Source organism: Pseudomonas sp. W22_MBD1_FP4, assembly GCF_052113765.1.
Classification (GTDB): Bacteria; Pseudomonadota; Gammaproteobacteria; order Pseudomonadales; family Pseudomonadaceae; genus Aquipseudomonas; species Aquipseudomonas sivasensis.
On record NZ_JBGQOI010000013.1, the window covers coordinates 1 to 56342 of the forward strand.

59 protein-coding genes (1 of these 59 running past the window's edge) are annotated in these 56342 nt (G+C 52.7%); 16 read left to right on the top strand and 43 right to left on the bottom strand.

What is annotated here, in order from left to right:
* The first annotated feature begins 944 nt into the window (after window positions 1–944).
* Window positions 945–1505 (top strand): recombinase family protein, encoded by a 561-nt coding sequence (locus ACEN2T_RS17155; protein WP_442117060.1) that lies wholly within the window; start codon window positions 945–947, stop codon window positions 1503–1505.
* A 336-nt stretch (window positions 1506–1841) separates the two neighbouring features.
* Here ACEN2T_RS17155 and ACEN2T_RS17160 read toward each other — a convergent pair whose 3' ends face one another.
* Window positions 1842–2039, bottom strand: coding sequence for a hypothetical protein (locus ACEN2T_RS17160; RefSeq protein ID WP_442117061.1), 198 nt, complete (start codon window positions 2037–2039; stop codon window positions 1842–1844).
* Window positions 2040–2523: 484 nt separating this feature from the next.
* On the opposite strand from ACEN2T_RS17160, the gene ACEN2T_RS17165 reads away from it, so the two are divergent.
* Window positions 2524–3876 (top strand): OprD family porin, encoded by a 1353-nt coding sequence (locus ACEN2T_RS17165; protein WP_442117062.1) that lies wholly within the window; start codon window positions 2524–2526, stop codon window positions 3874–3876.
* Window positions 3877–3961: 85 nt separating this feature from the next.
* Here the strand turns inward: ACEN2T_RS17165 and ACEN2T_RS17170 are convergent, their stop codons facing one another.
* The 11 genes from ACEN2T_RS17170 to ACEN2T_RS17220 form a co-directional block, all read right to left on the bottom strand.
* Window positions 3962–4546 carry a hypothetical protein gene (locus ACEN2T_RS17170; protein ID WP_442117063.1) on the bottom strand — a complete coding sequence of 195 codons (585 nt, stop codon included), beginning with the start codon at window positions 4544–4546 and terminating at the stop codon, window positions 3962–3964.
* A 136-nt stretch (window positions 4547–4682) separates the two neighbouring features.
* Entirely contained in the window at window positions 4683–5126 is a 444-nt protein-coding gene (locus ACEN2T_RS17175) for a hypothetical protein (RefSeq protein ID WP_442117064.1), read from the bottom strand.
* 434 nt (window positions 5127–5560) lie between these two features.
* Window positions 5561–5932: a hypothetical protein gene (locus ACEN2T_RS17180; protein ID WP_442117065.1), complete on the bottom strand. Its 372-nt coding sequence runs from the start codon at window positions 5930–5932 to the stop codon at window positions 5561–5563.
* A gap of 27 nt (window positions 5933–5959) precedes the next feature.
* Entirely contained in the window at window positions 5960–6355 is a 396-nt protein-coding gene (locus tag ACEN2T_RS17185) for a hypothetical protein (RefSeq protein ID WP_442117066.1), read from the bottom strand.
* A gap of 20 nt (window positions 6356–6375) precedes the next feature.
* Window positions 6376–6855 carry a hypothetical protein gene (locus tag ACEN2T_RS17190; protein WP_442117067.1) on the bottom strand — a complete coding sequence of 160 codons (480 nt, stop codon included), beginning with the start codon at window positions 6853–6855 and terminating at the stop codon, window positions 6376–6378.
* Window positions 6852–7175: a hypothetical protein gene (locus ACEN2T_RS17195; protein WP_442117068.1), complete on the bottom strand. Its 324-nt coding sequence runs from the start codon at window positions 7173–7175 to the stop codon at window positions 6852–6854. The genes ACEN2T_RS17190 and ACEN2T_RS17195 overlap by 4 nt, the downstream gene beginning before the upstream one ends.
* A gap of 268 nt (window positions 7176–7443) precedes the next feature.
* Window positions 7444–8610, bottom strand: coding sequence for a TrfA (locus ACEN2T_RS17200; RefSeq protein ID WP_442117069.1), 1167 nt, complete (start codon window positions 8608–8610; stop codon window positions 7444–7446).
* Between the two features lie 1448 nt (window positions 8611–10058).
* Window positions 10059–10610, bottom strand: a complete 552-nt coding sequence (locus tag ACEN2T_RS17205) for a hypothetical protein (RefSeq protein ID WP_442117070.1) — start codon at window positions 10608–10610, stop codon at window positions 10059–10061.
* Window positions 10611–11003: 393 nt separating this feature from the next.
* The gene (locus ACEN2T_RS17210; protein ID WP_442117071.1) at window positions 11004–11804 is read right to left on the bottom strand and encodes a phosphoadenosine phosphosulfate reductase domain-containing protein; all 801 of its coding nucleotides are present in this window, start codon (window positions 11802–11804) and stop codon (window positions 11004–11006) included.
* 487 nt (window positions 11805–12291) lie between these two features.
* On the bottom strand, window positions 12292–12816 hold the full coding sequence (locus ACEN2T_RS17215; RefSeq protein ID WP_442117072.1) for a hypothetical protein: 525 nt from the start codon (window positions 12814–12816) through the stop codon (window positions 12292–12294).
* A 766-nt stretch (window positions 12817–13582) separates the two neighbouring features.
* Window positions 13583–14143, bottom strand: a complete 561-nt coding sequence (locus tag ACEN2T_RS17220) for a hypothetical protein (protein WP_442117073.1) — start codon at window positions 14141–14143, stop codon at window positions 13583–13585.
* Window positions 14144–14509: 366 nt separating this feature from the next.
* Between ACEN2T_RS17220 and ACEN2T_RS17225 the strand changes: the two genes are divergently transcribed.
* From ACEN2T_RS17225 to ACEN2T_RS17245, 5 genes are read left to right on the top strand one after another with little or no spacing between them, the layout of a single operon-like run.
* A complete protein-coding gene (locus tag ACEN2T_RS17225; RefSeq protein ID WP_442117074.1) occupies window positions 14510–15193 on the top strand; it encodes a hypothetical protein in 684 nt (227 codons plus the stop codon).
* Window positions 15186–15623, top strand: coding sequence for a hypothetical protein (locus tag ACEN2T_RS17230; RefSeq protein WP_442117075.1), 438 nt, complete (start codon window positions 15186–15188; stop codon window positions 15621–15623). The genes ACEN2T_RS17225 and ACEN2T_RS17230 overlap by 8 nt, the downstream gene beginning before the upstream one ends.
* Window positions 15620–15958 (top strand): hypothetical protein, encoded by a 339-nt coding sequence (locus tag ACEN2T_RS17235; protein WP_442117076.1) that lies wholly within the window; start codon window positions 15620–15622, stop codon window positions 15956–15958. The genes ACEN2T_RS17230 and ACEN2T_RS17235 overlap by 4 nt, the downstream gene beginning before the upstream one ends.
* Before the next feature lie 11 nt (window positions 15959–15969).
* The gene (locus ACEN2T_RS17240; protein WP_442117077.1) at window positions 15970–16812 is read left to right on the top strand and encodes a hypothetical protein; all 843 of its coding nucleotides are present in this window, start codon (window positions 15970–15972) and stop codon (window positions 16810–16812) included.
* A 19-nt stretch (window positions 16813–16831) separates the two neighbouring features.
* Complete coding sequence (locus ACEN2T_RS17245) at window positions 16832–25444, top strand: ADP-ribosyltransferase-containing protein (RefSeq protein ID WP_442117078.1); 8613 nt, start codon at window positions 16832–16834, stop codon at window positions 25442–25444.
* A 207-nt stretch (window positions 25445–25651) separates the two neighbouring features.
* On the opposite strand, the gene ACEN2T_RS17250 is transcribed toward ACEN2T_RS17245, so the two are convergent.
* Both ACEN2T_RS17250 and ACEN2T_RS17255 read right to left on the bottom strand, forming a co-directional pair.
* The gene (locus tag ACEN2T_RS17250) at window positions 25652–25861 is read right to left on the bottom strand and encodes a hypothetical protein (protein WP_442117079.1); all 210 of its coding nucleotides are present in this window, start codon (window positions 25859–25861) and stop codon (window positions 25652–25654) included.
* Window positions 25862–25875: 14 nt separating this feature from the next.
* Window positions 25876–26145 carry a hypothetical protein gene (locus ACEN2T_RS17255; RefSeq protein WP_442117080.1) on the bottom strand — a complete coding sequence of 90 codons (270 nt, stop codon included), beginning with the start codon at window positions 26143–26145 and terminating at the stop codon, window positions 25876–25878.
* Window positions 26146–27730: 1585 nt separating this feature from the next.
* Here ACEN2T_RS17255 and ACEN2T_RS17260 point away from each other — a divergent pair.
* The 3 genes from ACEN2T_RS17260 to ACEN2T_RS17270 all read left to right on the top strand — a co-directional run bounded on the left by ACEN2T_RS17260 (window position 27731) and on the right by ACEN2T_RS17270 (window position 28945).
* The gene (locus ACEN2T_RS17260) at window positions 27731–27952 is read left to right on the top strand and encodes a hypothetical protein (RefSeq protein ID WP_442117081.1); all 222 of its coding nucleotides are present in this window, start codon (window positions 27731–27733) and stop codon (window positions 27950–27952) included.
* 224 nt (window positions 27953–28176) lie between these two features.
* Entirely contained in the window at window positions 28177–28452 is a 276-nt protein-coding gene (locus ACEN2T_RS17265) for a hypothetical protein (RefSeq protein ID WP_442117082.1), read from the top strand.
* 247 nt (window positions 28453–28699) lie between these two features.
* Window positions 28700–28945, top strand: a complete 246-nt coding sequence (locus ACEN2T_RS17270; RefSeq protein WP_442117083.1) for a hypothetical protein — start codon at window positions 28700–28702, stop codon at window positions 28943–28945.
* Window positions 28946–29149: 204 nt separating this feature from the next.
* On the opposite strand, the gene ACEN2T_RS17275 is transcribed toward ACEN2T_RS17270, so the two are convergent.
* From ACEN2T_RS17275 to ACEN2T_RS17325, 11 genes are all read right to left on the bottom strand, one after another.
* The gene (locus ACEN2T_RS17275; protein WP_442117084.1) at window positions 29150–30391 is read right to left on the bottom strand and encodes a hypothetical protein; all 1242 of its coding nucleotides are present in this window, start codon (window positions 30389–30391) and stop codon (window positions 29150–29152) included.
* A gap of 186 nt (window positions 30392–30577) precedes the next feature.
* Window positions 30578–31552 carry a tyrosine-type recombinase/integrase gene (locus ACEN2T_RS17280; protein WP_442117085.1) on the bottom strand — a complete coding sequence of 325 codons (975 nt, stop codon included), beginning with the start codon at window positions 31550–31552 and terminating at the stop codon, window positions 30578–30580.
* A gap of 1219 nt (window positions 31553–32771) precedes the next feature.
* Window positions 32772–33317, bottom strand: a complete 546-nt coding sequence (locus ACEN2T_RS17285) for a hypothetical protein (RefSeq protein ID WP_442117086.1) — start codon at window positions 33315–33317, stop codon at window positions 32772–32774.
* Between the two features lie 499 nt (window positions 33318–33816).
* Window positions 33817–34107 carry a hypothetical protein gene (locus ACEN2T_RS17290; RefSeq protein WP_442117087.1) on the bottom strand — a complete coding sequence of 97 codons (291 nt, stop codon included), beginning with the start codon at window positions 34105–34107 and terminating at the stop codon, window positions 33817–33819.
* Window positions 34108–34294: 187 nt separating this feature from the next.
* The gene (locus ACEN2T_RS17295) at window positions 34295–34543 is read right to left on the bottom strand and encodes a PapB/FocB family fimbrial expression transcriptional regulator (protein WP_442117088.1); all 249 of its coding nucleotides are present in this window, start codon (window positions 34541–34543) and stop codon (window positions 34295–34297) included.
* A gap of 249 nt (window positions 34544–34792) precedes the next feature.
* A complete protein-coding gene (locus ACEN2T_RS17300; protein WP_442117089.1) occupies window positions 34793–35116 on the bottom strand; it encodes a hypothetical protein in 324 nt (107 codons plus the stop codon).
* 654 nt (window positions 35117–35770) lie between these two features.
* Window positions 35771–36010 (bottom strand): hypothetical protein, encoded by a 240-nt coding sequence (locus ACEN2T_RS17305; RefSeq protein ID WP_442117090.1) that lies wholly within the window; start codon window positions 36008–36010, stop codon window positions 35771–35773.
* 57 nt (window positions 36011–36067) lie between these two features.
* The gene (locus ACEN2T_RS17310) at window positions 36068–37330 is read right to left on the bottom strand and encodes a type II toxin-antitoxin system HipA family toxin (RefSeq protein WP_442117091.1); all 1263 of its coding nucleotides are present in this window, start codon (window positions 37328–37330) and stop codon (window positions 36068–36070) included.
* The gene (locus ACEN2T_RS17315) at window positions 37308–37667 is read right to left on the bottom strand and encodes a helix-turn-helix domain-containing protein (RefSeq protein ID WP_442117092.1); all 360 of its coding nucleotides are present in this window, start codon (window positions 37665–37667) and stop codon (window positions 37308–37310) included. The genes ACEN2T_RS17310 and ACEN2T_RS17315 overlap by 23 nt, the downstream gene beginning before the upstream one ends.
* A 136-nt stretch (window positions 37668–37803) precedes the next feature.
* Entirely contained in the window at window positions 37804–38007 is a 204-nt protein-coding gene (locus ACEN2T_RS17320; RefSeq protein ID WP_442117093.1) for a hypothetical protein, read from the bottom strand.
* A 29-nt stretch (window positions 38008–38036) separates the two neighbouring features.
* Window positions 38037–38573: a hypothetical protein gene (locus tag ACEN2T_RS17325; RefSeq protein ID WP_442117094.1), complete on the bottom strand. Its 537-nt coding sequence runs from the start codon at window positions 38571–38573 to the stop codon at window positions 38037–38039.
* 236 nt (window positions 38574–38809) lie between these two features.
* On the opposite strand from ACEN2T_RS17325, the gene ACEN2T_RS17330 reads away from it, so the two are divergent.
* On the top strand, window positions 38810–40162 hold the full coding sequence (locus ACEN2T_RS17330) for a toprim domain-containing protein (RefSeq protein ID WP_442117095.1): 1353 nt from the start codon (window positions 38810–38812) through the stop codon (window positions 40160–40162).
* 6 nt (window positions 40163–40168) lie between these two features.
* On the opposite strand, the gene ACEN2T_RS17335 is transcribed toward ACEN2T_RS17330, so the two are convergent.
* The 17 genes from ACEN2T_RS17335 to ACEN2T_RS17415 form a co-directional block, all read right to left on the bottom strand.
* Complete coding sequence (locus ACEN2T_RS17335; RefSeq protein WP_442117096.1) at window positions 40169–40381, bottom strand: hypothetical protein; 213 nt, start codon at window positions 40379–40381, stop codon at window positions 40169–40171.
* A gap of 151 nt (window positions 40382–40532) precedes the next feature.
* Entirely contained in the window at window positions 40533–40760 is a 228-nt protein-coding gene (locus ACEN2T_RS17340; protein WP_442117097.1) for a hypothetical protein, read from the bottom strand.
* Between the two features lie 13 nt (window positions 40761–40773).
* Window positions 40774–41028 carry a hypothetical protein gene (locus ACEN2T_RS17345; RefSeq protein WP_442117098.1) on the bottom strand — a complete coding sequence of 85 codons (255 nt, stop codon included), beginning with the start codon at window positions 41026–41028 and terminating at the stop codon, window positions 40774–40776.
* 12 nt (window positions 41029–41040) lie between these two features.
* Window positions 41041–41259 (bottom strand): hypothetical protein, encoded by a 219-nt coding sequence (locus ACEN2T_RS17350; RefSeq protein ID WP_442117099.1) that lies wholly within the window; start codon window positions 41257–41259, stop codon window positions 41041–41043.
* A gap of 330 nt (window positions 41260–41589) precedes the next feature.
* The gene (locus ACEN2T_RS17355; RefSeq protein ID WP_442117100.1) at window positions 41590–41748 is read right to left on the bottom strand and encodes a hypothetical protein; all 159 of its coding nucleotides are present in this window, start codon (window positions 41746–41748) and stop codon (window positions 41590–41592) included.
* Between the two features lie 19 nt (window positions 41749–41767).
* Complete coding sequence (locus tag ACEN2T_RS17360; protein ID WP_442117101.1) at window positions 41768–42088, bottom strand: hypothetical protein; 321 nt, start codon at window positions 42086–42088, stop codon at window positions 41768–41770.
* Between the two features lie 415 nt (window positions 42089–42503).
* A complete protein-coding gene (locus ACEN2T_RS17365) occupies window positions 42504–43013 on the bottom strand; it encodes a hypothetical protein (protein ID WP_442117102.1) in 510 nt (169 codons plus the stop codon).
* Between the two features lie 67 nt (window positions 43014–43080).
* Complete coding sequence (locus ACEN2T_RS17370; protein WP_442117103.1) at window positions 43081–43302, bottom strand: TrfB-related DNA-binding protein; 222 nt, start codon at window positions 43300–43302, stop codon at window positions 43081–43083.
* Window positions 43299–43745, bottom strand: a complete 447-nt coding sequence (locus ACEN2T_RS17375) for a hypothetical protein (protein ID WP_442117104.1) — start codon at window positions 43743–43745, stop codon at window positions 43299–43301. The genes ACEN2T_RS17370 and ACEN2T_RS17375 overlap by 4 nt, the downstream gene beginning before the upstream one ends.
* Window positions 43746–43805: 60 nt before the next feature.
* Window positions 43806–46853 (bottom strand): hypothetical protein, encoded by a 3048-nt coding sequence (locus ACEN2T_RS17380; RefSeq protein ID WP_442117105.1) that lies wholly within the window; start codon window positions 46851–46853, stop codon window positions 43806–43808.
* A gap of 151 nt (window positions 46854–47004) precedes the next feature.
* Complete coding sequence (locus tag ACEN2T_RS17385; RefSeq protein WP_442117106.1) at window positions 47005–47226, bottom strand: hypothetical protein; 222 nt, start codon at window positions 47224–47226, stop codon at window positions 47005–47007.
* A gap of 565 nt (window positions 47227–47791) precedes the next feature.
* Window positions 47792–48367, bottom strand: a complete 576-nt coding sequence (locus ACEN2T_RS17390) for a hypothetical protein (protein ID WP_442117107.1) — start codon at window positions 48365–48367, stop codon at window positions 47792–47794.
* Window positions 48360–48605, bottom strand: a complete 246-nt coding sequence (locus ACEN2T_RS17395) for a hypothetical protein (protein ID WP_442117108.1) — start codon at window positions 48603–48605, stop codon at window positions 48360–48362. Before ACEN2T_RS17395 ends, ACEN2T_RS17390 begins: the two co-directional genes overlap by 8 nt.
* 89 nt (window positions 48606–48694) lie before the next feature.
* Entirely contained in the window at window positions 48695–49465 is a 771-nt protein-coding gene (locus ACEN2T_RS17400; protein WP_442117109.1) for a hypothetical protein, read from the bottom strand.
* 291 nt (window positions 49466–49756) lie between these two features.
* A complete protein-coding gene (locus ACEN2T_RS17405; protein WP_442117110.1) occupies window positions 49757–50266 on the bottom strand; it encodes a hypothetical protein in 510 nt (169 codons plus the stop codon).
* 74 nt (window positions 50267–50340) lie between these two features.
* Window positions 50341–50553, bottom strand: coding sequence for a hypothetical protein (locus ACEN2T_RS17410; RefSeq protein WP_442117111.1), 213 nt, complete (start codon window positions 50551–50553; stop codon window positions 50341–50343).
* Window positions 50554–50694: 141 nt separating this feature from the next.
* Window positions 50695–50943: a TrfB-related DNA-binding protein gene (locus ACEN2T_RS17415; RefSeq protein ID WP_442117112.1), complete on the bottom strand. Its 249-nt coding sequence runs from the start codon at window positions 50941–50943 to the stop codon at window positions 50695–50697.
* Between the two features lie 381 nt (window positions 50944–51324).
* Here ACEN2T_RS17415 and ACEN2T_RS17420 point away from each other — a divergent pair, with 381 nt between their 5' ends.
* Window positions 51325–51756, top strand: a complete 432-nt coding sequence (locus tag ACEN2T_RS17420; RefSeq protein WP_442117113.1) for a LexA family protein — start codon at window positions 51325–51327, stop codon at window positions 51754–51756.
* A gap of 10 nt (window positions 51757–51766) precedes the next feature.
* Window positions 51767–53029 (top strand): translesion error-prone DNA polymerase V subunit UmuC, encoded by a 1263-nt coding sequence (gene umuC, locus ACEN2T_RS17425; RefSeq protein ID WP_442117114.1) that lies wholly within the window; start codon window positions 51767–51769, stop codon window positions 53027–53029.
* A gap of 1 nt (window position 53030) precedes the next feature.
* On the opposite strand, the gene ACEN2T_RS17430 is transcribed toward umuC, so the two are convergent.
* Complete coding sequence (locus ACEN2T_RS17430) at window positions 53031–54203, bottom strand: hypothetical protein (RefSeq protein ID WP_442117115.1); 1173 nt, start codon at window positions 54201–54203, stop codon at window positions 53031–53033.
* A 196-nt stretch (window positions 54204–54399) separates the two neighbouring features.
* Between ACEN2T_RS17430 and ACEN2T_RS17435 the strand changes: the two genes are divergently transcribed.
* The 3 genes in view from ACEN2T_RS17435 to ACEN2T_RS17445 are tightly spaced (at most 11 nt apart) and all read left to right on the top strand, a layout consistent with a single transcriptional unit that may run on beyond the window.
* The gene (locus ACEN2T_RS17435) at window positions 54400–55023 is read left to right on the top strand and encodes a hypothetical protein (protein WP_442117116.1); all 624 of its coding nucleotides are present in this window, start codon (window positions 54400–54402) and stop codon (window positions 55021–55023) included.
* 11 nt (window positions 55024–55034) lie between these two features.
* Window positions 55035–56096, top strand: coding sequence for a hypothetical protein (locus tag ACEN2T_RS17440; RefSeq protein WP_442117117.1), 1062 nt, complete (start codon window positions 55035–55037; stop codon window positions 56094–56096).
* Between the two features lies 1 nt (window position 56097).
* Window positions 56098–56342, top strand: the start of a protein-coding gene (locus ACEN2T_RS17445) for a lytic transglycosylase domain-containing protein (RefSeq protein WP_442117118.1). Its footprint extends 280 nt past the window's final position; the window shows 245 of its 525 coding nt (coding positions 1–245); the start codon lies at window positions 56098–56100; its stop codon lies off the right edge, out of view.

The following is a 56342-nucleotide window of genomic DNA, read 5'->3' on the forward strand; positions in this document are numbered from 1 at the left end:
CTCGGTGAAGCTCAAAATTATTGGATTCATGGCTTTGAAGGTAACGCCCGTAGAGGCGTTACCAGAAACGGTCGTTTCTGCATAAAACCTGCTTTCAGCGGGGCTTTATGCAATCAAAGTTAACCCGACTGATAATTGCAATTGTCTCCGTAAGACGGATATACGACCGAGGTTGTTACCGATGCGCCATTATAGGACTTAAGAGTCCAAGGGCCAAAGTCATATGCTCCATTGGTTGGGACGCTGTATGAATTTGCAGTGCCTGAATATATTAGACTACCGCCATTATATAATTCAAACCGTGTCGCCCCCGATACACTCCAGCTGAAGATTGCACTTATAACTATCGCCGAGCAGCCGTCATAAGTGAACTCATTTGGGTATATCTTTCCTCTGATATTTGCATGAACCGTGAATGAATTTACAACCGGGTTCATCGCCTTAAAGGTAACGCCTGTAGAGGCGTTACCAGATTCGGTCGTTTTTGCATTAACGCCCCGCGACATTCGGGACTTATATTAATTAAGAGCCATTTTGTGAGCCAGGGTCTGTATTCAGCTGATTTACCTCTATTTGAACTGTAGTAGACGGAGAATCGGAAGAATTAGTGCTATAGGCCGTTAGCGAGTACCAATTGCCATAATAAACTCCGTTTAAGTTAAGCGAATTTCCTGCACCAGAATAAATTATGCTCCATCCATTTGATACTGTATATCGGACGGCATTATTAACCGACCAACTTAATGTGTTTGTGTATGAATAAGCATCTTGAGAGGCATCATAACAAACGGCGTAACCGTAAATTTTGCCTTTCTGATTACAGGTGCTGGTGAATGAATTTATTACCGGATTCATGGCCTTAAAGGTAACGCCCGTAGAGGCGTTACCGGAAACGGTCGTTTCTAGTAGGATTCGCATCCAGTTTTTTTGTAGGTAGAAAATTGATGCTTATCGGCTATGCGCGTGTCTCCACGACGGATCAGGATTTGAGCTTGCAGCTCAACGCGCTGGAGTCAGCAGGATGCTTGAGGATTTTTACAGACAAGGTCAGCGGCAAGACACACAAGCGACCTGGTCTTTCACGAGCGTTACGTGTTCTTTCAGTGGGCGACACGCTGGTAGTGTGGAAGCTCGACAGGCTGGGTAGATCGATGAAAGGCCTAATTGACCTTGCCGCGACGCTCGAACGGCGCAAGATCGATCTGAGGTCGCTCACCGACGGAATTGATACGAAATATCCGGCCGGCCGGTTTTTCTTCAACGTTATGGCAGCCCTCGCAGTGATGGAGCGGGAGCTATGCGTTGAACGGACTCTTGCAGGGCTTGAGGTTGCTCGGCTGGCGGGACGTCGCGGAGGAAGGCCGAGAATTATGACAGAAGAGAAATGCTCCGAGGCGAGGAAGTTGATTCTGGCAGGCCATGATCGCAGGCAAACAGCTTCAAAGTTGGGTGTATCAACCACCTCGATATATCGACACTTTCCCGCATTGAGCGCTGCCCTTTAAAAATAAACCCCGCGATTGCGGGGTTTTTATTGGGCATAACTGCCTCAGCGACTAGTTACTTTCAGCTCACGCTTAATTCGTGCTTCTTGAACTGCACGCAATGACTCCGGAGTGCAACTAACCTCCTCGACTGACTGGTGATCCCAGCCAATATGATCTGAAAAAAGCTCGATATTTGGGCGAGGGGGTCTGCAATCGATGAGGTCGGAAATATGGGTGCAGCCATTTAGTAGCCCAGAACAGGTTAGTAGTGCAAACCATAGTCCACGCATGTTAGTGACCCTTAATTTTATAAAAATCTTTCGGAGATGTCGAAAACCAGACTAGTGCCGTGTATTAAGAACCATGCACGTAATATTCTGGGCTTACCGACATGTAATTGCGTTCGCCGGTTACGGTTTCATAGCCGGCATGGTCGGAGTCGAATCGTGATTGACCGCTGGCCAGGAAGGTTTCAGTTGTGTTGCAGCCGGTTAGGGCGGCGGCGGTAGCGACTACAGCCGCTACCAACAAAACTTTCAATTTAGTTTTCATCGTGCAGCCCCTAAGCGATTCAGCGGCCAAAGTGCCGCTGGAAGCACGATGCTAAAGCTAACCGTAAACGCAGTCAATAGAATGTTTACTGAATTTACTTTTGGGGTGCCCATTTGTCAGACGCTTTAAAACGTTTCCGGCCGCGCAAGGCCCAGAGCCTCTAGTGCTTCAATTGAATTGCCAGCGTCGACCCTCCTACTGAAGGCAGCAACCTAGCAGCAATGAAAATGTAATCTGACTGACTTACAATCCAAAAAATGTACAGATCTGCCGTCGCCGATCATAGTACACGCGGTAAACACATGGTATTCTCGGATTTACCCAGATGAGACAAAAGTCGCATGCTGCTGGGCTAGTAATAGCTGGATAGCATAAGTAAAAATCTGTTCGGTCGTTTACGTAACAAAAAAATACAGTTAGCGTGGCGGCCATTCAGCATCACAGCAACAACCTAAAAAACTAGATCTATCCTGGAGCCTTCTCAATGTTCATCCGATCTCTGCCTTCGGCAGTCGCGCTGGCGATCTTGTCCCTAAGTGCACACGCAGCTGATTCCACTCAACATGGCTTTGTGGAAGACAGTCACCTGTCGGTCACTGCCCGTAACTTTTACATCAACCAAGACAACCGAGATGGCACGGCGAATCCGTCGAAGCAAGAGGAATGGGGCCAAGGCTTTATCTTCAACTTCACGTCCGGGTACACCGCTGGCACAGTCGGCTTTGGCGTTGATGCTATTGGCCTCTACGGCGTACGTCTTGACTCAGGGAAAGGCACTGCCTACAACAGTGGTAGCGTAGGGAAGGGCGGCATCGTATTCCCGAGCGACAGCGACGGCCGTGCGGTTGGCGATTTCGGCAGCCTGGGTCTGACGGGTAAGGTCAAAATCTCCAAGACCGAATTGAAGCTGGGCACACTTCAGCCAAAGCTGCCAGTCGTCCAATCTAACGATGGTCGTTTACTGCCTCAGACTTTCGAAGGTGGCCAGATCACCTCTAACGAGATCGATAACCTGACATTGGTGGGCGGTAAGCTTGAGCACGCCAAGGGTCGTAACTCCAGCAACAACGATTCGCTGACCATCGCCGGCTCCAACGGCAATCCAGTCACGGCACGGGCTAACCAGCGTAGCAACGAGTTTTACTACGCCGGTGGTGACTACAAAATCACAAAAGATCTCGTGGCTCAGTATTACTACGGCGAGCTTGAAGACTTCTACAAACAGCACTTCCTGGGCCTGACTCATAACTGGGCGCTTCCGGTAGGCTCCCTGAAAACTGATCTGCGTTACTTCAACAGCGATTCTGATGGGAAGAACGCAACCCAAGAAGGTCGTATTGCCGGCTATCGCGCATCGGGTTATCAGAACAAAAACGGCGAAGTAGACAACCGGACTTGGTCTGCCAAGTTCACTTATCTCCTGCAAGGTCACTCGCTGACCGCTGGCTATCAGCGCGTTAACGGTACTTCTGACTTCCCGTTCCTCAACCAAGGCGATGGTTCGAGCAGCTACCTGATCACAGACGTACAAATCGGCAAGTTCCAGCGTGCCGGCGAGCGCACCTGGTTGGCGGGTTATGGATACGACTTCGCAGCCATCGGCGTTCCTGGCCTGACGACTTCGGTCCTCTACCTCAAGGGTGACAACATCGCGGCCGCTGGCTTCGACCGTCGCGAATGGGAACGCGATTTCAGCCTGGGCTATGTGATCCCTACTGGTACCCTGAAAGGTCTGGGTTTGACCTGGCGGAATGCTTCACTGCGCTCCGATGCGGCCTCCCAGCGTAACCAAGATGAGAACCGCTTGATCGCTAGCTACACCTACAACTTTTTCTAAGTCTAAACCTAAACGAGAAAAAACCCCGACTGACTGATCGGGGTTTTTTTATACCTAAAATAAAGTGTTTAATGCCTGTACCTGTTCAGGCTGCAACAATAATCGTTTGTGCGTTACAGGACTTTACCCAGTCTTGTATCACTGATTCCAGATCCTGTGCTTCCAGTCCTTCAGTAGGCGCACAGGCACACATAACCATAGCGCTAAATTCCAGCACAGCGGCAAGTCTCGCGGAATGTATCGTTTCGCGCTCGAAGGCGACGTCGCTGGGAATCAGACATTCACCGCCTGGAAGATCAGGGCGCAGGTTTTCTGCGAGAACAGTCTCGACGGTTGTCCAAATTAATTTGGCCCAAATGCTCATTTGATTCTTTTTCGTACCTGGTCGCATGGACAAAACGCCGGAGATACGCTGAGCCACCAGGTCGCGCAGATTTGCGTCGATTCTCTGGCCTCTATCAGGTCGCTCTGAAGACGCTAGCAGTTGAGGGAGGGCATTTACGGCGCCGACGATCAGCGCGGCGTACGCGGCCCCCTCGGAACCTTCCTTTACACGACAAATCGGCTCGTCTCCGGCAAAGACGCCTGGCTTGTCACCTCTAATCATTCCAAGCCGCAAGCTTGCGCTTGGTACCGCTTCAATCAACCTCTTGATTGCGTCGTTCTGCATTTCTGCACCTAAGGAGTTATCACTGGAAAGGTGAGGTGGTTCCCACGCCAAGCTCAAAAGGTCACAGCGGTGGCGCTGTCACCTGCGGGAACAAAATCGAGGGCGAAATTTTGAGTCAGTGCAATGCAGAGTCAGGTCAGTCAACGCGTTTGATATGCTTTGCGAGGCTCTGGAAGCCTGTGCCAGATCTGCGCGTCTCTGCGAGTTCATAAGAACTCTCGATTTCAAGGACGTCGAGGAACCGCAAATCTTTGTCATCAGCATAGGCCATGGCAATCATCCCTTTTAGCTGAGTTGGGATCTGACTCTCTTCCAACTCCTTTAAGAACGCATCCGGAACCTTCTGATTTTTGTAGTCTTCCAAAAAAGACCACTTTGGAAGACCCAAGAAAAAGGCCATGGCAACTATTAGGGGGGCACCGCCCCAGACGGCAATCGCCCCATTGCCATTGGCAATTAGCGTAAGGATTGTCAAGGCAGCAACTAAATATGCGAAGTTCTTATAAAGCTGCCCACGGGTGTTATGCACCCTCTTGATCCTCGCCGACATGAGTTCTCGAACATTACTATTGTTGTTCATAAATGATCCTTTCGAATAAGCATTAAGATGTTTAATCACGCTCAAAGAATCGTTACCTGAGCGGGCTGCGCAAACATTAGGGAGCAATTAGTTACTAACTCAGGTGCTCGTTGATAGGGGGCGTTCAATTATTAATTGTGTTGCAATTGGCCATCCAGAATCACATTCTAACATTATCTCTGTCCCTTGATCTGGGGCGTTGAAGTCGACCGTAGAGAATTGCCCCACACCTGCGACATAATCGAAGTTCGTTAGGCTCCACTCGTCGCAGTACAATGACAAAAGATGATTCATTTGTAGTTCAGATGGCCGTAGTCCTGACAAAATTCTAAATTGAGCGGTAGAGGTGGAAACCCCATGAACCGACTCAGAGTCTGATGACTGAGAATCCAAAGGACCCGAAGAGGTTATTTCGATATCGACTTGGTAAACCATCATTGCCGCTCCGAAATTTGTCGTGAGCCCCTTGTGAGGGCACTCATGAAGTGTCCGGCAAGCAGGTTGTGCGTAGCCCCACGCTCGCAGGGCGTGTGCAGCTCACGACGCCAACTCAGCATGAGACTCAACAGCTCATCAACACCGTTCGCCATGCGCATCTCGGAGTTCAGTTGGCCGGTCTCTCGGTCCTTAAAGCAAACGCGAAATGCGTGCTCCATTTTCGGAAGAAGAACGGTGTTATTCGCATGGCGGACTATGAAGATGACGTCTTGAAAGGTTCGCGTCAGATAAAACCGCTGAGTTTCAAGTGAGCGCAGTTCAAAGCCAATAGATTCCCAGCGCTCTTTTTGAACCTGATATTCGCTCATTTCTTAACCTCCAGCGATTTTAACAATTTAAGCGGCGATAAGAGGCTTATTCTGCGTTTCTTGAAGCGCTTCGCGCGCTATTTCCAACTCGCCCTTTCGATACAGGCCGCCTGGTGCACTGATCATGTCAGTTAGTTCTTGCGCGGACTGATTGAAGAGGTATTCTCGATACTGTTTGCGACTAGTGCGCCACTCCCAAACAAGCCAGAGACATAGAAAGACAAATGCAAAACATGAGTACGGGATCATTTTTCCGTTATCACCCATCAGCTCACCGATTTTCCACATGGCAATCATGATGAGCATGAGGACGGCATAGCACACGCTGAATACAAATGGAGCCAATACAACGCACACGCTGATGCGGAACAAGGTTTTACGCTTGCTAGTTGGATTAAGCCTTTTAAATCGATTCATGGTCATCAACATTTCTTTGTCCCCGGTTAATGCACGGTGTGAGCCGACCGCATTGTGTTTGCGTTGTCGTAATGAAAAATTGCTTCAATGGGAGGTACTGGAAAGTCAGAAAGATCTTTCTCAGCCATCGCACTTACCAGCGATATGGGCAGGCAGAAGTTAGGTTGCGGTATCGCCGATTTGTACTGATAACGGGAACCAGCAGAGGGTGTAAAAACCCCATGAGGCGCATCGGGCCCAAACCACATTCGTGCCCTGTAGTCCACAACCGCACCATCTGGTAGGCCGATCCACAAGTGAACAACGCTTGCGCGGCTATCAGACAGCGGCAAGCTCGTGTCATGCAGCACTCCTTTGAAGACGGTGTAACTGATGCCAGTCCTGTTGAGGATGGCCGCGATCACATGGGTCATGCCGTCGCATTCAAGGGGCAAAGCGTCGAGAGGGTGCAACCAGCGGGCAATTGCTGAATGGGCGATGAAGGGGTTTACGAGTTGCAAAATCATTTGGACGGCTCCAGTCGGAGCACAAGTGCAGCCTTGTCAGTGAGAAAAACCTGTCTACGGCCGCTAGCACCGCCTTGGTATTCACCGTCGGCCATTTTGCAAAAACCCATTCTCCGTAGCCGCGTGATGCAGTTTTCAGCGGCGGTGCTTGTTCGTGCGCCCGTGGTTCGCTCGTAAATATTCGCCGGCGAATCGCCCTGGTGATGAATCAAGTCCACGGCCACAAGCAGCATTAGTGCATTTGTGCGCGGATGCTCGGCCAGTACCTGGCCAACGAAACGGCAAAGGTCTTCGACACGTAGGGTGGTTTCGTAGAGCATTTGTGGAGCTTCCAAGATCACAATGCATCGTATGATATCACGATACGTTGTTCGTTGACCTTGTTCAAGGTGCACCCAGCCAGAACCCGCATAGGGGAATCTTTAAGGCGTAGAAGAGTCACTGATGAATCTATTGGATGGTTGGGGGGAAGGGATCGCTAAGACATGTTTGCACAGTCGATAGGCAGGGGTAGGGCGAGTTCATCAGCGCGAGCGGAATGGGCGTAACGGTAGGGTCATGAGATCGAGGAGGGCGTCTCGGGTTCTCTCACGAAGTGCGCGCTTTTCTCTTCACAGGCGCCGGATGCTCCATCCGAGCCTTGTCGGCGAACTTATTGACACGTTCCTGAATTACTTCGTCATCAACCTCATCAAAACAATCGTCGCTTGCAGTCGCGCCTGCACTTGCCAGGCTAGATTTTATGCGCGCAATCTCGCCGAGCTTGAGACCTCTGACGATTTCATCACCTTCGTTATTCCGGTAAATTTCCCATCCTGCGCAGAGAAGGCCTTCCGACACCCAGCCCTCAAAACGCTTCTTCAGTTCTGACTTCACGCGGCGCTTTACGCTCGCATATGCAGATTTTGAACCGCTGAACTCATGATAGCTTTCAAGCCTGATAGGGAACACTCCATCGCGGTGTGACGCAATGAAGGGGAGTAATTTCCTGCCGAATCTATCCTGCTTATCGAGTATTTCGAACGGCAGAAGAGTGGTATTCACCCCATCGAAGAAAAGCGCTGCGATTGGATCGAGGTTCAGCAGCATTTTTCCAGTTGCTGAGTTGTGAGCTTGGTTTTGTAAAAATTGCATATCGATGTGTACAGGTTGGTCGTTCTCCAGACCCACTGCGATCATTTTCATCTGGTCGCCATATCGATTTTTGATGTACTCCTGGAAGAATTTGCCGTCTGGTAAATCCGATAGTGATGGTGAGGTCAGCAGATTTAACAGGCGTCGCAACGCCGGCTTGCTATTGATCCGTAATTCAGCGGCCGCGAGGTCATCCAGGATTGTCCGGGCTTTTTTGTAGTTGGCCCCAGAGTTCGGGTCAAGGTAGAGCCACCGCAATACATCGGCTTGGTAGGCGTGAACTGGTTTCGTGAGGGATCTGCCGCGCGCCAACACCATGATCCGGCCGAGAACAGTTTCATGGTCCACGGTAAGTGCGGGGCCACGATAGAGAATGCTGCCGCTACCGAGGCTGAAGATTTCTGTCCAGTCGAGATATTGGGTCCGATCACGCGCGCCCATCTTGCTCACAGAAAACAGTGCTGAACGCAGGATTGGGTTGCTTTGTTCAAAGAACCGCTCGTTGGTAAAGGGCAAAATGCCTTGCCCAGAATCGATTTCGAACTTTTGCTGAAGTTTCACACGCCGATCATCAATGACGCCCTGGCGAATTTCCTCATCGTTCAACAGCAAATCCGGCATGACCCTCTCCTACGTGTATTGCTTTAATAGCAAAGCATATATGTCATTTATCATCAGTGGATCATTTTCTAAGACGATTACAGCATAACCATCATGCAGACAGCTGGATCCAGTTTGGTTTACCGGAATCCTGTGTACGGGTAATGCATTCCAACGGATGCTCATGAGACGAAGGCACTGGATTCATTATGCTGCTTGGCTGGCGTACACAGAATTCCGGTCGGCACCCTTCATTGACGTGGATGGGGGCGTATCCCACTCAGTACCTCTTTTAAGCCGTACACAGAATTCCGGTCCAATCCTCGTCCGGGTGTCACGTCTAGACCAATCTCCGTGGCTTTGAGGCCCGTAGAGGCAGCGTGTGCGGGCCGCTCACAATATTCCGGTCGGATTCGCGTGACCAAAGTTTCTGCATCAACGGTGCCGAGATCGTCGTGCGATGCTTGGCAAGGTGCGTTATTCGAGGGCAGGTCTAGGCGTACATCAGATTCCGGTCGTAAGAGATGGTCCAGGTTGATTAACAGCGCACGGGTGATTCCTGTGTAGATCAGCCTCATCCTTACCTCTAAACCAACATTTTCATCGCTGAAAGCCGCTGCCTGTATGGCGTACACAAGAATCCGGTCCATTTTCAATGGGCACTGTTGCATTCGCGTTCACAAGATTCCGGTGCTGCCGAGGATTGAATTTTGGTGAGAGCGCTCAGCTGATTCCGGTGGTGGTCGGCTATTGTGTACCTACTTTGCTACCTGCTCGCTGAGGAGCTGGCTGTGCCGGCATTAAAGTGGGTTACCGATGGTGGGGTGGTAATGCAACGTCTGGGCGGTGCATTACTCCCAAAAGTCCTGCCAACGCCTGTGGGCTGCTCCGCACATGAGATTCCGGTGTGCGTACACAGAATTCCGGTAGAAGGGCATCGAGCCTTCAACGGTAAGTGATAGTTTGAAAAAGCGACCTAAGCGCAGGATATGTAAGGGAGTTGGATATTCCTGAGATGTATTAAACACACGATATGCACAGCTTATTAACAGGATATGCACTAAATTATTCGTAGTTATCAACAGAAATACTGGCTGCATCTCCCACAACAGGAATGTTGTGTACGGCCACAGGAATCACGTGTGCGCGCACAGGAAACTTGAGTACGCAGGCAGGATTCTTCTGTACGCGAACCGGAATTTAAAGAACGTCAAGCGTTAAGTGGTGTACATATCAGATTGCCAAGAGTGAGGCGCCACGCCGCCTGCTGAGGACTGTCCACAGCCTATAACCCCAAGCTTATAACCAGAGATTTAATCCTTCTCGTTTTAATCCCTCTTGTCCAACCTTGGTTGGAACCCTAATAAGCTTGAAGGATTTGTTCACAGCTGGCCGATTTGCTCCAAATGCCGTTTACAGCTGTTGCCAGGAAGACAGGGTGATCGGCACCATCACTCCGCATCAACAGGTCAACCGCTGAAGCAGAAAAGGATACGAACCTGTTCTGGCGAACCGAGTTGGGACAACTGGTCTAGGTGCACAAAGTATCGCTCCCCCAGCGCATTCCTGAGCAGCTCGGAATTCGATGGATTTTCAATCGATGTAATCGTCGCTTCGTAGTTAACACTTTTCAATTCAGCAAAGCTGATCCATGAAAAGCCGTAATTTGCGTCGAAGTTACGATTATCGACTTTCTGACTGACCGTTTCGAACGCTGAGTCAGAAATGCCGCCGTATAGCCAGCCGTGAGCGCCCCAGCCGCCAAGTAGTATTTCCAGGGCGGTGTCTGAAATATCGTCAGGGAGCCCACGACCTGGAGCTAGAGGCACTACACCGCGATGCAGCGTTCGTACGTCCGCAAAAAAGGAAAACATTACATATTCCTGCCAGTGGAACGCTTGATGCGTGTATACGGATGCTTCGTCAGTCCAGCGCGGGTCATTCGTGAACACCGGCGTTTCGTTAACGCTCCAGCCCTCGGGACCTAGCGTTTCAACGACTGTTGTCATGTACGTACCCATTCTCAAATCTCCTAATGTCATGTAATGCATTCACGAACAGATACCTCCGCTGCGTGGAGGCCTTTTACTCCTTCGGTTTGTACATGCCGTATCCAAGGCACTTGGGGCAGGCATTGATTTTCTTCGAATCTGCCCATCCAGTACCTTCACATTTTTCGCAAATGCGGCCGCATGCTGGTTCGGCCGGCACATCAACTGTCGCTTGACTGCACTCATAGCTGAGCAATGTGGGGATAACGTAGCGTACGGCACCAGGTGAAGCGGTGGCCGAATTTGGCGAGGAATCGGGTCCTTTATACATGTAACGCACTCGATTATTGATTATGTAAATCAGCGTCATGCTACGCATTTAGCCCCACGTTTTATGGCGGGGCTTATGGCTGACCAGTTGGATTATGCAGTTAACTCGATGAGCGGGATCCTGTTCATGTGCATTGTGTAGCCCGTCCGCTCCTCCAGTTCAACGTACTGTTGAAACAGTTCTGGACGTTCGATACGACCGTTACGCAGGTCGGCTTTAGAAGCCATGATGCAGAAGACGCAGCTGAGGCGATTATTACCCAAGGCGTAGGCGTAGTGCGGCTTCTGACCCGCCTCCGAAATTGCAGCGAAAACTTCAGACGAACTCATATCGTGGATTGGCAACCATTCGAACCAGGTGTGCACAGAGTTGCTTATAGCCATGCGGCTGAACACTGCGCGCTTTGCACGTCCGGGTGATTCCTGGGCACGTAAGCCAAGGCAGTTCACGATAGTCTTGAATCCTTTTTGTTTGGCGTAGGCCCGAACTTCGCGCTGAATTGGACCGCGCTTCAAGTCACTTGTGCACTGACGAGTTGATGCAGATGGCCAACTAGGAACCTCTGGTCGACTCTCAAACCGTCGCTCGACCATCTCCAGCAGCGTTTTGGCGGCCTTGGCCACAATGAAGGGGAGACGTACTGCGGCCGCTTGATCGCGCGCCAACTCCATCGCGCCTGGCCACTCCATTTCGCCAAGTGAAGCGTGAACAACAACGAGTTGAGCTGGTGGCACTCTTTCCAGAAGTTGGATCAGTTGCACTTGTGAATCTTTACCGCCAGAGTGATTTGCTACAAAAAGGGCGCCATCACGGATCAGCCGGTCGATCTCGCCTTCCCACTTGGCGCGAAAACTCGCTTCATCACCCAACAACATCGGCAGTTGAACGCTCATGGCTATTCCTAATTGGTATGTTTCAAGTACAAGCAATTTACACTTAACGGTAAATTAGCGCAATCTTAGAATTACCCTTATCTGTAAAAAGCCCAGCATGTGCTGGGCTTGGGCAGTACCTGGACATTTCCTATACGTCGGCGTTTTAGGTGAAATAGTCGCAAAATGCGCGAGCTACTATCGCCGCGTTCTCGGTTGTTGGTTGGAGAAACCGAAGATCGTCACCCCAGGTTGGGTCGCCTCCGCAGCAACCGCGCTGACAGAAGGATGTACTGAACTCACCAAATTCCTTGAATTCACAGAGTTAAAACTGTCGTTACGTTGCGCTGATTACGTGCCCACCAATGCGAGGCTACCAAATCGCAAAACTGTCGCAACACGTCAAAGAGCCGCTGGAGCGGCAAGCTCTAGAGAATTAAAACCGTCGCAACGAACGTAGATTGCGTGAGGGGGGCTTTCCTATCCGAGAGACGGCGTGGCCACCAAATCAGTCATCATCGTCGAAGCTGTCGATCACAGACACCCATTCATCTACAACGGGTTTAATGCGCGCCCATTCGGCCTCCCTCTTTGATTCCCTCTCTGATAACGCCTCGAACACTGCCGTGGGCCATGTCATGAAGGTTACATCCCGCATTGCATTGTTGAATGCGTATATACCGGCGCAGGTATCACGGTTGCCGCCTCCAGGGTAAAGGGAACGGCGGAAACGGTCCCGAAGCTCGATCACTTCCTTGACCCGCACTTGGGCAATGATCGCCAAAACAATCATCACTCCTTGCGTAAGGGCGCTTACATTTTTGCAGGCACGACGCAGGTAAGCAGGCCGCCGGCTCTCGGGCGTGGCTATCAGCTCCTGGATGACATCTGCATGATATTTTTCAAAATCGTTGTTGCCCTGGATCGAGTTGGACTCGTAGCTCTCGCGTACGGCTTCCAGGTCGAATGACTTCTTAAGCCAAGCGGCCAAGGACAATGCGTCTTGCCAGGCAAATTGCTCATACTTATGCATATGCGCCTCGTGCAGATCCGTTTTTTGCCGACCTATAGCCCTAGCCACCTCAGATCCCACCCGATGATTTTGTGGCGACCATTTCACCACAATTGCGCAGTGCATTCTCAACAAGTGCGCGGTATGACGCCGGAACATAAAACTGACGCAGATGGGCCGGACAGCTTTTATTCTTTTGCGACAGTTTTAATTCTCAAAAAGCATCCTGGTCAATTCGCATGACCTACCTGCCCGCAGCAATTAGTCCATCCTCCCATGGGCGTGGTGATCGCACATCAGTACCGCCCGCTTCGCGGTCTAACTGATCTGGTCCGTGCCACACCACAAATTGCCGGCGGCTCCGTAAATACCCGCCAAAACTAGTCCATCCTCCCAAGCGTGGTCCGCAGGATCAACTGCTGCACCGCCCCCTTCGGGGGCTACCTGGACTCCTTCGTCTGCTCCACCTTGCCTAACTTTGAAACCATCCATACACCCGGAATCCGCGCTACATCCTCAAGACCTACGTGCGGCCGTAGGCCGCACCGAGATGATGTTGATCTTTGCTTTTCCCAGCGGGCTTGCCCGCGTCCCAAGCGCATTGCGCTGCTAGGCGCAACCCCGCAGGGGGAGGCTCTTTTGTATGTTGGTTTTGTGCGTCATGCTGGGGAGGGGGGCGCTTTTGCTTCTACGTGGGCGTCTAAGGCTTTAACCGTTGAAGTTAAGAGCTTTTGATCCGTTGTCGTGTAACAGCTCTACGCTAGCGCTTTTGAGCGCTAGCGTACTGTCACCGGTTTGAAGGAGAGCGGTAGCGTGGAGTGTCGCTGGCGTTTGCTGACTGTGTAGCGCTTTGATCGAGAACTGGATAACGAACTGCTGTGAACCATAACGTCCTATCACCTGTTGTGACGTTGTTTGGGCATTTTTCACCCATTTCACCCCAGTAAGCGTTGAAGAATTCAACGCCATGTTCTTTCTCGACTTCAGAGCGGCTCATTACCTCATCCTTGAACGGAGCCTCATTTCCGATCTGTTCTACAAGACGGAATCTCATCTCATAGCGCGTTGAGTCGCTCACATTTTGCTCTGGGTTGGGATGAATAATGCTATCGAAGGTTGGCAATGGGGACAGATTCTGCCTGTTTGTGATCGCTTCCGTCGCTATCTTCTGACCCATTTTTTCTAAAGAGTCGAGGAGCTTTAGCAAGTGTTCTGCTGCACCAGGTCCTTGTGGCAGGAATAGTGACGCGTTGTCGATCACATGATCGATCACGAGATTGCGTAAACGTTCTGTTGTGAAGGTAGCTTCTACGGGGAGCTTGTTGTCCGAGTCGTTGTCGTTAGCCATGAATCATTCCAGGTCGGCCCACTTATGCAAGGTACAATATCATAGTACGATGCTGGCGAGTTTTGACCCTTTGACGTTTTATTCGGTTTCACGCGTACCGTTTTTGCTTCTACGTTGACGTTTCAATGCCTTACACGGGAGCGTCAAAACGCTTCAATCGCTGACGTAGAAGCGTTACAGCGCCTCTTCATCCTGGAAGTCATGAGGTGTTGTCTGGTGGGCGTCCAAAGGCCGCCTGCGGCGGTGAGGGAAGATCAGGGCGGTGGTAGGCCCACAATTGAATTGTGAGTTTCACCACGTTGCCCCCGAAGGGGGCAGGGCGTTCTTGATTCAAAGGGAACGCTTGGGAGGATGGACTAAATTAAGGTGGATTCGTTGGTTATGCTGAATGGGTTTGAATTCCAGCCTTTGCGGGCTGGCCAAGTGAGCGTTGCGCTCGACGTCGATGGGCAGGCGAACGCCTACCGTTCTGTGCCGACGGCGAGTGGCGAGCTGACGTGGGTAACCCTTGAGCGTGCGAGTCTGCCGGCGACGGCGGCGATTGCCGCATTTAGCGCATACCGGAATTTGGCGAGCGGTCGTCACGGTTGCTCGCCAGCCTTGGCCAGCCCGCGCCAGATGGTGCAGTGGGTTGTCCATCGTGCCTCGATCCTGGCCATCGCCGGCGCTCAGGACGTAGCGCAGCTTGCAAAGCAGGCGATTGATGAGGTCTGTGATGCTGCATTGGGGCGTAGCGTCGCTTTCTCGCTGGAGAGACTTCCACGGTTGGGGCTCGACATTGGCTACAGCGCTAATCGCCACGCCCTGCAACTCGTCGTCAACCTGGCCGAGGCACGTGGCTGCGCGTTTCTGCTCGATGACTTAGTGATCCAGCCCTGCGCTCATGCAGGTGCGATGCACGCACAGAACTGGCTGAGAGATTTTGCTACCGCGCAAATTCTCAATGACCTTAGCTCCCGCGCCGGCACCGACAGCATTGCGCGCCAGCTCATTACATTTCAGCGACAGCGCAGCAATGGCGCGCAGTGCCATGAGGCCTCCAATGTTTAAGCTTTTCGAAGTGGCCGTGTCCCGCTACACGTTCGCCGGCGATGAGTTGAAAGTGCACCTGGTGCAGGTTGCCCTCAAGGCGGTGACCCATGAGGAACTGGCGGCGCTCTTTTCTACCTATCAGCTCCGGTATGTGCATTCTGCGTTACACCAGAACAAGGCCGTGGCCATCGGTTCAGCCAACGTCCATCCCGTCTCTCATGGTGTGGATGGTGCGGCACGGATTTTCTTTGGGATGGTGGTGTATTCGCACGATGGTGCGCCTCCGACCGAGGCAAGCATTTCCTACCTGGTTAAGGCGTTCGAGCTTGAGCTGCGCGAAAGCACCAATGCCAAGCAAGCGCCCTCGGCGTCGCAACAGGGCGTCCTTACGCAAAATCTGAGAGCTTTGCCTGGGCGTAGTGCCCAGATTTCGCAAGGAGCGCTATGAATCAGTACCTGGTAGAGGTCAGCGTCAAGAACAAACCGTGCGGTGAGTTCCGCCAGCGCATGCTGCCCACTTTGATCGACGAACAGCCCCTGCTACAGATTTTCATCGCCTATGGCTTGGTCAAGGGTATGCATCTGAGCGCAGACGGGATGGTGGCTTTCTACTCGACTGAAGGCATCTACCCGTTAACCCGTCTGCTGGTGCTGGATCAGCCGGCCGCTGATGGCCATGCAGCGTGGCTCAATATCCTGCTGTCTTCGCTACCGACACCGGTTCTTTTCATTCCGCCTGTGCGGCTGCCGCATAATAGTGGCGCCCTCAAAGCCCTCGCATAGGAATACCGAACATGCGCCAGCCCGTAATCCTTCAAGTGAACAGCCTCGGTGTCCCAGTGCTGATCAGCGGCCCGACTGAAACCCCAGATCTCCGCTGGTCTTCAGACCCTGACATCAGCGCTAACGCGCCTGCCTACCTGTTCCGAGACGCCTCGGAGATCCGCAATTTCTTGACCCATGGCGTGGACAAGCGATTCATTAGCGAAAGTTCACTGGAGACCATCCGCGTGGAGGCGCCGGCTTCCGCTACCTGCATCTCTCGCGAAGCGGCAGTCAGTTTCGGCGCCGACAATTCTAGCTGGGACCTGGTGCGCGTCGGCTTGATCGTTACGGGTAACGCCAGCACTGGCCCGGTCAGCGACGCTTTTGAGTGGATTGGTGAGCGTGCTGAGTACGATGAAGGCGCTCACATGATGGAAGCCTTTCAGTTTGCAAGAAAGCGCGGCATCACTGGTCCCATCATCGTCCCGCACAACGAGTCGGCGCACACCATGAACGCAGCGCAGTTCATGACGGACTTCCACAGAACGATAAAGCCTCAACTGCTCAATGCTCACCAAGTACTTAGTCGCTTGAGCGGCGAAATACTCGCAATGGATATGGCCAAGATCAATCCAAACCGGGCCCACCATATTTTGCTCCAGGTACAAACAGCCATCGCTGATCAGCAGACCCAGGACAACCTGTTGCGGCAAAGCCTTGGCATGGAAGCTAAAGAGCATCCAGTGCCGGCGGCACGGCCTGAGAATCAAACGATCACTGCATCCACTGAACAAGTGGCCAGCAATCATGCCGTGTCAGCACCTCCCGCAGATCCTGACCCACAACTTTTTCGAAGTCCCCGCATGGGATAACACATTGGAGTGACAGGGCATGCCCGGTCTTCAGCACCTGTTCGAGAAGTTCGCCCATAGCCCAATGGGCGACGCACAGAACGGTGAACTTGTTTTTCAACACCCGCTGACCTCGATGCGCCTGGCTATCCCGGCTAGCGTTAATGTCGACCAGCTCGCCAGTTACGGTTGGGTCATCACAAATGACGCCACAGCCCCCACATTTAACACCCTGACGGCACTGCGCCGCGCGTTCCCAGCGCTGCGTAGCCAGCATCCTGACGAACTGACCAAAGTACTCGATCAGCACTCAGTGAAGGTACTGCTGGAGGCTCAGCCAGAAGAGCATCGCGGACGATTGGCACGTTGGCTGTTGAGTCGAAGTAAATCGACCGGCGACGTGGAACTTGCTCACTGGACGAAAGAGGCGTGCCGCGACCTCCCAATCAAAGCCGGTCATCCATTCGCACCCTCGAACGGTGCCGCAACGTATCTGTCGTCGTCGGCCGGCGTCGCGCGCATAACCGGTAACGAATTGGACGGCTACACCCTTTTTCAGCTCTCGCTAACGACGGGGCGCACGCGAACAACCGTTGCAACTACGCTCGACGATTTGTGGTTCCCCAACAACGAATGGGGGGCGTCCGAATGGGAGGCGTACGAGCAGTTGCTGATGTCTTCAGCGTGCACTGCACCGGTCTTTGCACAGAAGGCACCGGACAGCATTGTTGTCGCCGCCACAGTGCCTCAGCATTTGATCGCGCAGTCCATTGGTGTTTCGGCCTACCTGGGCGCCGCCGCCGACGATCTTCGCCGAAAATTCCGCCATGCACCCACCTCCCAGTGGCTTGACGTGGCCAGCGCCGCTACCGGTATCAGTCAGCGCACAGCCGAGGGTACCAATTTGCTGATCGACCTCTTTATGGTCGAGCAGCTCGAAGACGCCAGTGTCATAGACCTCATTGTGCCGGCTATGCGCGCCGAGGATCCTACGTTCGCCTCGATGACTAACATTGAGCTTCTGAGCGTCTGGCGCTGCGCTTACGACGCATTGCTCACCAGTGCCCCGGCGTCAAAAACAAATCATTCGATCAAGTTGCGTGTCGACTCCGCTGCCCCCGCTCGTCGCTCAACATCTGAAAGCATGCGTGCGTTGCTTTCGGACTATTACGGCAAATCCGCAATCGATACCCTTGAGGCCTCGGGCAAGTTGAACCTGGTGACGCACATCAGTGAGCTGCCACCTGAAATGCGCGATGAAATTTTACTCAGCGGTGCAGAGGTCCAGCCTTCGGCGTTTTATATCGAAGGCCAGGTTTTCATGATCGGTGACAACATCGATCCTGAACGTGTGTGCACCACCTTCCTTCATGAGGTGGGCGAGCACGCCGCGCTGCACAACATGCTCGGGCGCGATTACGGGCGCATCGTGTCACGCTTTAACAAGCTGCTTGCCGAGGGTGACACCTACGCCTTGCAGGCAGCGATGCTGGTGCCGGCGTCTACCGCCCCGGCTAATTTGTCGAGCGAGCATCTCGCGTATTTGATCCAACTCACCGCGCAAGATTCTGAAGCTCGGGAAGGTGGCCATGACGGCTTCTCTCTGGGTAATCGCTGTCTGCGGGATCTACGCACCTGGCTTTACCGAACACCGCTCATGCGCGATCTGGAGCGGCAAGGAGAGTTGGAGAACTTCAAGCTCGATCCTCAGGACATCGCGGCTCTGGCTCGTGAGGCAGTTGATTACTATGTCGCCGGCACAATCGTTCCATCGCTCGATCACAACCAGTGGCAGTCACAGCTCGACACCCAGCTGCTCGATGCTCTGCATAAGGCATCACCCGAAGTGCGCGCGGACACGCTGAATTCACTTCCAGAATCGCTACAAATGGCCTACCTGTATTCGTTGGCCAGCCTTAACTCACCTCAAGCCTATGAAACTCTCGCACACATGGGGGAGGCCGTTTCGAATGCATCAACAAGCGCCGACCCGATTACACGCGCCCTAGCAGGAGAAATCACTGCCTTTACGATAAGGCTGAGTAATCGTGGCCGGGCAGTCGACAGCCTCAAAGCGACTGGATTATTCGCTTCAGTAAGTGGTACCGGAAACCCTGACACCTCCGTGTTGACCGTAATCAGGGATGTCGGTGAGGGCGCCTGGCAAGCAGAACATTACTCCCGTGGCTTGGGCCTGACGCTCAAAGAAGCGTTCCAAAGCGTTGAGGACGCGGCTCATATAATCGGACACACACACTTCCCCGTTCACCAGTCTGAGCTGGATTCGGTGATAGCCAAGTGGGGTGAAGTGCTGGCGGCCGAGCACGGCCAGATTGATAGCCTTGCTTTTCGCCGGTGGCATGAAGGAAGTGTGGCCAAGCACAGTGACGGATCTCCAATGGTCCTATACCACGGCACTGCATCGGACTTCTCGGTATCGAAGGGGATGTTCTGGGCCAGCACCGCAACACCGTTAGATCTCCGGCCAACACCAGCTCCAAGGCCTGCGGCCCCGGCGCCACGAGTTGATCAATTTGCGAACTGGTTCGGTGATTCCAAAATGGTCACCGACCGTGGCCAGCCTCTTGAGGTTTACCACGGGACCAATGCTCAATTCAGCGCCTTCCAGATCAGTCGCTTCGGGGCCATCGGCGCCGGCATTTACACCTCAGCCAATATCGGTGAGGCACAACAGTACGGCGACACCGTGATGGTACTGCACGCACGCATTACCAACCCGCTGGTTGGGACGTTCGCCGAAGTCAGGGCGATGCAGTACCCGGATGAGACGTCAGAAAAATTCACTGAGCGCTTGATCGGGCTCGGCTATGACGGCATTGCCACTATCGATGCAAGCGGCAGTTTTGACTACGTTGTGACGTTTGAGCCGTCGCAATTGAAATCTGCGTCGGACAACAACGGTCAGTACGATCGAACGAACGCTGATATTCGATTTGATGCTTCTCAGGTTCTGCTTGCGCCGACCGAGACACCAGCGTTTAAAAACTGGTTTGGCGCGTCGAAGATTGTCGATGGCCAAGGCCTCCCACTGGTCGCCTATCACGGTACAGGTTCTGACTTCACACAGTTCAACCAGGGCCCCAGTTACTTCACCACTCGCACAGATTACAGCTACATCCGCAACAGCTCAGTTGTAATGCCCGTGTACCTGAGCATCCAAAATCCATACCTTCCGGCCGATCAGAGCGAGATCGAACAGATCCGCTCAAACCCTGAGCGATTCGAAGAGCTGAAGGCGCAAGGCTTCGACGGAATGATATGGGCGAAGCCTGGCAACTTGCAGCGCGGCGCATCCGGCTGGGGTGATGATTACCCGCAGTTTGTTTCGTTCTACCCGAGCCAGATCAAATCGGCTATCGCTAATGTCGGCACCTTCGAGCGCGCCAGTGCAGACATTCGGTTTGAGGGCAAAACCACGGCGCCGCAGATCGAACAGCCGGCATTCAAGCGTTGGTTTGGACAATCCAAATTGCTTGATGCTGACGGGGCGCCGCAGGTTCTCTACCACGGTACCAACCAAGATTTCTCCGCGTTTGAAGAATCCTCGATTAACTCCCGATTCCCGTATTCATTCGGGTTCCACTTCACAGGCTCCCGCGAAGAGGCAAGCGTGTATGCCGACAGCGTTACGAACGGGGCAATAGGGTTCAACCCAGCTTCACAGTTCGCTAAACCTCCCATGGACGGCGGGAACGTGATGCCGGTTTACATCCGTGCTGAAAACCCACTGATCATCACGACTGAGTTCGTGAGCGCGTCCATCGAGGCTGATATCAACCGGAAGCAGATTATTGAGTCCCTTGAGGCCGCTCGTACTGCCGGTGCGCCATACGACTCTGTAATTATCAATCGCGCAGCGGGCGATAATTTGAATGTGATTGTCTTCGACCCCCGGCAGATCAAATCTGCAACCGGCAACGCCGGCTCATTTGATCGTGACAGCCGCGATTTACGTTTCGCAGTGGCGCCGGATACCGCTGCCTCTCCTTCTGCGTCCGGACCGGCACATCCCAACCAGGCAAACGCCCTTGGCAGCGTAGAGGTGGCCGCGCCGGATCTGGACAAGCTGCTGAAGGGTTCCGTCCTGGCGGATGAATACGCTGAGATGCGCCAGGATCACTCTCTGTACAACCATGACGATGAGCTTGATGCCGAAATGGCTCTGGTTATGCCCGTATTTCTGAGCGCAAAGCGCCCCTTTGATGCAGATCTATTTAATGCCAACCACAAAGGATCCGTGCGTATTGGAGACTTCCGCGATGCTTTGGTGGCGCAAGCCGAATCATCCGGCAGGCAAGTAAACATTCCCTTGATCGGTAGCCTGGTAAAAACGCTGCGACTCGCCGCTCGCAATGAAGAAAGCGGGCCGTACTACCGAACCAGCGACTTTTGGCAGGAAAATCATTTCGCGTTTGGCCAAGCGGGCCATGCCGCTATCCGTCAACTCTTCACCGAATGTGGCTTCGACAGCGTCAAATTCACTGAGCAAGGACACCTGACATACGGGGTATTTGAACCGTCGCAAGTCAAATCAGCCATCGGCAACGTCGGCCTTTTCACCTCAAGCCCAGATATCAGATTCAGCTTTGCGGGGGTGAAGGCACTCACCAGTAGTCCTACGAGACTCGAAGTAGCCAAACGGATGGCGGCTGACACTCAGCCTGCTGACACAATTTGGTCGCAAACCGGCTGGATGCTGGGCATAGACGGAGAATGGCGGTTCGAGATCGATGACTCCAACGCCCGTATACGTGGCTTCGACTTCGCCAAAAACGAGCCTGAGATAACGACCACGGATCCAGCGAATTACATCGACTGGGCAGAGGAGGGGTTGAACAGTTCTAGTGGTGTTCCGCTCGACCTGGTGCTCGATCATCCGGCGCTTTATGAAGCCTATCCCCAGATGCGAAGCCTCAAGGTCAAAACGTTTGATCGCAGGCCTGATGAGCCTCATATGGGGTACTTCGCCCACCATGCGCGGAGCTTCGTCCGTTCCAAGCTATTTGTAGCGACTCCTTGGACGCTGCCAGCCGGCACCAGCCTGCTGTCGGTGATGCTGCACGAAGCGCAGCACGGCATTCAGCAAATTGAAGGCTTTGCACCGGGCGCGGTGGCCGAATCATTTGAGGCGGAGGTGGCCAGCTCAACGCCTGAACTTCGGGCACAAATGCAGCGGTACGTGGAGATTGATTCAAGTGCAGCTGAATTAGCGTGTGCGCCCGAATCTTACGCTGAAATGTCTGGCCATGAGCCGACGGTCGTTGAGCGGGTTAAAACGTGGCGGGCGCAAGGTAACTGGCAAGGCAACGTGGCATCGTTCCGCCGGAGTCTGATGACGCCCTATGAACTATATTTCCACGAAGCGGGCGAGGTTGAAGCACGAAACACCCAAGCACGCATGGGAATGGACGCGCCTGAGCGAGCGCGGGTGTTCCCGCGTGAAACCACAGACGTCGACGCTGCGCTCGTTAGAGCATCAAGGTTCATCAGCAACGCGGCCGGCAGCTCTGAAACCGAAGCGGTCTCTTTTGAAAGGGCTGACAGCGCTCTCGAATGGGCTTTAAAAACCAGTCGTTGGAGGGACGGCCTTCAAGACGGCGCAGTCCTGCTACAGGCCGGCGACACATTCAACCTTTTCCTTGTTACTGACCCTGCGCCGGCGAACACGCAATCAGGGGAGCTATACGCGGTAAGTCTGCGTGGCGATGTCGTCGGGGCATTCCTTTTTGGTCCTGGGAATGTCATGCCGCTGGAAATTGCGGCTATGGTTGCGCCGGAGTATCGGCGCCGTGGCATCGCAAGCGCCGCCTACGATGCCGTGGAGATCTATACGTGCAAAACGCCTACGCCTAGATCATCCGGCCTGCCTGAAAGCGCCAGCGGCTTCTGGAGAGCGCGAGAGACACGCCAACAAATGAGTTCGCCGCCAGCGCCAGCGGATACGTTCGCGCAATGGTTCAGCGATTCACATACCACGCGGGCCAATGGGCTACCGAAAACCTTCTTCCACGGGAGCATGGCTGCGTTTAGCCAATTCGATGCCGCCCGCCATCGGTCGATATTGAACAATCAGTTCCAGGGTGATGCCTTCCACTTTACCGAGTCGCCTGAGGTGGCGAGCACTTATGCCGTGGCCGCTCGGAATCAATTGTTTCGCCAGCGCGACCTCCTTGAGGTCTTGAAAGCTATACACCCCAACCCAATCGGCGACCTGCTCATGGGGTTTGTCGAAAAGGGCGACGCGGTATGGCGTGATATCGACCCGGCTGGTTTTCGCCAATTGCAAGATTTAGCGATGGCCAGCGGGTATGACTTGAATGACGTCCGCGAGGTGGCCAGCTACGTGGAGGGAAGCGCCTGCGCAGTGGCTCATGATGACTACAACCTTTTCTCGACCCACCACAACAGCGACATGCCGGATGAGATTAAGGACATTGCCCAGGCCATGGGCCTTGGGGACGCAGTTCCAGCACCTGTTGTCATGCCCGTTTATCTCAAATGCTCAAACACGCTCTACACGAACGACCGACACCAAGCCAGACAAGCGGAGGCCCAAGGCTTCGACAGCGTCTGCTATTCCGGTGAAGACACAATAGGGGGCGAATCCGAATGGATGGTGTTTGACGCTCAAAATATCCGCAGTGCATTTGAGTTCAACAAGGACGCACAGATTTTGAATCCGCAACAGTCCAGCCCACAACGCGTCACGCCTCAGTCACCAATTGCACCCCCGACAGACGCTGGATTTGATCGCTGGTTCGAAGGCAGCCATTGCCAAAATTTGTTCGGCGAACCGCGCCTGGTCTTCGCACAAGCAAGCGAGGGTGCGACCTTTCAAATCTTCGGTGACGTTGATACAGCTTCGGTTGACGCCCAAGGAAGGATCACACCGGCTTTTCTCGCTATCCGGTCACCGTTCGTTGTTACCAACGGCGCCACGGTCACGCCTACAGATCTGGTTGAGAAGGTGGGAGAGCGCAAAGCAGGGATGCTGATTGGTGATCTTGCTAGAGACGGTCAGCTCTACATTGAAGACATCATCACCAGCGCGCGCGGGTCAAAGTGGATGGAGCAGGCGGGATTTGATGGTGCCATCTTCCGCGACAGAGCCGGCAGCAACAAATACGTAGTCTTAGGAGACGGTCAGTCGATGGCAGGTACGGCCGTCGGCAGAGAATTGTCAGGACCGGTGGTGTGGCAACCAGTACCGAAGACTGTGCAACGGATGTTTACAGGCGAGCGTGTTAACGGCCGCCAGTTCATGCTCACGAATCAAAACAAGCCACATGGCCACGTCGTCCCAATGGATTCCGCTGATCAATTCCTGACTGCCTCAGATCGGCTTTACGCCAACTGGCTGAATGGACAGCGGATCACGTCGACGTGGATTGCTGAGGCATGCAACCAAACAGGCACCCGAACGCACTTGCTCAATTTCCTCAAGCAGAACCGGAAGGCACTCGCAGGAAAGAGCAGGATCGAGGATGTGTTCGCGATGCACATGGCCAGCCTCCGCGAAAACATCGCTGACGCTCGTCGCGAGGGTAGGGAAGAAGGGCCGCAGTCTAATCATCATCGCGTATCCGAGGACAAGTTGAGCAACGCTCTGGCATGGGCCATAGACAATTCAAGTCGATGCAAATCGACGCGGGGCCTGGTGGCGTCAGATCTACTGCACTGGAACAAGTCGTTGTCAGAGCAAAGCGAGCTGGTCAGGCAGGCACTCAATACTTTAGGTATCGATGGCCTTTACCAAGTTGAGCGCGAGGGCGTGCCCCTATTGAAAACGAGCAATCGGTACAACGCTGAACAAAGCGCTGCTGAGATGCCTGGCGCGACCTACCGTGTACTCGACGCTAAATCCCTCACCGGTCGTGCCTGTTACGAAGAGCTGGCAAATGACCTAGGTGGCAGCAAGTGGGCATCGGAAGTGTTGTCATCCATGGGAATAACCGGTGCGCAGCAAACCGCCGGCGAGGTTTTGCTTTTCAAACCCGAGTTCAATCATCGGCCGCAGGCCGCGATGACACTGAACAAGGGCGTGCGCACCGCCCCTTCCGATAGAGCTATCCAGCTGAGCGACATCTCTGGCGTAATCGTGAGCGGCAATATCGGGGCGGCTTGTCGCAGTATTGAGGCGAACCAGGCACGAGCGCTTGAAGTAGTTGCGTCGAATATTCGCCTGCTGAGTTCGAGAGAGGCCAACAGGGACCTTCGGATCGGCTCCGATGTGGGGAACAACGAGCAAACAAGATCGATGCTTTCAGATGCTCGATCTTTGAAAAAGGAACTCCTGTTCATGATCACCCCACGTCATTTCATTGCGTGGAAAGAACCACTGACTGAGCTCCAGGTAAACATGCTGGCGCCGCTCATCAAGCTCGATCACTCCCACTTGCTGCCTGGATCTGCGGCCTTTGAGTTGCTGGCAGGGCAGCATGGCATTCGCCGCACCGTTGAGTTGCTAAACAGTGTTGGTGTCACGGGCGCTCATGCCGAAACAGAAACCGTTTGCTGGGCAAAGGGCGCGGTGAAGGTTTTGGAGGTGGTGAGCAACGATACCCCCCGGATGGCAGGTGAGACGGTAAGGGAAAATGCGGGGCTGGCGAAAAAGTCGATGAGCTTAGGATAAAATTTTCGCGACAACTCGTTTATAGATGGCGCTTTCTGTAGACCCGCAATAGAATCGGAGCCGTAGGCATGCTCCTCTCAGAGAATCGCCTACGTTTCTTTCAACCCGGACGTCAAAAACGACCGGGTTTTTTTTCGTCTGCGGAAAACCCTCTGCCTAGTTCGACGTTTGACGCCAAGGCTTGTGGTTCTTCTGGCAAGATGCTGCTTATTCCATAACGTGTTCCATTTCGAGCAACAGCACGTCCTCCTCGCTCAAAACACCGAGGTCTTTTAACTCGAAAAGTCTTCCCTCAAGTAGCCCCTCGTTGTAGGCAATTGAGACCTCGTCGCGAGATTGTTTATTGCGCTCGATGAGCGTCCGAATTTCCTGCATTTTCCTGTCACGAATTTCAGCAGCGACGGTATTTGTATCCATTCTTCAGCCCTTTATCATTCTGCTACCGGTGCTACGGCTTGGGATACGTTTGCAGCTTTACTGCCAACTGGGGTTATGCCTATCTGCTGTTCACCCATACAGTCGCGAATGCACAGCAACGCTGATCGCATGAACAAATAACTGTAAACCGCTGCACCAGTGATAGCGCAAACAAAACCCGCCAATGCCGATGTCGAGGGGCTTAAATTGGCGCTGAGGACGCTGAAGCCGAATAAAAAAACTGCAATTGCGAAATTTAGGGATGTCAATGTGATGCGATTCATGGGTTTTCCTTGTTCGATTGGCTTTTTCTTTTGAGAGCTGACGGGAACTGGACGGCTTCAAGTAGTGTTCCTGTTTCAATGAACCAAGCTTAGCTCGGCCAGATATCAGGCGCAGCCCGTGGACTCGATGAGGGTGATGCAATCCAGGTCATTATGTAGTCGTTCGACCGATCACAATAGCTATGCTCAACCCTTGCGTGAGCGACAAAAAGAAATCCATCTCAGAAGCCGAAACTGCAAGGCATTTGGTGGCCGTGAAAGACAAACCACGCGACGCATCATGGCAATGCCAGAGTAAGTCGCTGTTTTCTACAGCGATGCCGTTATCGCCGAACCAGAGCACCGCACTTTTACACGCCTCAGCCTCTCCGAAGGCCTCAACCGGGACGTAGGAATCTGCAACTTGACTCTTCTCGTGCCCGTAGGCGTCGAGAAGCGCACTTGATACCCCGCACAACGTAAAGACCCATGATTATCCTCTAGACAGCCGACGGCTGATCCCTGTTAAGTACAATTGGCTGTAAGATCGCGAAGGCGTTCTGCCGCTGCTATCGCTGACATTGGGAAGGGTCCGCAACCATTGAGGCCAGAAATCTGGACGTCGCTAATAATTGACCGCCCCTCACCGATGAGGGCATCCATGTCGTAATTGACCAAAACTATGGCGCCCATTGTCTCAGCCTTAGAAATGAGGGCTCTCAGCTCTTTACTGCAAGTCGACATGCGCGATTTCCTTTGACGTTTGAATAACGCGGCGAAGCAGACGCCTGATTTGATTTCGCAAGTTTACCGATACGTGTAAACACTTACAAGCAAACTTTATCGTTAACGGTAAACAGGTGCTGGGCAAAATATTTCTATCGAGGCAGCCCAGGTTTGATGACAGCTTTGAGCTGTGTTGCCGGTCGGCCTGAACGTTCGCTTACACGCATCAATGATTCCAGGGTGTGCGACAAGCCAATGCCGGAAAGGCGACTAGCATCAGTGAACTATAACTAAACTTTGAAAGCTGGCAACTAATATAAGCTGGTTGAGTTTTTAATACTATAATATTTATTGCATAAAGTTACTGTTTTGGTTTGACTTATGACTTCCAAATGGTATCGTATTTAAAGAAGGCCTGTTGTTCACATTAAAACGTGTTTTGCCGCTTGGTGCGGTCGGGAGGTTGTATGTAAAAATCCATAACTATAAGAGGAAATGCCATGGACAATAGAAAGTACGCAAGAGCAATAAAAGTTATAGCAATGATAATAGTGATAGTGTGGCCAATCCCGCTGTCGTCCGAAGAAGGACCGCAAACCCAAGCCCCCAGCCTTGCAGGCTGGCGTGTCGGGGCAGAGGAACGGCTGATGTGTCAGCCGGAGGTGACAAGTCAGCGAGGTTAACGGTGAAGAGGCGTAAGCAAAGAGAGCGACTGTAATGGTCGTTTTTTTGTGCCTGCGATATAGTTTAAAGACCAAGCTAGCAATTTGTTGAGACCGGTCATTATTATAGTATTGGGATTTCTCTTGAACCTATTTTTTAAACCTTGTCGGATGCCCGAGGTCTATCGATGTGCACCCAAGTTTAGGAAGGCTGACCAATGAACCCAACCCGGATAACCCCGCTCCTCAAACAGTGGCAATCGTTATATGAAGATCAGGCCAAGTTGCTGAAGGATCCCGAAGGTCATCAGCGGAGGCTGATTGAGTTGGCCAACATGTTGCGCGCCCAGGACATGATCGATGAGAGCGAGCTGGCCGAGCTGCTGGAACAAGCCGACGCGGCTTACGCCTGGGGAATCGAGGAGGGAGGGCAAGCGTGACCCGTAACTGACCATCACTACTGCATGCCGACAACGTCATGATCGAAGCCATTCCAACGCTGCTCGTAGGCGAAAAAAACGGCTACCAATCAAGCTGACGTGTCCTACAGCGAGCGTGCATTTTGATACCCAATGTTTACCAATACCCCCTAGTCCGGTGTCCCAGAACCTCATAGAGTAGATTGACGCAGTGATATTTATCCACTCGGAAAGGTGACTCGTCCATGAACACACCGGAAAACCCGCATCTTGTTGTTAACGCAGGTCGCGTGGTGCTTCCCACCGCCGCGTTGCAAGAGGACTGGCGCATGGCAATGCTCGACATCCAAAATGCCCAGGCTGACAGCGCGCGTGACCGTGCCTTGCACTTTGCCGATGGATGGGCAAACGCCTTGCTCAGCGCCAAGGTGATAACCGAGCCAACCTATGTCGCGTTGATCGCCTGCAATGAAGACACCTATGCGAACGCCAAGGCAGTTCCAGCCAGTGCCCAGCCATGAGCGCAGTCGACTTGAATGGTTCGGTCTTTGAAGCGGCCGGACGGATTGAAAGTTGGACGCGGGATTGGGAACTTGGCGAGCATTTATTGCGCTGCCGGCACTGCGTCGGATTCCAGGCCTTTACGGGCGCCGCCGGCGGCGTTCCATTCAGAGCACACACACCAGAATGCACGAGTCTTAGCCGAGGTGAGCAATACCCCCTGAACTTGTTGCGCACTGTCCTGGATGAATTTGCCTCGGTGACGCCATGACCGGTGCTGAACATTTAGCAGCGCAGTCTCTGACTTCGAGGATCCGTACGCACACCATCACTCACTTGGGCCGTATAGAGCGAAGTGAAAACAAAGCTGGCGTGCTGTTTGCTCTGGAGCGAGCAGAAGGTTTTGTGGAAGGGCTTGAGGTCTCTGGCGCTCTCAATCCAGCGACGATTGAGGCGCTTTATCTCGCGGTCGACGCCATTGCCACTGCGCGCCTGGTGCTAGTGAAGCAGTGATCAGTTAAGCCACCGCTTCGGGCCGTTGGTGTGGCCGGTGGGTGGATGACACAAGGCCTGATTTATCGGTCCGACCGGTGATGTGCAGTGGCGAGCGCTAAAACTGAACAGCGCCAAACATACCCTAACAAACACTAACAAATCACTAACTTACACAGCAAAAAGGGGCCTTAAGGCCCCGTAGGTTTCACGCAAGGGTGGTGGTTACGCCACCGCCTCTTCTGCATTTTGTTGAGCGTCGTCAAGGATACTCAACTGATTTGGGTCACTCGGCGGAACATCCGGAGTGGTATCCATTTGGGCTTTGAGTTCCTTGAGCAATGCCAAGTCGTCAGCAGTCACCTCAATGAAGAATTTATCGTCAATCACCTTCACGGAGTCGATCCGATGGCTAAGCCCGTTGAAGGAACGAGTCATGTTGGCCACAACCTGCTTGGTGAGCTTCGGCGCAACTCCCGCAACGCGCTGAATGTTTTTCTTCGTAACCTGTACCTTGCGAGGCGGCTTTGGATCCACCACTGGTTGCTCCACTGCACCGGCGCCCTGAGGCTCAACGCTTTGTACTATTGGCGCTGTAGCTCCTTCTTGCGCGGCGCCTGTAGGGTCCAGTAGATCACCCGTCAGTAAAGCTGCAATGCCGGCGACATTCTCTTTGTTCTCGGCGTCCGCCATTTCCTGGCGCATTGCCTCGGCAGCTTGATTGACCAGCGCGACGGAGTCACTACCGTATTGCTTGTACAGCTCAAGAGCCAACGTTGGTTTGATGGTGCCGTCGGTGATCAGCTTTTTCAAAGCGATTGGGAATTCCAGCATCGAAAGGTACAAACGAACATGCTCGCCGGTCCGATCAAATTTTTTCCCAATATCCGCATCCGTGAAACCCCAGTTGCGGTATTTCGCGTAATGCGTTGCGCGCTCCAACGGTTTCAGCTTCTGACCATCCTGGGAAATCAGCACCAGGTCGGCTTGAGCAATTTCGTCACCTTTAACTTCGATAATTGGGACCTTCCCAATTACCGCGCCCTCGGAAACAGCCAGAGCAATCGAACGCAGGCGGCAGTGACCATCACGGATATAAGGTGTCCCGTTGCGGATAACTACCCACAGATGAGGAAAAACATCGCCACGCTTGTAGCCGTCAGCCATCTTGCGAATGTGAGCGATGGTGTCAGGGTCATTGTAATCACGAGGGTTGAAGCCTTCCTCTTCCTCAATGACGTCCCAGCGCATGGACCACCCGTCGACACGAGTAACATCATCGTCGGTGTACGCCTTATAGGCGCTTACGGTATTGATGACGTTCGCCGGTTTTTTCGGAGCGACCGAATCTGCCAACTTGGACGGTTTCGACGACGGCGCCGCACCAGCAGGCTTCGCCTGTGCCTTGGAAGCTGGCTTTGCTGCGGTTTTACCTTTACCTGCTGCTGGCTTAGTGCTGGCGGCCATGTTCACATCCTCACTGTAAATTGGTTGATTGCCTCTGTTGGAGCTGATTCTAGAGAAATCCCGGGACTCAATCAATAGCTGGGTTAAATATTTATTTATTATTTCACGAGCCACCACCTAAACCCAAATGAATTGGGGCTTTTAGCGCGTATTTGACATATTTCTAGACGATAAAAACAGTTGAAATCATGAAATTTGAGACATGAAATGGGCGCGAACCTCATCACTATCGGTCATATCGTAGCGCTGGGTAGTAGTGATGCTCGAATGCCCCAAAGCGATCCTGGCAAACGAAATCCCTTTAGCTCTGATCAGGTTCGTCGCTACAGTCCGGCGCGCATCATGCGGCTTAATCACTGGTACCCCAGCCAAAATTGAACGCTTCTCCAGGGCCACGTATAGCCCGTTTGGCTTCATGTCGGCCAGGGCGCGGCCGCCATTGCTTACACGCCTCAACACTGGTCCAGTCGTTTGATTCTGAGATGCAAGGACCGCCAGCCATTCGCGAAGCGGCTTTATAGCCCAGCCTGCAAGGTACTTTTCGACGTAGCGGCCACCTTTAACGGTAACCCGAAATGAGCCGCGCGCGAGGTCAAGGTTTTCAATTGTAACGTTGACCGCCTCCGCGCGACGAATACCTGACCCGAAGAGGAGGGCGATCATTGCCTGGTCCCGAGCGGCCAAGGTCTTGCGGTCATCATTCACGCAGCTCGCGATAAGCTCCCGCCGGCTACCGTCCTCAACATACTGGCCGCGCCCAACTTCGTTGACACCACCCTTCGTTTTCACCTCATCGAGCAGCAAGTAATCAAGGTGTGATATGAGCCCGTGAGTAAAGCATGAGCGTAACAATCCTCGCACCGCGTAGACATGCAGCTTTACGGTCGAGTCAGCCATGTCAGCGGACCAGCGACGAACCAGCTCCTGCAACACTGGAGCGTCGACCTGATTCCACGGCACCTCTGCAAGGTCGTAGTCGTAAAAGCCCAAGTCACTTGCAGCTCTGGCCAAGGCATAGCGGATCGTCACCCAGCTTGAATCCATCAGTCGCGACTGATAGGCCAGTAGTGCCTGAGCGACCGTGTAGGATCTTTTTGGCCCGTCACCAGGTACTACATTCAAAGCAAGTGAAGTGGGCGAGACAGCAATGACATTGTTCATAGCAAAAACCTTTGTTGCCTGCGCGATATCTGGTCAAAGCAAAAGCCTAGATAGAAGTACTCACCTTATTAATACCGGCACAATAAGGCGATATAAATATCCTAGCCTAAGTCCCCTAAAAGCAATAGATAAAGTTTTACTTATTTTCGTGATCACCAAAGCGGACTGCACTTATAACATTTGGTGACTTAACAATTCCTCAGCCAGAGGAGGGTGTTCATAATCCTTTACAGCTCAATCAAGAAAGAGGAGGGAAGGGCGGAAGGGTGGGAAACACCAGCATTCATTGGCTCATTCCGTAGTTAATGTCTTATTTAAGAACGTTTCACCTACAGATAATTTATCAATTACAGCAACTAACGCTAAATAAGCGTCGCAAGGGCAGGGCGTGCACCCTTAGACTAACCCCCAATATAAACGAAGCATAAATTGTTAATGCCGATGTAAATACTGCACAGAGTAGGTACTCGACCTGGCACTAAAACATCATCAGATTCTCGGGCACTTAACTATTGATTAGCATCTCAGCAAGAGCGATAAACCCATGATGATTTTCAACTTAATGGAAATTCTTATATAACTAACTCCAACAATCTGTTCGTTCTAAACCTGGCGTATCCACTACCACGGCCTGATTTTCGCTGACTCCAACCAATTTCGGATGCCGGACAACACACAAATCTGGCGTTCGACGCGGGTCAGTTGAGTGCGGACTGTACAATCCAAACTGGCGACGCTACGTGAAATCCTGTGCATACACCCCCTGCAAATCCTCCAGATTTCACACAGGAGCGCGAATAACAGATAAACCCTTACTAATCAGTAACTTATGTAATTTCGCCGAGCGCTGTCACCCCCGAGCACCGTGCGGAGCACGCACACACGCTGAAATGGAGCAGGGTCATGCCTAGAAAATGGATCGTACAGACCAAAACCGTGGTGGGCTCCTGGCACCAGATAAAAACACGGTATATCGATACTATACCTGGCTAATCAGAGTTACTCATCAAAAGGTGCATTTCTGTGAGTAACTTTTTTGGCCGCTTTCAAAGAGCCCTATGGGTCGGGGAATTATTTTATAAATCAATGCGTTGTAAGATCGCTGCACCCTATTTCAATTTAGGGGCAAAACTTGAGCCCGTGGCAGGCATTTGGATTGCGGTGGACACCCAGATTACCCGATCCTATATCCACCGCTTTGACTGATTCACAGTTAAGGCTATTTTTGCTGCTCCGGCAAGGTGAGCGATGCGCTATTCGTCGGAAGCTCTTGGCCAGATCGGGGGCTTTGCCAGGCTGTAGGAATTACCACCTGGCTTGCTTTGCGGCTCGATTTTTCCGCTGCCCAGAACGGCTCATCGACAACGACCTTCTTCAATGCTTCAGCTGAATCACAACTGACAACCTGTAGGGACCATTGGCAGATAGACCTCGTTTGTCTACGGAGGGTTTCCGGCGAAAGTTTAAGGGCACATTGGTGCTCACCAGCTTGCGTCAACACATCAGCAACCACGAGGCCCTTCAGTTCTTTTTTTGCGGAAACCACTTGCACAAGGACGTCCTCCGCATTACCTCCATAAGTCTCGGTCATGAAACTGACGGATGCCTGAACGGCGGATCCGCAAATGTCCTGTTCTTGGGCATGAACAGTTCCAGCTACAGACATAAGCGTTGCCAGGATCGGTGCGCCGAGCAACCGAGTCAGCTTCGCTCCAGTGACAAAGCCCCGAGGGCTCTGGGCTGAAGTCTTGTGTTTGCCAAACATATATTTCCTTTATTTGTGGCGGGGCAAGACACTGCCCTGAAAATGGTTCGTGAGGGTACGGCAAACGCAAAGAGCAACACGGATATTCTGATCTTTTCGTTGCATACGTTTGCTGCTCATGTGTTGGTTCCTGCTTTCCCCTGCCCCTCGGCAAAGCCGACACTGTGGACTGCGCCGAGGGTGAAAACTTGGTGGTAGCGCTGTTAAGCCTTCATCAGCATGAATGTCTGCCTCTCTATTTTGTGAGGCCTCTCGACTCATTCTCCTTCAGCTGATCGATCTGGTGACGGATTTCATTTGCCCGCCGGCGGAGGCTTTCGCCTCGTTCTTCAAACCTCCGATCTTGCGCTTGGCTCCCATCTTCACGTTGGGCACCCTGCTCTTCCCAACTGTCTAGCTCAACGTTAGCCAATTTCAATTTTCGTTCCAGCTCTTCCTTTGCCGTACTACTCATCTTGCACCTCCAAAATTTATAAAATGTCGCCAGGTTTCCTGCGAGCTAACCTTCGGCTTCGAGCGCCGCCATTGTAGAAAGGCAGCGATAGCAATTAACTTGGACCAGATCGAACTCTTGCGGGCTACCGTCTGTTTCAAAAGGAACGACAATGCGTCCACAAGCCGTGAACGAACCGTTACCCTCGGTGTAGTGCCATTTCGTCCAGACAGGTTCACTGAAACGATTCTGTCTTCGCGCCCATCTCACAGCTCGACCAGCTGGTTCACCGAGCACAACGTTCCAATTTTCTTCACTGCAAAGCCTTCGAATGACTTGTGGACTGGTATCGCTCATCACTTGGTCATCCTCCAGTGGCGGGTCCAGGGCCAATTGATATGCCTACCCACACCAAAAAGGTCAATCCGGTAATCAGCAATAGGTACAGTGCAATATGCATCTTCATGGTAGCTCGCCGCGTATAGGGGCAGATCACTAGGAGTGTTGAGGAGTAGCCCCCCATTTACGGTGGATGAATCTAGCTTCAACGATAAAACTTGGCGATTTCACGGACTTCCAAGCTGAGCCTGTTTAGGTCGGACACCTTCCTCGACAGCGTGGTGTTACTGATGCCAAATTCTGCGCAAGCAACACTTTGTTTCGTCCCTAAGACGAAGTGACTATTCAAAGCAGAAATTACTGATTCTGCTGTGATTTTCGTGAGCCCGATGAGCCGGCGAAGGTGCTCTGGATCTACTTGGCCAGGGACAAGCTCGCGCGTTCCTGCTGCCATATACAACTCCCCTTCAATTTCTGATATTTACCGTTATCGGTAACGGTCTCATGCTTCTGTTAGGTCACTCAATACAGCCTGAAATGCTCGCCTCACTACATCCTTGCTACCGCCAGTGCCGGTGGTCGGTATCCGGTCACGAGCCGTTCTCCTGCTTATTTTCAGCGGAGTCCTGAGACAAGATGTCTGCTTTTTTCCAGTCCTGGCCAGCTCTCCAGCATGCGTATGTAGGGGTAAGCGTTTTCCTGCTTATTCGGACGGGGGTGGGATGACCTGGAACGCCTTGCCCTTGCTCCAGGCGCAAGCCCCTTTTATCAACGTCAGTATCTGCCCATCGGTCATGCTGGCCGACAGAGCGAGAACTCCAAGACCCTCTGCAAAGCTCTGTTCCAGAACCGCCTTGAGGTCGATTTCTTCGTCGGCTTCCACGGTCACCGCAACTATGGTTCTGGCGCAGCAAGGGCACTGGTCACCGTTACAGACGGGGGCGGAAATTATCGAACTGTCCGCGAAGCAACGGTATTGGAGCACTCCGTTGGCAATAAAAAATTCGCCATGGCAATTGTGGTTCATACGATAATTCCTTTGACATAGGAGCTTTAGTCTCGCTTCGTGAGCGACGTTTCATTAACCCTGGATTGAATGAACTCCAGTTGTACCGCCTCAAGCAACTAGCTATAGGCAATATTGCCTATGCAGGCAAATAGGCAAGATTGCCTACTCGTAATTAATCCCCAATACAGCCCTGAACAGCGCTAAACCCAAAATTGCTCCGCGTGGCAGATATTTGAGGGATTGCGGTTCTATATGCCCGCGTTTAATTTACCGTTAACGGTAAATCACTGCAACTGAAAAATTACATTTACCTGTAAATACTCCTAATGCCCGAAGTCTAACAAAACCTCTGAGTGGATTTTCACAGGCACAAAAAAACCGCCTTAGGGGGGCGGTTCTTTGTGCATGGATTGCGAAGCGCTACTCATGCATCTCACGGGAGCTGTCGACGGCCGAACTGTGTCGCAAGGGGCTCACACTGTAAACAGAAAATCTGCGCAGCCAGACCCTTAAAAACAGTTAGCAGATAACGCAATTACATTGCAGATTCAAAGGGCAGCACTCGAACGAAGTATTGTTGTGGCACAAGAATAAATTGTGTGGCACATCAATTATTCAGGTGCCACATCAATTATTTAGGTGCCACACAAATTGGCCTATTAGCGTGAAACTTTATTCATTGCTGCCTGTATCCAAGGCAGCCAGGCGCGCCGTCTGTGCCTCATCAATTCTCAAGGCGATCACGTCGCTCTCTTTTCTTCCAAGTGCGATCTGCTTGTCGATCAATCCGAACGTGATGAATCCATGCGCTCGGTTGTGAAGTACTTCGACTGATACCGGGGTGAGTGACGTTCCAATTTGGTCGATCAGGTTGTCGATTTCTTTCAGCAACTGTTTCTTGGTGAGGCTCATTTCAGTTTTTCTCCATGGCTCCTGGTGGAGCACAATCCGGTTTCTGCTCGACCCAGATCACCCCAAGCGCGGTCCACTGCTGGATGAGTTACGTGGCCTTGTGACCAGATCCGATTCAAACCTCGTGCAAACCTTGGCAAGCATGTTGATATCAGTTCCGCTACAGCCTGCCGCTTCAAAATAGCCGGCAGCCTTTCGCACTACTGCGTATACATCAGTGACGATTGATTTTGCTTCATCCACTCCCAATCCAAAGCGCTCAGGGGTACTTAGCAAATTGCTGATTGACGATACTCTGCCCTCATTGCCGATGATGAGAGCCTGCATCCCGAGTTGGGTCGGATGGGGCAATACGTCAAAAACTGGCGCCAGGCAGTATCCTGCATCGCTTGTCAACAGGAGACCCGTTTGCTTTAGGTGGTCGTCGGAATTTCCGATGAGCACGTTGAAAACCATGCGCGTATAAAGCTCACGCATATCGTAAGTCGCATCATCACTGACCTTCTTCAGCACGTCAGCGATCTTTGAATAGGAGACTGCACCATCCACTGCGCCTACTCGCATTCTGGGCTTCTCAGCGCTTACCAGCGAGTTACAGCTGACGTAGTGCTCCCTACCAGCCCCTTCATGACGGTCAAACCGTTCGACCATAAGAACCGGTTTCCCCGCGACCTCCACCAACTTATGCCCAGCTGCTGGCAGGCCGGCCGCTTTAGCCATTTGGAGACTCGCAAATTCAGCGCGCGGCTGATCGAATACGTCGTCACTACGGCCTAGTTTAGCAATCCACTCTTTACCCTCATGGGCTACGGTTACCTTCGGCCTGGCGCCGCCCATTGAACTCCCGAACTCAAAAAGCCGTGCGATCTCTGGTGGTAGGTCGACATCGCCTTTCTCGACTTGATCAAGACCCACCATGATTTTTTCAAGGTCTTCAAATTGTGGAGGCTGATGAAGGCTTGGCAACTGATGTCGCGAAGCGCTGAAAAGAAGACAGCCCACGCCGGCGCCGCGCGAGGCAAGTAACCATTCGATGTCGTTTTGTGGATGCTGCTTGTGTGTGGCCAACAGTACGCGTCGTCCCCAATTATCTGGGGTGGCATCGTCTAGCGCCCCAAACATCCGCGTAGACGAGTACTGGTTGCTGGTCAGCGGCAGATTCAGTGGGTCAATCGCAAATGCGTTAGGGCGTGCGAGCCAGCTGTTCGCATAGCGAAAAACGTAGCCACTTCCGTGCATGGCCACCTCCCCCACGGGAACGGGATCCCCGACTGAGTGAGCCGAAAACACAAACGCATTACCAATTGGCTTCCAAGACATTAGGTTCTCCTTCAATGCGAACTCGCTCAGGATCACGGGCGAGGCTCAATGTAATTCCAACCTGGTCAAGTTCTGGCGCTGCAATGCTCGCCATCCCCTCCTCCAGGTCCAGGGCGCTAAGAACGTTCATCAGCACGCCGAGTGATACTCCAGGTTCTCCCTGCCGCAACCGTTGATATGTTTGCCTTGTGATCCCCGCGCGACTGCATATCGTTGAAATTTTTAGCCGGCGTCGCTTGCGAGCTGTCTCAACACCGTCGCCGATCCCTTTGAGCAATTCATCGGACCGGTCTGATATGTACCCTTTGTGAGGGTTTGGCTTGGTTGGCTCCTGCATGATATATCACCCACTAATAGCGTTTAAGCAATCTATATCATCCGTTCACTTAAGGCGAGCGCAAAAAAACCGGCTAAGCGCCGGTTCTTTAAAATTTGTGTTTCCGAGTGCGATCTATAAAAAATCCGGCTCCTAACTACGCCTGCGCACGTTTTTTGCCGGCGAGCGGGCCGACTGGCTCTGCCGTCTCTTTTTTCGAAAATAGGGATTCAAGCAGAAATATATCGGTGGAAGTGACCCTTCGCACCTTCCGCACAAGCTGCAACTTGAGGCCACGACGATCCAGGGTGGCTTTATGCTTCCCGTCTTTCCCGCGTAATGTTGCCTTTAGTTTGCTCATATTTTGATCACCTCACAGCCATCGTAGCCTTAATTGACAGCCATCTCAAGCTGGCCGCCATTGAAATCAAAACCCAGATCCATATAGTGCGGAATTGCTCCTTCCCAAGGGTCATCGATCACAATTACATTGGCATCGAGGAGCTTTGCGAATTGGTTTACAGCCAAGAGCATCAGCGTGGTCACCTGCCCTTTGAGGGGATGCTCTGCGTCGGGATTACCTTCAAGCAGTTTAATCCGCACCAGTGTCTTCCCTTCGCTCGCAGTGGCGAAGCACAGTCCGCAAAGTTGATTGCCAAACCAGAGTGAAACATCCAAGCATTTGGGGTCCCGCTTGAGTGCATCAGGTGAATCCCACCAGTCAAAATGAGGCTCAGCTCGCCACATCTCTAGAGCCTCAAGCGCTGCCTTGTTTATGCTATCGAATCGAACCCTGGAATAATCAGTCAACCCTTCAAAGCCACCATCAATGAACTGTCGGTGCATCTGTTGCACCAAGCGATCCGCATTCGCGCGCGCGACGGTTGCTAAGGCTCTCCAGCGATCTTGTACGTATGAACGTCTCATACCCCTCCCTACGCCTATGATGTTCCGCCCTGGCCGAAAGATAACACCACCAGATCAGCGACGCATGGGGCGCGGCAATCCGTTAAGATTACGTGTTATTGTACCTTGCTTGCGCACATACATATCCACAACCCCTGTGCATAAACCTGTGACTAAAACCGGGACATCCACACACGGCAAGCTTCGTGGATTATGATCAAAAAACGATCAGCGCCTGAAAATTGGAGGGAGCCTACGTGGCACAAGTAAATGAACCCGACGAACGCAGCTCTCTGCATACAGCTATGCAGGTTGCCCGGATCTATTTTCAGAACCACCTGAAGCTTGATGATGTGGCTAAAGCATACGTGCAGCGTAGGGAGCTGACGGCTCAATCCCTTTACAAATTTCAAATCGGTTACGCTCCAGATTCCTTCCGTGGGCTTTGCGATCACTTCCATCTCCACACAGTTCGACTTGCGGCGAAAGAGGCCAGCCTCCTTACCACAATGGGCGACAGCAAACGCTTAATGGATTTTTTCCGTGGGCGACTCATGTTCCCAATCAAGGGTATGGACGGTGATCTGCTGGGGTATGCAGGTCGTCTGATCGTCGACAAAGAAAACACACCGAAGTACATCAACACCGCAGAAACGGCGCTCTTCAAAAAGGGGGAGATGCTGTACGGCATGTACGAAAACCAGCATGCAATCAAGCTCGCCAAAGAAGCGATGCTTGTTGAGGGATACATCGACGTCATCACGATGGCAGCAAACGAGTTCCCAATTGGCTTGGCCCCAATGGGAACTGCACTGACCGCCATGCAGTTGAAACTGATCCTCAACAGCGGCGTAAAAAAGCTCACCGTTTGCCTGGATGGTGACGCGGCCGGCCAGAGAGCTGCTGACAGGACGATTGGCGTGGTGATGGACCAATACCATCCTGGACTTGAAGTTGTTGTCGCTTTGCTACCCGACGGCCACGACCCCGACTCGATGATCCGCGAACTTGGAGTTGAGGCATTTCGATCTGCAAAAGGAAGTGCTATTCCGCTGGATGAGTACATCCATAAGATTTGCTCAAAAGGCCATAAACCACAGCCTGGCCTTGAGGATCGAGCTGAATATAACTTGAAAATCAGCAAATACATGGAGCGCGCTGGTGGGGTGCTGTACACAAAGCTTTTCAATCACGCGAAGCAATACTCGGGGTTATCGTTCACCGATTTGGGTAAGTTGCTCCCCAACCCCGAATCGACGACCAAAGTTAATTGGGATCCCAACACCGCCCTCGCCGCTCGCTGGCTCGTGCACGATCTGCCGCTTCAAAAGCGAATCGCAACTCAGATCGCGGCTATTGAAATGAAGACTCTGGGTCTAGATGACCTCACGACGCTTGCCAAGCAATATCTTGAAAGCGCGGAACCCTCTGGCAAGCTTTATCAGTTTGCGCAGGCGCATGGCCCTCTGATTCCCTCAGAGGTCGCCGAGCTTCGCAGCAACTGGAAAGGATGGATGAAGCAGGCAGCCCTTCAGGAGAACATTCAACGCATCGCTGAAAACCCCTACAACGAAGCAGCGAAAAACGCTATTCGAATGTCCCTCAGTTAGCAACTGTTAAGATTCACTGTAATCAGTATTCAGAGCATAGGAAATTGCAAAGGCGCCGGCGCCAGACCCTCCTATCCACATCATCAAAAGTGACAACGCATCAATCCAGCCCTCGTGATTGTTATTGAAAAAGGCGTTACCCGCGTCAACCAATCCGCCAGCAATAAATAACAGACCACACAGACCAGCCAATTTGCAGAGCAGGATCTGATTCTGCATGTGTACCTTTTTTTCTATGTTGCTGTTTTCTGCGTTTCGCATAAATAGCCATCTATCCATTCAATTTTTCGGGAATGCGTTATCGAATCCTCGACCTATTGACGCTCTTCGTATGGTGGATTGACGCTCGAACAAAAACCTCCATGATTTTCTATTCGCTTTTGTGATTTATAGCTTTCCAGCCTTGAATGCCCCCAATCACATAGCCCACAGGCATCACCAGCAAATACTGCTGGGCGCTAAAGCCGTAGTGAATGAAGATGAAACCGGAAGCCATCCCAAGCGGAAAGCCGTACAAAGCCACATACTTTAAGAATCGCAGTCCGGTTTCTTTGCTCTCGGTTATCTTGTCCAGAACCTTAATAACTTTGGTGAGCATGGTGGCGTTTCCGTTAATTGGTTTGGTCGACTACAGGGGTGGGTACGCACACTACAAAAACACCCAATAGTGCACCTCCCATTGCTGCAAATGACACGGACGTTGTACCCAGCATGACGAAGTCGAGCCGTCCGCCAGTTGGAGTAGGGATAGTGCCGAGGTGAGGGAAAAAATTCAGGGCGTAGCAGGCGCCCACGAACAACAATGCCCCCCAGAGTGCCGCCAGAAGCAGTGTGGATTTTTTGGGTTTTGGAAAAACAAATTTCATGATATTTCCTATCTATTCGCCTGTATGCGTGATTACCACGCCAAGCACTTTTCGAAAGAACCCAAACAAGCCGTTAGAGCGAACAATTTTGACAGAATGAATTTTCCTTTGGCGGTTGTAAATTCCAAGGACAGCCTGACGAAACTCTTCGCCCATCTCCTCCTGGCCATCAAATTTGACCCACGTTGTTTCTTTGTCATCTTGGGTCAGAGTCTTTTCCGAGGTGTTCATGGCTTTCCTACCGTTCCGACCTATTTAGCAAAAGTCTAAGCCACCAGCACAATGCAACAGGACCAATCCACACCGCCAAACCGACGATGAGGGGGCTTTCAGGGCGCTCGCCGGGCCCATAGACGTAGCCTGCGTAGACCAACACGGTCCAGAGGATAAACACCCAAATCCAGATAGCTTTCGACTGCACTTTTGCCATGCTCACGTTTCTCCAAATGCGGACGCTATAACCGCGCCTCTCCTACGGGCTTAGCCCGCACGGCGGCGGGCTTGAGGGTTTAGCGTTTTCGGTGGTGGCTGTGAGGGCTCACTTGAGCCCGTAGTTGCGCTTCAATTCAACGATGCGAGTGCACGCTGCTGGTGGGCCTGGGCCGTGCCCTGATCGGCCCCAATCGCGCCGTAGGCGACTGCTGCGGCGTACTGTTCGTCCTGCTTCACCAGGCCTACCAGCTCCTGGAGTTGTGCCCGCATTTCCTCGTAGATGGCCATCGTCTTTTCCCCGAACAATTCAGTCTTGCCAGCCCGCGAAATATCCAGGTTCTGTACGGGCTTCCAAACGCTGTTGGAGCGTTTCTTTGGACTCCCCCCACGGCTGAGCCAGATACTTGGCTTCTACCGGCTCCACTTCTTGGATGCAGTACGCCGGTACTGGCTTTGTAATCGCGTTCGCCAGTGCGAGCGCATGAGCCTTGTCAGTTGCTGCAAAAATGTCCTCGGGGCCGACAGTGAAGGCTTTCAGCGGCAACACGGTTCTGACGTTGCCGGTGATTTTCACCGGCTCTCCTTCTGCGTAAACCGCGTACGGCTCGGGGATATTCGTGCTGGTCATATCTTGTGTCTCCCTGCTAAATCCTGGGCGCGATTATCGGGCCTCTCTACTGCCGCTACCCCACGTTTGACGGCGGGGCTTGGGTGCAGCTGAGCGACGTTTTCCCACCTGTTTTGCCTATCGTATTCGACTGTGGAGCGCCTGCCACTTAATGACCTGGCGGAAGACTGTCCGAATCGCAACGATCAAAGCCTGCTAAAAGAACGCCGAAGATCCAGCCCAAAACGACAGCGGCAATAAGACCGCCGAAGACTGGTGGGCCGCTCACAGGCTCCAACCCCAGTACTTTCAAATGGGCCATGGCAATCCGCGCCGCGACCATAAGCACTACCAGTTGAATGACTCCGAAAACTACATGCTTCCGGTGTCGTAACCGGAAAATTCGCAATCCCATAACAAGCAGGATCAGTTCAACTTAGTGCAGAACCTTAGCCGCACTCTCATCAGCCTGAGCATCCAAAGGATGATGCCGGACATGCTGACTGATTCCTGCCATACCAACTTTCATGATTACATCCGGCGAAATCGGTTGGCGAGAGTCGCCCTTCGCGCCAGCCACCTTCAGAGCTGTACAACCCTGCGCGGTTCGCCAGTCGACAACAACCAGGTGGATGCTGGCCACCGAATCCAACTTAGGCATCAGGCTCCATGCGGCCGTGCTCCGCGCATAGATGATGAGTCCAGAAATAAGCGTGTCCACCTCTTTTTGCGTGAGGCATTGCTCGCTCAGCTTGTCGAACATTCCAATTATTGTCGCGACACCGGCCGCCAGCTGATCGCCCTTGAGAGCTGGATCATTCACCTGGTTGATCACGGAAATCGGCAATTGCCACTGCACACGTGCGCCCACATCAGGATTAAATGAGTAAATCCAGACGTTGGACATGCCGTCTTGCTGTTGAGGGTCGGTGGATTGTTTTGACATACGCGAACTCGGAATGCTTAGTGGGTTGATAGGTGATGAAGTGCGATTATAGGAGCCGCTGGAGCCCTCACAGCTGCCCCTCATATGCTCCGCGAATAAGCTTATCAGCAGCGGTATAACGCTTCACGGCAGCGCTCACTGAGGGTGCGGCCAAGCCAAGTTCTCGTGCAGCAGCGACCTGGGACACACCTTCAATCAGAACTTGGCGTGCTGCCCTATTAGCCTTGCTTGTCGGGCTCCCACGCATCAGCTTCACCAAGGCGTCAAACTGCTCGCCTGTCATTTTCATTGCGCGGTTACTCCACAGTGTTTCGCCAGTGTCTTGATTGCCAACAGAAGGGCCCTACGAATCGGCTCGACAAAATCTGATGGCAGCTGCGCCGACCATCCAACTTTAAAATTCACCCTCGACGCCGAGGGCCTGCGCGACATCACGGTGAGAAGCCCCTCATCGGTAATCACGATCTCGCCTGGCTCGCATTCGTTATCCGAAAATTCGTAGCTGGGTGTGTAGTTCGCTAGGTCGCCTGGTTGCTTGTCAGAATGTTCTGCGTCGATGTACACGGATACCCGTTGGGTATCTATATGCGGCCTAATTCGAATGCGATATTGCCGACCGGCGCCACTTGATCCCTGATCCATCACCACGAACAGAGGGCCATGCCCTTCGTCTGATTCGTGAAGCGACACCGCATCGTTCTTGAAATGTTCGATCCATTTGGACTCAGACATGACGTTTCTCCGATTGGGCGGAGATCCCCACCCAGGTCTAATTCAGGCTCTACGTTTACCCTACTTGATCACTACGTCTGGAGCCGTTGCGTGGTCATTGATCCACTGAAGCGCGGCTGCCGGGATGTAAGGTACGGCTTCTTCGAACGTCCGCAATGGCCGCGAGACGTACTGGCGGTCGATGTAATCCTGCTTGCAGGTACGATCCTGCTGCCTCAACACGTCCTGCCAATTACGCGCTATTCCTATCCCACGATCCTCCATCCGCGCCTTCTCAAAAATCACGCTCGGGTCGTAGTTGTAATAAACCATTAGTGACGGCTGATCGTTGCCGAGAGTTTTAACCCATGCAATGGCACTTTCCGGATTTTCATACCTGCTCTCTAAAAAGTTGATCAGTCGAGTACGCTGACTTTCGTTCCCAAATTTGAAGAGAAGCGCACATACACCTTGCCTGACCACAAGCCTGTTAAATTTCCTAGTGCCATTCTTGGCCTCCTGGGTACTCGGGGCATCCTCGCGGCAATGGATTCCTACCTGCGCCACCATCGTGGGCAACTCCACATAGCCTGTCTTGTGGGAGCGCACGTACCGCACCAAATCTTCGTAGAGTTCTTCCCAATCGAACTTGCCTGAGAAGTAGTCCAGACGGCTCAAGTGCGCGTCAGCTTCAGCAATTAATTTGGTGATCCTGTCTGAGGTCAGTTCGTCAGCAATAGACACGCTTGCCCAATTGGATTGATTCTCTGGCCACTCGTGCAGCGTTGTTTCTTCGGCCGTTGCTTTCGGGTACCTCACAAGCTTCCTGCTCAGCTCAACCAAACCTGACTTTGTGCACTCAACCGTGATACGGGTCACCCACACATGCTTGTGAATCCGGTCATCGCGCTCAGCTGCTGGGGTCTCGACATAAAGCCCGTACTTACCCTTTCCCGTCATCACAAAGCGCAGCGGCGTGATCATGTTTTCGGCTATGAATGCCGGCATGTCATCCATTGGGTTATGGCCAGCGCGGAGCAGCTGATAGAGCGTTGCAAGCGTTGATTTGAGCGCACCAGCATATGCCACATCACTTGGAGCGGGCGGCGCCTCACCTCGATGTGAGGCACGCCACAGTCGCACAGCATGGCCGGCTTCGTCTGGCAATGAAACATCAGATGGAATCTTGAGCCGACCTTGTCTTGCAGCGTCAATCAGCGCAGCGGTGAATGGGGCTTCCAAATCGAACTGTTCTTGCGCCAGATCTCCGATGGCGAACAAGGTCGCCATGTATTTTGAGTAGTACTTTCGGTTGGTGCGCGATTCACGATAGAACGCAATGTCGCCTGGCTTCACTGCATCCATCACCAGGTGTGAGAACACCAGATGATCATTTGCATGCCGTTTATGGCCACTACGGCCGAGAAACAGCTTTAGCACAGGCTCACGTACATCACGGTGGCCAGTGTATCGAGACTGGACCTCTACGTAGTAACGCTCACCCTGTCGTTTTGCAATAAGCAGCTGGGCATCCGGACCTTTCCACGTCAGCCGCTCGTAGGCTTCTGAACGAAACTCCCCGTAAGCGGTAAAGGCACCGCTTACCTGGTCCTGATTCCAGTTGCCTGGAAGGTAGACAAGGACGCGCGAGCCCGATTGCAAGTACGCATTCATCTGCCGGAACCAAACATCATAGGTTGGCCGCTGAGTGCCGAGCTTGACATCATCTTCACGCACAAAGCGGAAGTGCTTGTTCTGAAAGCCGAGGTCGAAAAAACCACGGTAGCTGGCCACGTCGTAAAAGTCGCCGAAGATTTGGTGATTGTCGTTCAACCCCCAAAGCAAGATCAGCAGGCGCTTATAGAACAGGGCGTACGCGTCGTGGTCGTCGAGTTTGTCGGTGTAATTCAGGTCCTCGACTGTGATGTCGCTACCGTCGATACCGGCGAAAATCTTGTCGACATCCTCACCGCTTGGAAACAGGCGCTTCGCAGAATCAGTCGCCAGCTCGGACCAGATCTGATGAATATTTTCACCGTTTCGTATTAAGAGGAACGAGGTCAGGTTGGGCTGATTGGCAATCATGTTTTCGTACGCAGCGCCGATTGAAGACTCGCTGTTGTATATGACGCCCTCGCGGCGAATGCGCGCAAGCACGACAGTACGTGGGTATGGAAGAATCCTATCCCTGAGGGACGTATCGGACTTAAGAGCCGCAACGAATGACCCCATCGACGCCGCGTCCAAACCGGCATCATCCAACTGAACCAAAAACTCCTCTTCCAAAAAAATGAGGTCTTGAAACAGCCAAATTGGCTCATCAGCTGGCGCCGGCGCACCAGTCACCCACGTGTTGATTTCAACGCCCTCGCCCGTGTACAGCCCCATCGAGGCTACACCCTTTTTCAGGTGTTCCGCATAAGCTACAACGTCACTGACGGAAGCCAAGCTTGCACTCGCCTGCTCACTGTAAAAACGGACGAGGAGTCCGGTCTTTTTGGATATCTCGCCGGTTTTTTCCTGGATGAAGGCGGTGTGACGCTTTGCTGTCTCGATTACAGACATCGACTGTGTTTTGAGGTCACCTAGGGAGCGTACGTGCTGCACCATGGCGCCGACGGATGGGCTGCCCTGGTTCGTAGGCGCGGCCAGCAAAGGAGGGATATCAGATGGTGGCGGGCCGGCGATGATTTCTTGCTGAAGGCGCCCAAGATCTGACTCCAGCGCCAGCCGTTCCTGCAAACGAACTGCTTCAGCATCAAAGCAGCGCTCAAAATAGTCATGGAATTCAGCCGCAAAAAAAGCAAGGTCGCTCTGGTCCGTCCAGAGAGGGTGCGCGGCGACAATAACATTGTGCAACCCAACGTCATCATGCTTTAGGTTTTTAACGAGCAGGACTACCCCCGCGCCCACTTCCTTCCGCAAGACCTGACGACGTTCCTGGTAAGTGTCCTCTTCACTCTTGTCCCACTTGTAAACCAGTTCCTGTGTGACTTTGACCTTCGCTGGAATGACGCAGGACGTTTTCCAGTACTGGCCGGCCTTCAGCGGTTCAAGGTTTGCGTCAAACTTCTCAGGGCGCGCTTCGTTCTGCGCGGTGGTCGAGAGAATGGTGAGGTCATTTGCCATGAGGTCAGATCCATATGAGGGCGCTTCGCGTGCGGTCTGCTCAACAAGCTTATAGGTGAGCACAAGATAAAAATAAGCCTCTAGAGGCTAATTATCAAGCGAAAGATTAATCATATTTGCAAATCAGCTGGATGACCTCGCGTGCACGCTTTTAGTTCGAAGGGATCAGCTTGTCGATCGATGCTTGAAGCTTACGGAGATTTGACACGCCTTCCGCACCATGGAACAGCTGAGCAAGATCCAAGCCCCTCAGAATGCCCTTAGCAAGCACAGCATCCATGGGGTCGCGAGTCTCTTGGGCGTGCTTGATTTTTGCCTCTAATTCAGCAACCGCATTTTTCTGGATTTCGGATCGCGGCTTACGGATTTGCATTTTTTACCCCATTTTTGATGGGTGCCGAACATGAGACTGTTCAGTTCACCAGGTCCGGATTGTAGGTGACTACCGTGCTAAGGTCATCCATGCTCGGCCAGCAACTGCTGACGTTTCCTTTACCCAACGCTAAGCTAGGCATGTGTTCGGAAGATCGAAACTAACTAAAGCTCTGTCAGGGCTGCTGGGTCCGTGCCGGCGCAGCGAATAAGTAGCCAGACTTGAAGGCTGTCAGACTCATTTGTTGGGCCAACTAAATCGACCCCAAGCGGCTTCACCAAAGCCCAAACACCTGGGCCAATCGATTTAAAATTTCCGATTCGCTGAAGAGCGCCCTTAGATACCTCCCCTTTGAGCGCAACGAGCAACCTTTGACGATCCCAGGCCCTAGGCGCTGTATCGCCTCTGTAGTATGGCAAAGCTCGTAGGTGATCTAGCGCAGCTTGAATGTCCGGCTCAGACACGTAGATCGATCTTTTGGCCTGCCTGAAAATCGAAAGCATCCGTACCATTTCCTTTAATTCAACAGCGGGTCAGTCAGAGCAGGTCGCATGTTTGCTCGTCTCTACAACCGTAGCAGAGCACGAATTGTGAGAATTTCATCTGCCGTGGCCTCACGACTCAACTGTTCGTCTTCACGGGCGATCCGCCAATGCGATACGCCACTGATGAGTGATCGATCTGACTTACGCTCCCACCCCCAACCTGTGTAACGGCAGCAGGTCAGCCAGGTGTCGTAATCGACGCCAACTAAGTAGTAGAGCCTACCCCTCTTGTCTTCGTGAGGAACACGGGCCGTGCAATCGTTCCACTCCATACCTATCGCAACCAGACTCGCCAGCGATGGGCATTCAAGAATATCCGCCGGCCGGCTACGTCCTTGGATAGTCAGCCAATAGTCAAACTGCTCGCGCCGGCTTAACTGCTGGAACGCGCGCAGGGCGTCCATTTGCGCGCAGTTAGCGTTTGTCTTGAGTGGGGGCTGCAAATAGCCTGGGCGCATTGTCACGCAACTGCGGGATGGTTCACCTTGGCCAAGCTGCTCCAACAACAACCTATCGCGTGCCTCCTCCCAACTTTCGCCAGGAAGCGCCGCAGCTTGCACCTGAGCCTCGGTCAATTCGTGCTTACCGCTAGCCATTGGTGCATTCCAAGGCCATTTTGCTCAACTGCTCCTCAACCCCTCGCTCATAGGCCGATCTCGCCTGTTCGATTAGATCCAACAGCTCGCCGGCACCTATCAAGCCCTGAGTGCACAGCCGGTCGGCCAACTCATCCAGCGCGTACTGGTGACCGTCGGGAGAGTTGTTAAGGGCAGCCTTATCTGCGTAGAGCGCGTGCCACATTGCGAGGGTCGGCGCCGGATTTTTCAAACTCATGATTTACCTCTGCCCTATCCTGCTCGTACCAGATTTTTACGCTGCGACTTGGTGTTCTAAACACAAGACCTGCCGCCCATGAGCTGGACCTAACCGTAATGATAGGCTTCAGCCGCAAGAACCTTCTTTACCGCTCTCGTGCGCGGTGAATCCTGTGGAATGCCATGTGGGTTGGGCAGTCGAGGCTCCACGGCGCAAGTGATTTTATGCGTGCGCGCGCGAAGCCAATTTGCATCAGCAGTGTACGTCGCACCTGGATTGTTCTGGCGCAGCGCAGACATTTTTAGCTCCAGTTCATCCGTCATGATGACTCGACCAAGAATGTGGAAGTCCGAATGATAGAGGGTGGAGCAGTCCTCCGCAGTCATGGCTTTCAGATTCGAAGGGATGCCGGCGCATAGGCGGTCAGTGCCAAAGATGGACTTCGCTTTTTCAAGCAGGCGCCCCGCACTCAATTCTCCGCTTTGCAGCGGGATGATCACTCGTGCACCAGCATCAATCCAAGCACGCACACTGGCCGCGTGCTCAACCCACAAGGCTATGGTTAGCACCTGGTCACCGATTACATCAGGCGCCACAATGCTCAATCCTTCGGGCCGATCAGTCATCTGGATCACGCTTTCATACACACGAAATACTTTCGCCCAATCTACCGGCTCACCTTTCTGAAAGGCCGTGAAAGCCCCCGAATCAATGAAGGCGAAGCCGCCTCGATCCAAATGTCTTGGTAGCACCAAGATGGTTTTGTTGACATCCAGCAGCGTCGCGACGACACCGACCGGCACGCCAATATCAACTGCCGCGCGCAAATCACTCTTTGCGCTCATGCCTGAGTGATAGGCAAGCTTCCATGGGCTCACAGATAATTCCTTTACCGGCCGGCGCCGGCGTAAATGGTTTGTTAATGGGGAGCATCATGGGTGGCGCAGCAGGAAATCTTTACGCGCACCGTGAGTCGCAGTGGCAACAATTGAAGCGGCCCAATGGATTCGCTAAATACTCTATGCTCTGCGCCATCAATGCCTGCCGGTCCGAGGGGTGCACTCCGGTACCGCACGACCAAGAAGGACCTTTCCCCTGAAGCCATTCGAGTCGGTGCTTGTGATGGGCGAGGTCGGCTATACGCTGCGCGTCCGCCATGGCCTTAGCACTCACACCATCACCGAGTTAGTGCCTTCGACGCAGTCCTGAACCATATCGATGCCCGTTTGTGCAAACCCGTACGCGATGATCAAGCCAGCAGCTCCGCCCTCAATACGTGAGCGAGCCGCTGCCCAGTCTTTTTCTGTGAAAAACATGTGCTCACGCGCAACACGCAATGCCTTGTCGATACCAACGGCCAGCCTTACCGCGCCGTCAGCGCAGGACACTCGATAGGAAGCAACTTGCGCCCACAGGTCGGGGTGATCCTTGAGGACCAGGTTCGTAGGCGCTGGAATTTTGGTCTCTGCGTCGGGAGCAATGAAGGTGCTCATGCGAATCGCATTGGCACACTCACGGTGATGGACCTCAACCAGCGACGCATCAGCTGTCGCCGCATCAGAATTTGCGCTGAAACTCACGCCGAGCCTGATAGCCCATTTGTGGGAGCAACCCACTAGAGCCATGACAGCTGCCTGCTTTTTGAATTCGGAGAGTGAAAGCTCGTGCGGCGACATCATGAATCCCTCGTAGGTTGATCTTACGAGGAAAAGATTAAACTACAAGACAACCTTTCGCAAGGAAAAAGGTTGTCTTAAGAGACAACCTTTTTCGAGCGGCTTTTCTTTTTGGCTTTCTGCAAACCACGCACCGCATCATCCCAATGAGGCTCTCGATCCTCGTCGTTGATGACCTTGCTGATCCAAACAGCTGTCTTGCCCCACCGCAAAGCCAATGCTCTCCCAGTCCAGCCTTTCTCCTTCATCAGGTCTTTGAATTCTTGCGGTGACAAGCGAGCTTCCGACATAGAAGCTGTCCTCCAGAAAATTACAGGCCGAGTTTTGTTGTGAGCCATTCAACTCAGTTTACCCGCTAACGGGATCGTCGATTTTTTTGCCGACCAATTCGACGAGTTACAGCGCAACGCAATTGTCGGCTTAGGCTCCAGTCAGTTTTCTTTAATTCCGAAAACATCCTTCATGAGTTCACCAGCCTCCGTGTATCGGCGAACTGCGTTACCGATAGCCGCGCGCGCTGCTCCAGTCTCGCGCATAGCGTTAGCCTGAGTAATTCCGTCGACTAGCACTCGGCGCGCGGCCTGATTTGATGCAGTCGTTGCATCACCTCGCATGAGTTTTACCAAGGCGTCGTATTGCTCGCCTGTAAGTGCCATCAATGATTCTCCGATACTTGTCATTGGACGTTATAGGGCTTCATTAGGAGCACAACTACACCTAACAAGGCTTCTGCTTTACGTGCTAGGCGCACTCTAATCCTCAACTGTGCCGTCCAGCCCATGCGAGCCGCGAAGCGCCTTCTTGGGTTGGATGTGCCGGCCGTAGTAACTGGGCCCCCGGTGCCGAGACGCATACGGCAAGCGTTGACAGCTTTTCTAGCCAAGCAAAGGTACACGCCTAGGAGTGTACAAACAAGTTCAAGGCGAACTTACTACCGCACAAAAAAGCGACCCCTGCACACCACCGTTCATCCAGGCCTCACCCGACCACGCTCATTTGACTGTTGCTGCCTCGCCTTCCGGGTTAAGCTCACATCTGTATAAATATCCAGTACCAGACCCATGACTGCAACGATACTTGCCCACCTCATGCCAAACGCCTTGCACCAAGCATTACCCTTTGCAGGTCAGGCGAGCTGTGGGTTTCCCTCCCCCGCTGCCGACTATCAGCAGCCAGATCTGTCGCTCGATGACCTGGTAGGGATACGCCCGACATCATCCATCTTCCTGATGAGGGCCTGGGGAGACTCGATGATAAATGCGGGAATCGGTGATGGAGACGTCCTTGTGGTCGACCGCGCAAAAACTCCCAAGGCTGGCAATGTTGTCGTGGCGGTGATCGGCGCCGAATTTGTAGTAAAGCGTTTGTTTGTTGATGGTGCCGGCGCCGTGGTTTTACTTGCGGAAAATCAACAGTACGCACCAATCAAGCTTGGCGATGGAGAAGCATTCGAGGTTTGGGGAGTATGCGTGTGGGTCCTGCACAGCCTTTGAGAGCACAGAAATGACCATAGCCATCGTCGACGTAAATTCGTTTTATGTCAGCTGTGAGACGAGCTTTCAGCCATGGCTTAGGGACAAACCCGTGGTGGTTGCGAGCAACAACGACGGGGCGGTTGTGGCGCGCAATGACCATGCGAAGGCGCTCGGCATCAAGATGGCACAGCCTGTTTTCGAGTTGCGCCATCTGGTGGAGCAGAAAAGGCTTCACCTGTTCAGCTCCAACTACGAGTTGTATCAGAGCCTGAGCAACCGAGTCATGGCAATTTTGGAAAGCCAGGCGCCTCGATCATTTGAAAACTCCATCGACGAATCATTTTGCCTGCTCCATGGGATTGCAGACCCCTATACCTGGGCGCTTGAAACTCAAGCGATGATAAAGAAACGACTCGGTCTCGATGTCGGTGTTGGGATATCGAGCACCGCGACGCTGGCAAAGCTTGCAAACTGGGCAGCCAAGAAGTGGAAGAAGAGCACTGGCTGCATCGTTGACCTACGCGACCCATCGCGGCGAGACAAGCTCCTCAAGATTGCACCAGTGAATGAAGTGTGGGGCATCGGTGGGAGACTGACAGAGCAACTGGGCGGGCTGGGCATGACTACAGCATGGCAATTGGCATCAGCTGATCCAAAGTTTCTCCGTCGCCACTTCAGCGTGAATGTAGAGCGCACAGCGCGGGAGTTACTGGGAGCAGCTTGTATTGACGTCAGCGACACCGGTACCGGGCAGAAGCAAATGATCATCGCTTCGAGGTCGTTCGGTAATAAAATATCGCAGTTGGAGCCGCTGCTGGAAGCGATTGCAGCTTTTGTATCTACTGCCGCAGCAAAACTTAGAAGACAGGGCAGTCTAGCGAACTGCATTCAGGTTTTTGCAAGGACAAGTCCCTTCGCTTCAGTTGAGCAGTACTGTGGATCGCGGATCATCGCCCTACCTTCGCCTACCGATGACACCCGCGACCTGCTGGGCGCGGCAATCACAGGAATGACAGCGCTGTATAGGTCAGGCATTGAGTTCGCCAAAGCAGGAATTGTGCTGTCGCAGTTCAGCCAGCGAGGTTTGATTACCGGAGACCTTTTTGCTCCAGCCCCCCGTCGCAATAGCGACGCCCTGATGGCGGTGATGGACTCCATCAATGCCAAGCAGGGACGCGGCACAATTAGACTGGCGCGCGACACCTCAGCGGGTCCGTGGAAGATGCATCGTCAATACCTAACCCCTGCTTATACGACGTCTTGGGCCGCTTTGCCCAAAGTACGCTGTTGAGTTAAGCCCCAAGCTTAGGGCCGTCTCGATCTGATTTGCTTACGGGGTTGTCGTTGCCGTTGACGAGACGCTCGAACATTGACGCAATCATTGCCACAAGACGCTCAATCCCCTTCTGCAATCGGTCGTATAAATTGTGATCGTCGACGGGCAGCGCTTTGAGCACAGACTCATGCTGCTTCAGAAAATGCTTGAGAGGATCTACCCCTCGCTCCGACAGGGTGGATTCTTCAACGCCGGCATGCGCACCCTTTTCTATTGCCCCCCTCGACAACAAAACGGCGCGATCAAGAGCAGAGGAAAGCTTGTCAAAAGCTTCCTTGTTTTCCATCACTCGCAGGATGTCGTGACTGTGTGCGATGACCTGGTCAGCGCTCATAGCTGGATCAGTGGTGCCAATGCCCGCAGCGACAAGAGTTTTTACGTGCTGCTCGGCCTCATCCAAAACCTTACGAAACTCCATCTCCGGTCTTTCGGCGCGAAAGCCGCCCACTGCGTTGTTTACCGCCCCACCGCCAGAGCTGAGCATTGACTTGAGTCCTCCCAGGCCTTTGGCACCTAACATAAAACTTTGCGCGGCAGACATCTGTGGTCGGCCTGTCGGTAGAACGGGACCACTACCCGAAATTGGCTGGGGAGCATGGCCACCTGGTCCCGCCTTAGAATTCTCTGCCGGTGCGGAATGCATCGGCCCTGGCCACTTCTGGGCTTTCCAGGTGTTCCGGTGCGTTGCAATGGTCTCCTGTCCAATGACATTACCCTGGCCGTCTTTCTTCTTCACCTGAACTGTAACCGGTTCCCTGCCCTTGTAATCAAGCCTGATGGGATCGCCGACTTTGAGTTTTCTTTCAGTAAGCGCTCGCTGAAGGTCCTTCCCCCAGACATCCACGTCGCCGGCAGGCGTGGAAAGCGTGACGAAGTAGCTCATGCTTTCCTTCGGGTCGTGTTGGTACTTTGCCTGACCGTGATTTTTAATCAGCCCCATGTAGACCCGTTCGGAGTGAATGGAGTCTTGGCCGTCCTCAAAGCTTTCCAGCATTTCTGGATCATCGGCATAACGCTCTCTGAAAGCACGCACTACATGCTCAGCGCTCTCATCCTGGGAAGATTTTGCTCCAATGGCGAACGCTTGAAAAAGCTCGGCTTCACGCTCTGACAGTTGTTGACTGGCCACGTATACCTCCTGAAAACATCAGATGGGTTAGCAAATTATTTGGTAAGCAGTGCGATGGACCAGAAAAATCCATTAAGACACTCACGTTGCCCGGAGAGCCGCAGAATCATGGCGACGCCGCGTGCAAAAGCATCCCTACACACGCTCCAATTATTCACGTACAGTATCACGATACGTTTTTTTATAGGCTTCCGCGATGAACGAATTCAGGTACCAGGAAGAAGCTTTTGAGCTGATTTCAAAGTTGCTCGTTCTACGCGCAGCGGACATGGGCGCGCAAGCGTTCGCTCTGCGTGATGAGATCGTGGAGGCCGCCGTGGCGGTAGATGAAGCAGGTCCGCTCACGTGGGCACTTACAATCCACGCAGACGCACTTGCCCGGTTAAGCGGCCTCTCGGCTGCGAAATACAATGCGCTACCCTTCACCATGATTGAGGATCCGGCTTCACCATTCGGGAATCTTTGCGTCATCCAGAAAGGCGGAATACCAATGAGTGTCGCAGTGCAGTTCCTTGACTCTGCACTGGAACATTGCATCTGTGTAGGCATGCGCGAGCTGGATATAGCACCATCTGAATGGCAACAACTTCCGTTCAATCAGCAAGTGATCGCCATAGAGCCCTACTTCGCGGACCTACAGGAAAACTGGGTCAGCCCCGAAATGGAATCAAGCGACCGGTCATCCATGGCTATCAGCTTCCCTAACCTGCTGACACTACCCATTCTCGAAGAGCACATGTTGAATCAACGCTCGCAACTTAAACCTAACGAACAAACACAAAAAATTAGTCGAGCCGTATCGTTCGGTTCAATGAGGTAAGGACGCCCAAAATGAACAAAGACACTCTTGAAGACTATATGAGTATGACTGTGGATAATCGCACTTTGACTGAACAGGATCTCGATGATCAACTGAACGCCGACATTCAAAACGACGGCATTACAACTCGCGGCCAAACTGGCAAAGACGGTAACGGTAATTTGAAAGTCAATATTGACGATGTAATGGCTCAAGCCTTCCGGAATACGGAGAGTGACATATTAAGACTTGAAAAGGTCGATACTGCCGTGAAGGCAGCCGCACATGGTGTAAAAATTCTTGGTCCAATATTGCAAGCGGTAAGTCGGCACGGTGCAACACCGGAGCAAGCTAACAAAATCATGAACAAAGTATTGATGCGCGCAAACATCGATACAAAATTAATATTGAATGCTTACAACCTTAAGGATGGGGAGGCACCCCCTTGGTTGTCTGCAACCATTTCAGGCCAGCTCGTCAAGATCATTACGAATTCCCTGGAGCAGGGCAATACAGCGATCTTGGACAAGCCGGACAACACATACATTCAACCTCTAATAACATTTATGAATGAAGCCGCTGCCATCGGATCAATCAGTCATCCGTCGTCCTCGCCCCAAAATGAAATAACAAGTGCATTGATGTTGGCTACTTGTGCCGTAATGGCTGAATACCAATGTTTCAATTATTTCCATTCCGATGCTGCAAAAATGGCATCCGAAATCAGCACTTACTTTAATGATCGAATTATTCGGGGAACGGTTGACGACTTAACGGCCCGATACGCACTTAACCCCAACGAACAGTCATATTTTGCTAAAACATTGTTAGCCAGCGCTGCTGACCTTATGGCTGAGCAGTGGAAAGAAAGCATTGAAGATACTGTTGCACAAATCAAAGAGCTACCGGAGCAAACAAGGCGCTCCATCGCTGCTAATGGGTACCCTCTGGAGCACATTATTGAGAAGTTTGAAAAAATCTATCTAGGTCTCGAACTATCAATCGACAGCGCAATTCGCACAATGAATCCTGCCCGCGAACAAAACCGGCAGAACAACCAACAAGCACCTGGGCAAGGCTTTGCGCAGAAATAACATGACAGGCTGTGCAGTCGCTACTGCACTGGCGGTACTCTGCGGGTGGGGCAGCTGCTTTGCTGCACCCGCAAGCAATGAAGCGACACCTGTTCAGCAGGGTGTAAAACGGCCGTTAACGGCTGAATGCATGAAAGTCGCTTCTCAAAGCTACGGTATCCACCAAGATATTTTATACGCAATCCTGCTCGTCGAAGGCGGATCAGTCGGCCGCGACAGTAAAGCTAACAAAAATGGCACATATGA

Excerpts from the sequence above, each read along its gene's own strand:
- ACEN2T_RS17155 (WP_442117060.1), top strand. The coding sequence starts at position 945 with ATGCTTATCGGCTATGCGCGTGTCTCCACGACGGATCAGGATTTGAGC.
- ACEN2T_RS17160 (WP_442117061.1), bottom strand. The coding sequence starts at position 2,039 with ATGAAAACTAAATTGAAAGTTTTGTTGGTAGCGGCTGTAGTCGCTACC.
- ACEN2T_RS17165 (WP_442117062.1), top strand. The coding sequence starts at position 2,524 with ATGTTCATCCGATCTCTGCCTTCGGCAGTCGCGCTGGCGATCTTGTCC.
- ACEN2T_RS17170 (WP_442117063.1), bottom strand. The coding sequence starts at position 4,546 with ATGCAGAACGACGCAATCAAGAGGTTGATTGAAGCGGTACCAAGCGCA.
- ACEN2T_RS17175 (WP_442117064.1), bottom strand. The coding sequence starts at position 5,126 with ATGAACAACAATAGTAATGTTCGAGAACTCATGTCGGCGAGGATCAAG.
- ACEN2T_RS17180 (WP_442117065.1), bottom strand. The coding sequence starts at position 5,932 with ATGAGCGAATATCAGGTTCAAAAAGAGCGCTGGGAATCTATTGGCTTT.
- ACEN2T_RS17185 (WP_442117066.1), bottom strand. The coding sequence starts at position 6,355 with ATGACCATGAATCGATTTAAAAGGCTTAATCCAACTAGCAAGCGTAAA.
- ACEN2T_RS17190 (WP_442117067.1), bottom strand. The coding sequence starts at position 6,855 with ATGATTTTGCAACTCGTAAACCCCTTCATCGCCCATTCAGCAATTGCC.
- ACEN2T_RS17195 (WP_442117068.1), bottom strand. The coding sequence starts at position 7,175 with ATGCTCTACGAAACCACCCTACGTGTCGAAGACCTTTGCCGTTTCGTT.
- ACEN2T_RS17200 (WP_442117069.1), bottom strand. The coding sequence starts at position 8,610 with ATGCCGGATTTGCTGTTGAACGATGAGGAAATTCGCCAGGGCGTCATT.
- ACEN2T_RS17205 (WP_442117070.1), bottom strand. The coding sequence starts at position 10,610 with ATGGGTACGTACATGACAACAGTCGTTGAAACGCTAGGTCCCGAGGGC.
- ACEN2T_RS17210 (WP_442117071.1), bottom strand. The coding sequence starts at position 11,804 with ATGAGCGTTCAACTGCCGATGTTGTTGGGTGATGAAGCGAGTTTTCGC.
- ACEN2T_RS17215 (WP_442117072.1), bottom strand. The coding sequence starts at position 12,816 with ATGCATAAGTATGAGCAATTTGCCTGGCAAGACGCATTGTCCTTGGCC.
- ACEN2T_RS17220 (WP_442117073.1), bottom strand. The coding sequence starts at position 14,143 with ATGGCTAACGACAACGACTCGGACAACAAGCTCCCCGTAGAAGCTACC.
- ACEN2T_RS17230 (WP_442117075.1), top strand. The coding sequence starts at position 15,186 with ATGTTTAAGCTTTTCGAAGTGGCCGTGTCCCGCTACACGTTCGCCGGC.
- ACEN2T_RS17235 (WP_442117076.1), top strand. The coding sequence starts at position 15,620 with ATGAATCAGTACCTGGTAGAGGTCAGCGTCAAGAACAAACCGTGCGGT.
- ACEN2T_RS17240 (WP_442117077.1), top strand. The coding sequence starts at position 15,970 with ATGCGCCAGCCCGTAATCCTTCAAGTGAACAGCCTCGGTGTCCCAGTG.
- ACEN2T_RS17245 (WP_442117078.1), top strand. The coding sequence starts at position 16,832 with ATGCCCGGTCTTCAGCACCTGTTCGAGAAGTTCGCCCATAGCCCAATG.
- ACEN2T_RS17250 (WP_442117079.1), bottom strand. The coding sequence starts at position 25,861 with ATGGATACAAATACCGTCGCTGCTGAAATTCGTGACAGGAAAATGCAG.
- ACEN2T_RS17255 (WP_442117080.1), bottom strand. The coding sequence starts at position 26,145 with ATGAATCGCATCACATTGACATCCCTAAATTTCGCAATTGCAGTTTTT.
- ACEN2T_RS17260 (WP_442117081.1), top strand. The coding sequence starts at position 27,731 with ATGAACCCAACCCGGATAACCCCGCTCCTCAAACAGTGGCAATCGTTA.
- ACEN2T_RS17265 (WP_442117082.1), top strand. The coding sequence starts at position 28,177 with ATGAACACACCGGAAAACCCGCATCTTGTTGTTAACGCAGGTCGCGTG.
- ACEN2T_RS17270 (WP_442117083.1), top strand. The coding sequence starts at position 28,700 with ATGACCGGTGCTGAACATTTAGCAGCGCAGTCTCTGACTTCGAGGATC.
- ACEN2T_RS17275 (WP_442117084.1), bottom strand. The coding sequence starts at position 30,391 with ATGGCCGCCAGCACTAAGCCAGCAGCAGGTAAAGGTAAAACCGCAGCA.
- ACEN2T_RS17280 (WP_442117085.1), bottom strand. The coding sequence starts at position 31,552 with ATGAACAATGTCATTGCTGTCTCGCCCACTTCACTTGCTTTGAATGTA.
- ACEN2T_RS17285 (WP_442117086.1), bottom strand. The coding sequence starts at position 33,317 with ATGTTTGGCAAACACAAGACTTCAGCCCAGAGCCCTCGGGGCTTTGTC.
- ACEN2T_RS17290 (WP_442117087.1), bottom strand. The coding sequence starts at position 34,107 with ATGAGCGATACCAGTCCACAAGTCATTCGAAGGCTTTGCAGTGAAGAA.
- ACEN2T_RS17295 (WP_442117088.1), bottom strand. The coding sequence starts at position 34,543 with ATGGCAGCAGGAACGCGCGAGCTTGTCCCTGGCCAAGTAGATCCAGAG.
- ACEN2T_RS17300 (WP_442117089.1), bottom strand. The coding sequence starts at position 35,116 with ATGAACCACAATTGCCATGGCGAATTTTTTATTGCCAACGGAGTGCTC.
- ACEN2T_RS17305 (WP_442117090.1), bottom strand. The coding sequence starts at position 36,010 with ATGAGCCTCACCAAGAAACAGTTGCTGAAAGAAATCGACAACCTGATC.
- ACEN2T_RS17310 (WP_442117091.1), bottom strand. The coding sequence starts at position 37,330 with ATGTCTTGGAAGCCAATTGGTAATGCGTTTGTGTTTTCGGCTCACTCA.
- ACEN2T_RS17315 (WP_442117092.1), bottom strand. The coding sequence starts at position 37,667 with ATGCAGGAGCCAACCAAGCCAAACCCTCACAAAGGGTACATATCAGAC.
- ACEN2T_RS17320 (WP_442117093.1), bottom strand. The coding sequence starts at position 38,007 with ATGAGCAAACTAAAGGCAACATTACGCGGGAAAGACGGGAAGCATAAA.
- ACEN2T_RS17325 (WP_442117094.1), bottom strand. The coding sequence starts at position 38,573 with ATGAGACGTTCATACGTACAAGATCGCTGGAGAGCCTTAGCAACCGTC.
- ACEN2T_RS17335 (WP_442117096.1), bottom strand. The coding sequence starts at position 40,381 with ATGCAGAATCAGATCCTGCTCTGCAAATTGGCTGGTCTGTGTGGTCTG.
- ACEN2T_RS17340 (WP_442117097.1), bottom strand. The coding sequence starts at position 40,760 with ATGCTCACCAAAGTTATTAAGGTTCTGGACAAGATAACCGAGAGCAAA.
- ACEN2T_RS17345 (WP_442117098.1), bottom strand. The coding sequence starts at position 41,028 with ATGAAATTTGTTTTTCCAAAACCCAAAAAATCCACACTGCTTCTGGCG.
- ACEN2T_RS17350 (WP_442117099.1), bottom strand. The coding sequence starts at position 41,259 with ATGAACACCTCGGAAAAGACTCTGACCCAAGATGACAAAGAAACAACG.
- ACEN2T_RS17355 (WP_442117100.1), bottom strand. The coding sequence starts at position 41,748 with ATGGCCATCTACGAGGAAATGCGGGCACAACTCCAGGAGCTGGTAGGC.
- ACEN2T_RS17360 (WP_442117101.1), bottom strand. The coding sequence starts at position 42,088 with ATGACCAGCACGAATATCCCCGAGCCGTACGCGGTTTACGCAGAAGGA.
- ACEN2T_RS17365 (WP_442117102.1), bottom strand. The coding sequence starts at position 43,013 with ATGTCAAAACAATCCACCGACCCTCAACAGCAAGACGGCATGTCCAAC.
- ACEN2T_RS17370 (WP_442117103.1), bottom strand. The coding sequence starts at position 43,302 with ATGAAAATGACAGGCGAGCAGTTTGACGCCTTGGTGAAGCTGATGCGT.
- ACEN2T_RS17375 (WP_442117104.1), bottom strand. The coding sequence starts at position 43,745 with ATGTCTGAGTCCAAATGGATCGAACATTTCAAGAACGATGCGGTGTCG.
- ACEN2T_RS17380 (WP_442117105.1), bottom strand. The coding sequence starts at position 46,853 with ATGGCAAATGACCTCACCATTCTCTCGACCACCGCGCAGAACGAAGCG.
- ACEN2T_RS17385 (WP_442117106.1), bottom strand. The coding sequence starts at position 47,226 with ATGCAAATCCGTAAGCCGCGATCCGAAATCCAGAAAAATGCGGTTGCT.
- ACEN2T_RS17390 (WP_442117107.1), bottom strand. The coding sequence starts at position 48,367 with ATGGCTAGCGGTAAGCACGAATTGACCGAGGCTCAGGTGCAAGCTGCG.
- ACEN2T_RS17395 (WP_442117108.1), bottom strand. The coding sequence starts at position 48,605 with ATGAGTTTGAAAAATCCGGCGCCGACCCTCGCAATGTGGCACGCGCTC.
- ACEN2T_RS17405 (WP_442117110.1), bottom strand. The coding sequence starts at position 50,266 with ATGATGTCGCCGCACGAGCTTTCACTCTCCGAATTCAAAAAGCAGGCA.
- ACEN2T_RS17410 (WP_442117111.1), bottom strand. The coding sequence starts at position 50,553 with ATGTCGGAAGCTCGCTTGTCACCGCAAGAATTCAAAGACCTGATGAAG.
- ACEN2T_RS17415 (WP_442117112.1), bottom strand. The coding sequence starts at position 50,943 with ATGACAAGTATCGGAGAATCATTGATGGCACTTACAGGCGAGCAATAC.
- ACEN2T_RS17420 (WP_442117113.1), top strand. The coding sequence starts at position 51,325 with ATGACTGCAACGATACTTGCCCACCTCATGCCAAACGCCTTGCACCAA.
- umuC (WP_442117114.1), top strand. The coding sequence starts at position 51,767 with ATGACCATAGCCATCGTCGACGTAAATTCGTTTTATGTCAGCTGTGAG.
- ACEN2T_RS17435 (WP_442117116.1), top strand. The coding sequence starts at position 54,400 with ATGAACGAATTCAGGTACCAGGAAGAAGCTTTTGAGCTGATTTCAAAG.
- ACEN2T_RS17440 (WP_442117117.1), top strand. The coding sequence starts at position 55,035 with ATGAACAAAGACACTCTTGAAGACTATATGAGTATGACTGTGGATAAT.